General features: G+C 69.7%; 46 protein-coding genes and 1 pseudogene. 26 read left to right on the top strand and 21 right to left on the bottom strand.

Features of this window, described 5'->3' with window-relative positions:
* Window positions 1-133: 133 nt before the first annotated feature.
* The 6 genes from B9G49_RS07330 to B9G49_RS07305 form a co-directional block, all read right to left on the bottom strand.
* Complete coding sequence (locus B9G49_RS07330; protein WP_086215923.1) at window positions 134-1,117, bottom strand: replication factor C small subunit; 984 nt, start codon at window positions 1,115-1,117, stop codon at window positions 134-136.
* 49 nt (window positions 1,118-1,166) lie between these two features.
* A complete protein-coding gene (locus B9G49_RS07325; RefSeq protein ID WP_176450635.1) occupies window positions 1,167-1,421 on the bottom strand; it encodes a hypothetical protein in 255 nt (84 codons plus the stop codon).
* Window positions 1,422-1,465: 44 nt separating this feature from the next.
* Window positions 1,466-2,389, bottom strand: a complete 924-nt coding sequence (locus tag B9G49_RS07320) for a DUF5995 family protein (RefSeq protein WP_086215922.1) — start codon at window positions 2,387-2,389, stop codon at window positions 1,466-1,468.
* A gap of 81 nt (window positions 2,390-2,470) precedes the next feature.
* Window positions 2,471-3,415 carry an electron transfer flavoprotein subunit alpha/FixB family protein gene (locus tag B9G49_RS07315; protein ID WP_086215921.1) on the bottom strand — a complete coding sequence of 315 codons (945 nt, stop codon included), beginning with the start codon at window positions 3,413-3,415 and terminating at the stop codon, window positions 2,471-2,473.
* Entirely contained in the window at window positions 3,415-4,203 is a 789-nt protein-coding gene (locus B9G49_RS07310; RefSeq protein WP_049931454.1) for an electron transfer flavoprotein subunit beta/FixA family protein, read from the bottom strand. The genes B9G49_RS07315 and B9G49_RS07310 overlap by 1 nt, the downstream gene beginning before the upstream one ends.
* A gap of 225 nt (window positions 4,204-4,428) precedes the next feature.
* Complete coding sequence (locus B9G49_RS07305; protein WP_086215920.1) at window positions 4,429-5,709, bottom strand: hypothetical protein; 1,281 nt, start codon at window positions 5,707-5,709, stop codon at window positions 4,429-4,431.
* Window positions 5,710-5,895: 186 nt separating this feature from the next.
* Here B9G49_RS07305 and B9G49_RS07300 point away from each other — a divergent pair, with 186 nt between their 5' ends.
* Window positions 5,896-7,272, top strand: coding sequence for a hypothetical protein (locus B9G49_RS07300; protein ID WP_049931456.1), 1,377 nt, complete (start codon window positions 5,896-5,898; stop codon window positions 7,270-7,272).
* Window positions 7,273-7,416: 144 nt separating this feature from the next.
* On the top strand, window positions 7,417-7,863 hold the full coding sequence (locus B9G49_RS07295; protein WP_086215919.1) for a type IV pilin: 447 nt from the start codon (window positions 7,417-7,419) through the stop codon (window positions 7,861-7,863).
* 27 nt (window positions 7,864-7,890) lie between these two features.
* Here B9G49_RS07295 and B9G49_RS07290 read toward each other — a convergent pair whose 3' ends face one another.
* Window positions 7,891-8,580 (bottom strand): methyltransferase domain-containing protein, encoded by a 690-nt coding sequence (locus B9G49_RS07290; protein ID WP_049931458.1) that lies wholly within the window; start codon window positions 8,578-8,580, stop codon window positions 7,891-7,893.
* Window positions 8,581-8,694: 114 nt separating this feature from the next.
* Here B9G49_RS07290 and B9G49_RS07285 point away from each other — a divergent pair, with 114 nt between their 5' ends.
* Window positions 8,695-9,492, top strand: a complete 798-nt coding sequence (locus B9G49_RS07285; protein WP_086215918.1) for a DUF6663 family protein — start codon at window positions 8,695-8,697, stop codon at window positions 9,490-9,492.
* A 31-nt stretch (window positions 9,493-9,523) separates the two neighbouring features.
* Here B9G49_RS07285 and B9G49_RS07280 read toward each other — a convergent pair whose 3' ends face one another.
* The gene (locus B9G49_RS07280) at window positions 9,524-10,498 is read right to left on the bottom strand and encodes a C-terminal binding protein (RefSeq protein ID WP_086215917.1); all 975 of its coding nucleotides are present in this window, start codon (window positions 10,496-10,498) and stop codon (window positions 9,524-9,526) included.
* 243 nt (window positions 10,499-10,741) lie between these two features.
* Here B9G49_RS07280 and B9G49_RS07275 point away from each other — a divergent pair, with 243 nt between their 5' ends.
* Window positions 10,742-11,017: a hypothetical protein gene (locus tag B9G49_RS07275; RefSeq protein WP_049931522.1), complete on the top strand. Its 276-nt coding sequence runs from the start codon at window positions 10,742-10,744 to the stop codon at window positions 11,015-11,017.
* Between the two features lie 65 nt (window positions 11,018-11,082).
* Here the strand turns inward: B9G49_RS07275 and B9G49_RS07270 are convergent, their stop codons facing one another.
* Window positions 11,083-11,364 carry a helix-turn-helix domain-containing protein gene (locus tag B9G49_RS07270; protein WP_086215916.1) on the bottom strand — a complete coding sequence of 94 codons (282 nt, stop codon included), beginning with the start codon at window positions 11,362-11,364 and terminating at the stop codon, window positions 11,083-11,085.
* Window positions 11,365-11,648: 284 nt separating this feature from the next.
* On the opposite strand from B9G49_RS07270, the gene B9G49_RS07265 reads away from it, so the two are divergent.
* The 3 genes from B9G49_RS07265 (at window position 11,649) to B9G49_RS07255 (ending at window position 14,133) form a co-directional block, all read left to right on the top strand.
* The gene (locus B9G49_RS07265) at window positions 11,649-11,957 is read left to right on the top strand and encodes a hypothetical protein (protein WP_086215915.1); all 309 of its coding nucleotides are present in this window, start codon (window positions 11,649-11,651) and stop codon (window positions 11,955-11,957) included.
* Window position 11,958: 1 nt separating this feature from the next.
* Window positions 11,959-13,779, top strand: coding sequence for a ribosome biogenesis/translation initiation ATPase RLI (locus tag B9G49_RS07260; RefSeq protein ID WP_086215914.1), 1,821 nt, complete (start codon window positions 11,959-11,961; stop codon window positions 13,777-13,779).
* 87 nt (window positions 13,780-13,866) lie between these two features.
* Window positions 13,867-14,133 (top strand): HAH_0734 family protein, encoded by a 267-nt coding sequence (locus B9G49_RS07255; protein ID WP_049931464.1) that lies wholly within the window; start codon window positions 13,867-13,869, stop codon window positions 14,131-14,133.
* 27 nt (window positions 14,134-14,160) lie between these two features.
* Here B9G49_RS07255 and B9G49_RS07250 read toward each other — a convergent pair whose 3' ends face one another.
* From B9G49_RS07250 to B9G49_RS07240, 3 genes are all read right to left on the bottom strand, one after another.
* Entirely contained in the window at window positions 14,161-14,790 is a 630-nt protein-coding gene (locus B9G49_RS07250) for an L-threonylcarbamoyladenylate synthase (RefSeq protein ID WP_086215913.1), read from the bottom strand.
* Between the two features lie 101 nt (window positions 14,791-14,891).
* Window positions 14,892-15,401 (bottom strand): redoxin domain-containing protein, encoded by a 510-nt coding sequence (locus tag B9G49_RS07245; protein WP_086215912.1) that lies wholly within the window; start codon window positions 15,399-15,401, stop codon window positions 14,892-14,894.
* A 1-nt stretch (window position 15,402) separates the two neighbouring features.
* On the bottom strand, window positions 15,403-15,699 hold the full coding sequence (locus tag B9G49_RS07240) for a glutathione S-transferase N-terminal domain-containing protein (RefSeq protein WP_086215911.1): 297 nt from the start codon (window positions 15,697-15,699) through the stop codon (window positions 15,403-15,405).
* Between the two features lie 210 nt (window positions 15,700-15,909).
* Between B9G49_RS07240 and B9G49_RS07235 the strand changes: the two genes are divergently transcribed.
* Window positions 15,910-17,334, top strand: coding sequence for a hemolysin family protein (locus B9G49_RS07235; protein ID WP_086215910.1), 1,425 nt, complete (start codon window positions 15,910-15,912; stop codon window positions 17,332-17,334).
* A gap of 173 nt (window positions 17,335-17,507) precedes the next feature.
* On the opposite strand, the gene B9G49_RS07230 is transcribed toward B9G49_RS07235, so the two are convergent.
* Window positions 17,508-18,239, bottom strand: a complete 732-nt coding sequence (locus B9G49_RS07230) for a DUF5781 family protein (protein WP_086215909.1) — start codon at window positions 18,237-18,239, stop codon at window positions 17,508-17,510.
* A gap of 164 nt (window positions 18,240-18,403) precedes the next feature.
* Here B9G49_RS07230 and B9G49_RS07225 point away from each other — a divergent pair.
* Window positions 18,404-19,462 (top strand): annotated as a pseudogene (locus tag B9G49_RS07225) (WD40/YVTN/BNR-like repeat-containing protein).
* A 53-nt stretch (window positions 19,463-19,515) separates the two neighbouring features.
* Here the strand turns inward: B9G49_RS07225 and B9G49_RS07220 are convergent.
* Window positions 19,516-20,235: a queuosine precursor transporter gene (locus B9G49_RS07220; protein WP_049931471.1), complete on the bottom strand. Its 720-nt coding sequence runs from the start codon at window positions 20,233-20,235 to the stop codon at window positions 19,516-19,518.
* A complete protein-coding gene (locus tag B9G49_RS07215; RefSeq protein ID WP_086215908.1) occupies window positions 20,228-20,455 on the bottom strand; it encodes a type II toxin-antitoxin system ParD family antitoxin in 228 nt (75 codons plus the stop codon). The genes B9G49_RS07220 and B9G49_RS07215 overlap by 8 nt, the downstream gene beginning before the upstream one ends.
* Before the next feature lie 154 nt (window positions 20,456-20,609).
* On the opposite strand from B9G49_RS07215, the gene B9G49_RS07210 reads away from it, so the two are divergent.
* The 4 genes from B9G49_RS07210 to B9G49_RS07195 all read left to right on the top strand — a co-directional run bounded on the left by B9G49_RS07210 (window position 20,610) and on the right by B9G49_RS07195 (window position 24,947).
* Window positions 20,610-21,209, top strand: coding sequence for a biotin transporter BioY (locus B9G49_RS07210; RefSeq protein WP_049931473.1), 600 nt, complete (start codon window positions 20,610-20,612; stop codon window positions 21,207-21,209).
* 6 nt (window positions 21,210-21,215) lie between these two features.
* Window positions 21,216-21,950: an energy-coupling factor ABC transporter ATP-binding protein gene (locus B9G49_RS07205; protein WP_049931474.1), complete on the top strand. Its 735-nt coding sequence runs from the start codon at window positions 21,216-21,218 to the stop codon at window positions 21,948-21,950.
* A complete protein-coding gene (locus tag B9G49_RS07200) occupies window positions 21,947-22,660 on the top strand; it encodes an energy-coupling factor transporter transmembrane protein EcfT (RefSeq protein ID WP_086215907.1) in 714 nt (237 codons plus the stop codon). Before B9G49_RS07205 ends, B9G49_RS07200 begins: the two co-directional genes overlap by 4 nt.
* A gap of 124 nt (window positions 22,661-22,784) precedes the next feature.
* The gene (locus tag B9G49_RS07195) at window positions 22,785-24,947 is read left to right on the top strand and encodes a (Fe-S)-binding protein (protein WP_086215906.1); all 2,163 of its coding nucleotides are present in this window, start codon (window positions 22,785-22,787) and stop codon (window positions 24,945-24,947) included.
* 58 nt (window positions 24,948-25,005) lie between these two features.
* Here the strand turns inward: B9G49_RS07195 and B9G49_RS07190 are convergent, their stop codons facing one another.
* Window positions 25,006-25,302, bottom strand: a complete 297-nt coding sequence (locus B9G49_RS07190; RefSeq protein WP_049931477.1) for a hypothetical protein — start codon at window positions 25,300-25,302, stop codon at window positions 25,006-25,008.
* A gap of 225 nt (window positions 25,303-25,527) precedes the next feature.
* On the opposite strand from B9G49_RS07190, the gene B9G49_RS07185 reads away from it, so the two are divergent.
* From B9G49_RS07185 to B9G49_RS07165, 5 genes are all read left to right on the top strand, one after another.
* Window positions 25,528-26,520, top strand: a complete 993-nt coding sequence (locus B9G49_RS07185) for a PstS family phosphate ABC transporter substrate-binding protein (RefSeq protein WP_049931478.1) — start codon at window positions 25,528-25,530, stop codon at window positions 26,518-26,520.
* Between the two features lie 56 nt (window positions 26,521-26,576).
* On the top strand, window positions 26,577-27,551 hold the full coding sequence (gene pstC / locus B9G49_RS07180) for a phosphate ABC transporter permease subunit PstC (protein ID WP_049931479.1): 975 nt from the start codon (window positions 26,577-26,579) through the stop codon (window positions 27,549-27,551).
* Window positions 27,551-29,317 carry a phosphate ABC transporter permease PstA gene (pstA, locus tag B9G49_RS07175; RefSeq protein WP_049931480.1) on the top strand — a complete coding sequence of 589 codons (1,767 nt, stop codon included), beginning with the start codon at window positions 27,551-27,553 and terminating at the stop codon, window positions 29,315-29,317. The genes pstC and pstA overlap by 1 nt, the downstream gene beginning before the upstream one ends.
* 1 nt (window position 29,318) lies before the next feature.
* Complete coding sequence (gene pstB, locus B9G49_RS07170) at window positions 29,319-30,152, top strand: phosphate ABC transporter ATP-binding protein PstB (RefSeq protein ID WP_086215905.1); 834 nt, start codon at window positions 29,319-29,321, stop codon at window positions 30,150-30,152.
* 155 nt (window positions 30,153-30,307) lie between these two features.
* A complete protein-coding gene (locus B9G49_RS07165) occupies window positions 30,308-31,360 on the top strand; it encodes a sodium:calcium antiporter (RefSeq protein WP_086215904.1) in 1,053 nt (350 codons plus the stop codon).
* 52 nt (window positions 31,361-31,412) lie between these two features.
* Here B9G49_RS07165 and B9G49_RS07160 read toward each other — a convergent pair whose 3' ends face one another.
* A complete protein-coding gene (locus tag B9G49_RS07160; protein ID WP_086215903.1) occupies window positions 31,413-32,345 on the bottom strand; it encodes a VOC family protein in 933 nt (310 codons plus the stop codon).
* Between the two features lie 125 nt (window positions 32,346-32,470).
* On the opposite strand from B9G49_RS07160, the gene B9G49_RS07155 reads away from it, so the two are divergent.
* From B9G49_RS07155 to B9G49_RS07140, 4 genes are all read left to right on the top strand, one after another.
* Window positions 32,471-32,890: a cobalamin B12-binding domain-containing protein gene (locus tag B9G49_RS07155; RefSeq protein WP_049931484.1), complete on the top strand. Its 420-nt coding sequence runs from the start codon at window positions 32,471-32,473 to the stop codon at window positions 32,888-32,890.
* Window positions 32,891-34,066, top strand: coding sequence for a methylmalonyl Co-A mutase-associated GTPase MeaB (meaB, locus tag B9G49_RS07150; RefSeq protein ID WP_049931485.1), 1,176 nt, complete (start codon window positions 32,891-32,893; stop codon window positions 34,064-34,066).
* 90 nt (window positions 34,067-34,156) lie between these two features.
* Window positions 34,157-35,110 (top strand): alpha/beta fold hydrolase, encoded by a 954-nt coding sequence (locus tag B9G49_RS07145; RefSeq protein WP_086215902.1) that lies wholly within the window; start codon window positions 34,157-34,159, stop codon window positions 35,108-35,110.
* Between the two features lie 78 nt (window positions 35,111-35,188).
* Window positions 35,189-35,947 carry a response regulator gene (locus B9G49_RS07140; RefSeq protein WP_086215901.1) on the top strand — a complete coding sequence of 253 codons (759 nt, stop codon included), beginning with the start codon at window positions 35,189-35,191 and terminating at the stop codon, window positions 35,945-35,947.
* 30 nt (window positions 35,948-35,977) lie between these two features.
* On the opposite strand, the gene B9G49_RS07135 is transcribed toward B9G49_RS07140, so the two are convergent.
* Window positions 35,978-36,496 carry a DUF4442 domain-containing protein gene (locus B9G49_RS07135; protein ID WP_049931488.1) on the bottom strand — a complete coding sequence of 173 codons (519 nt, stop codon included), beginning with the start codon at window positions 36,494-36,496 and terminating at the stop codon, window positions 35,978-35,980.
* Between the two features lie 709 nt (window positions 36,497-37,205).
* Between B9G49_RS07135 and B9G49_RS07130 the strand changes: the two genes are divergently transcribed.
* Window positions 37,206-38,198 carry a TIGR00269 family protein gene (locus B9G49_RS07130; RefSeq protein WP_086215900.1) on the top strand — a complete coding sequence of 331 codons (993 nt, stop codon included), beginning with the start codon at window positions 37,206-37,208 and terminating at the stop codon, window positions 38,196-38,198.
* A gap of 66 nt (window positions 38,199-38,264) precedes the next feature.
* On the opposite strand, the gene ftsZ is transcribed toward B9G49_RS07130, so the two are convergent.
* The 3 genes from ftsZ to B9G49_RS07115 form a co-directional block, all read right to left on the bottom strand.
* Window positions 38,265-39,515 carry a cell division protein FtsZ gene (gene ftsZ, locus B9G49_RS07125; RefSeq protein ID WP_049931490.1) on the bottom strand — a complete coding sequence of 417 codons (1,251 nt, stop codon included), beginning with the start codon at window positions 39,513-39,515 and terminating at the stop codon, window positions 38,265-38,267.
* 4 nt (window positions 39,516-39,519) lie between these two features.
* Window positions 39,520-39,699, bottom strand: coding sequence for a ribbon-helix-helix domain-containing protein (locus B9G49_RS07120; RefSeq protein ID WP_006111915.1), 180 nt, complete (start codon window positions 39,697-39,699; stop codon window positions 39,520-39,522).
* A 214-nt stretch (window positions 39,700-39,913) separates the two neighbouring features.
* Window positions 39,914-40,552: a zinc ribbon domain-containing protein gene (locus B9G49_RS07115; RefSeq protein ID WP_086215899.1), complete on the bottom strand. Its 639-nt coding sequence runs from the start codon at window positions 40,550-40,552 to the stop codon at window positions 39,914-39,916.
* A gap of 178 nt (window positions 40,553-40,730) precedes the next feature.
* Here B9G49_RS07115 and B9G49_RS07110 point away from each other — a divergent pair, with 178 nt between their 5' ends.
* The 3 genes from B9G49_RS07110 to B9G49_RS07100 are packed head-to-tail and all read left to right on the top strand — an operon-like array spanning window position 40,731 to window position 45,792.
* Window positions 40,731-41,213 carry a hypothetical protein gene (locus B9G49_RS07110; RefSeq protein ID WP_049931492.1) on the top strand — a complete coding sequence of 161 codons (483 nt, stop codon included), beginning with the start codon at window positions 40,731-40,733 and terminating at the stop codon, window positions 41,211-41,213.
* 18 nt (window positions 41,214-41,231) lie between these two features.
* Complete coding sequence (smc, locus tag B9G49_RS07105; RefSeq protein WP_086215898.1) at window positions 41,232-44,813, top strand: chromosome segregation protein SMC; 3,582 nt, start codon at window positions 41,232-41,234, stop codon at window positions 44,811-44,813.
* Window positions 44,806-45,792: a ScpA family protein gene (locus B9G49_RS07100; protein WP_086215924.1), complete on the top strand. Its 987-nt coding sequence runs from the start codon at window positions 44,806-44,808 to the stop codon at window positions 45,790-45,792. Before smc ends, B9G49_RS07100 begins: the two co-directional genes overlap by 8 nt.
* Window positions 45,793-46,019: the final 227 nt, after the last annotated feature.

Genomic DNA, 46,019 nt, shown 5'->3' with positions numbered 1-46,019 from the left:
GGTTCGGGGGTGTCCGTCGCCGCTCCGGACTCAACGACATGTAACCGAGCGGCTGGGCTTTGGAAGTGTTCGCCGTCGCTGGGTCGTCAGTACCGGATAAACAAGCGCCCGGAGACTCGAAACCGGTCTATCGCTACTCGTCCAGCGAGAGCGCCGCGAGCAGCGACTCCAACTGGACCTGTTCGTTGGCGCCCTCGGCGATCCGGTAGTCGGCCTCGCCGATGCGCTCCATGAGCCGCACCGCCTCGCGTTCGTTCAGGTCGAACTCCCAGACTGAGCGGTGGAGCTGGTCGATCACGTCGCCGCCGGCCATCCCCGTCTCCGTGAGCAGCGTGTCGAGCGTCGAGCGCGCGCGAGCGAAGTCGCCCTCCAGCGCGTCGGTCACCATCGACTCGATCTCCTCCGGGCGGGCGGTCGCCGTGATCGCGTACACCGCCTTCTCGTCGACCACGTCGCCCGTCGTCGCCGCCGCCTGAAGCGAGTTGATCGCGCGGCGCATGTCGCCGTCGGCCGCGTACACCAAGGCGTCGACTCCGGCGTCGGTCACCTCGATCGACTCCGCGGACGCGATCTCGCGGACCATCCCGCCGACCGCCTCGTCCGACAGCGGCGAGAACCGGAAGACGGCGCAGCGCGACTGGATCGGGTCGATGATCTTCGACGAGTAGTTACACGAGAGGATAAACCGGGTGTTGTCGGAGAACTGCTCCATCGTGCGGCGGAGCGCCGCCTGTGCATCATCTGTAAGGCTGTCGGACTCGTCGAGGAACACGATCCGGAAGTCGCCGCCGAACGACGAGCGCGCGAACCCCTTGATCCGGTCGCGGACGACGTCGATGCCGCGTTGGTCGGAGGCGTTCAGTTCGAGGAAGTTGCCGCGCCAGTTGTCCTCGCCGTAGATCTCGCGGGCGATGGCGGTGGCCGCGGTCGTCTTCCCGACGCCCGCGGGCCCCGAGAAGAGCAGGTGCGGCACGTCGTCCTGCGCGATGTAGCTCTGGAGCCGCTCGACGATCTCCGATTGCCCGTGGATGTCGTCGAGCGTCTGCGGCCGGTACTTCTCGATCCAGATCTCCCGGCCCGTCGCGGTCGCAGCCGGCTGCTCGTCGGCCTCGCTCATTGCCCGATCCGAGGGTCGGCGGGGTGATAAACGAACCGAGACCGGGCTCTCACTCCGCCCGCAGCAGCCGCTGGAGCTCGTACGCGAACACCCAGACTCCCATCAGCACGCCGACGGGGACGACCACCGCCGCGATCTCTCGCGACACCGGCAGTTCCGCGACGTCGATGAGCAGGTGCGTCGTCGTCGCCGCGATCTGCGCGAACAGCTCGTACTCCTCGCGGATCGCGTCCGTCAGCATCGACCCGACGACGAGCGTCACCATCGCGGCGACGCCGTGGACCGTCCCCCGGATATGTGGCATAGTCGTCATATCCGCGAGGACCGTCATCAGTGTTTCTCTCGTCGCTACATCCGCCGTCGGACCGTCTCGCGGAACGCGCTCGCTGCGTCGCCGCCGTCCTCCGCCTCTCGCAGGCGCCCCGTCGCGTCGGCGTCTACATCCGGCGCGAGGACGGCCGCCGCGGCGCCAGTCGCGACGGTCTCGGCGCGCCAGTCAACGTATCGCTCCCCGAGCCACGCCGGGAGGTCGGCGCGTAACACGGCGTTCCGCCAGGCGAACTCCCGAGCGCCCTTCAGGCCGAGCAGGGCCAACCGGTCGTCGAGGGGATCGAGCAGCCGGTCGACCCCGGCGATCCCGACCGCAGCGTACGCCTCGACGAGGACGTCCTGTACGGTCTGGACGAGCCGGGCGAGGATCGCGTTTATGCGGTCGTGGTCCTCGCGCTTGACATCGCGGTCCGGGTCGATTTCGACCTCACCGAGCGTGTACGTGAGGTCGTAGGTGATGTGCGCGTTGATCGCGAGCAGGGCGTCCTGCGCGACAAGCGACTCGCCGCGGACCGCGGCGGTGAAGGCGATCAGCCACGGTCGCGGGAGCGACTCGAACGCGCGGCGCTCGAACGCCGCCAGCGCCCGGCGGTAGCGCTCCGCGAAGGCGACGAGGTACGACGCGGCCCACTCCGGGTCGACGAACGCGCCGTCGTCGATCGCGGTCCGGACGGTCGCCGTCATCCGGCTGTACACCGTGAGAAACACCGCGCGCCGGTCGCCGCGCTCGCGGAGGTACGACTCGGTCCGCGCCAGCCGCTCGTCGACATCGGCGACGGACGCGAACGGGCCCGAGACGATCTCGAGGAGGCCCGGATCCGGCTCCTCGTCGGCTAGGGCCGCGGCCGCGCCGTCCGCCTCGATGTCGACTGTCCGTCGGACTCCGGCGAGCAGCGCCTCCGCTTCGTCGACGGTCGGAACGCTGGTGCGGATCGGGATCATCGTGACGGGACAGCGAACGCCGTCAGAACGTTCGGTACTCCGCCGCGATACAAGAGCGTTGCCGCCGGCTCCGGGGTCCGCCTACGCGAACTCGTCGATGAGTTCGGGCACCACGTCGAAGAGGTCGCCGACGATCCCGTAGTCGGCGATGTCGAATATCGGCGCGTTCGGGTCGGTGTTGATCGCGACGATCGTGTCCGACCCCTTCATGCCGGCGACGTGCTGGACCGCGCCGGAGATGCCGACCGCGATGTACACGTCCGGCGTGACGACCTTCCCGCTCTGTCCGACCTGCCGGTTCTTCGGCAGCCAACCGTTGTCGACGATCGGTCGAGAGGCGGACAGCGTCGCGCCGAGCGCGTCCGCGAGGTCCTCGATGAGCTCGATGTTCTCCTCCTCCTCGATGCCGCGGCCGACCGAGACGAGCACGTCGGCGTCCGCGATGTCGACGTCGCCGCCGCCGACCTCCTCGAAGCCGGTGACGCGGGCTCCCGACTCGGGGAGGTCGATGTCGGCCGTCTCGACCGTCGCGTCTCCGACGCCCTCCGCGGGCGGCCACTCGCCGCCCCGGACCGTGAGGACGAACCGGTCGCCCTCGACGTCGACCGTCGTCTCGACCTTCGAGCCGTACATCTCGCGGGTGACGGTGAGCCCGTCGTCGTACTCGATCCCGACCGCGTCGGTCACCAGCGGGACGCCGAGGCTCTCGGCGAGGGCGGGCGCGTAGTCGAGCCCGTTGACGGAGTTCGGCAGCACCACCGCCCCGGCGTCGACGCGGTCGGCCAGCGTCGAGGCCGCCGCTCGGTAGGCGTTGTGGTCGAACTCCTCGCCGTCGGCGACGGCGTGGATCGCGTCGACCCCCTCGCGGTTCAGCTCCTCCGCGAAGGCGTCGACGTCGCCCGCGACGACCGCCACGTGGAGGTCGACTCCCCGCGCGTCGGCGAGCTCTCGGCCGGCGGTGATCGCCTCGTACGAGACGTCGCGGAGCTCTCCCCGGCGGTGTTCGGCGGCGACGAGCACGCTCATTACGCGCTCACCCCCTTGTCACGGAGGACCTCGGCAAGGCGACCCGCGGACTCCCCGGCGTCCCCCTCGATGATCTCCGCGTCCGACTCGCTCTCCGGCTCGTACATCGAGGTGAGCGTCAGCGCGCTCTCGACGTCCTCGGCCGTCAGCCCGAGGTCGGACAGCGCCTTCACCGCTATCTCCTTCCGCTGTGCCTGCCGGATCCCGCGGAGGCTCGCGTACCGCGGCTCGTTGAGCCCGGTCTGGACGGTCAACACCGCCGGGAGGTCGACGTCGGTCAGCTCCTCGACCCCGCCCTCCAGCTCGCGGTGGACGTGGGCCACCCCCGCGTCCGCGTCGACGTCGAGGTCGTTGACGACCGCGGCGTGCTCGAAGCCGATCCGCTCCGCGAGCGCGACGCCGGTCGCGCCGAACCCGGTGTCGGCCGCCTGGACCCCGCCGAGGATCAGGTCCGGCTCCTCCTCCGCGACGACCGCCTCGAACAGCTCGACCTTCGAGGCGACGTCGGCGAACCCGCCGTCCAGCGCGTCGTCCCAGACGCGGACCGCGCGGTCGGCGCCCTTCGCGAGCGCCATCCGGATTGTCTCCTCCGAGCGCTCCGGCCCGACGGTGACGGTCACGACCTCGTCCGCGATCCCGGCCTCGGCCAGCTGGACCGCCGCCTCGACGGCGTAGTCGTCCCACTCGTTGAGATCGTACTCGAGATCGGACTCGGCGATGTCGGTCCCCTCGATCGCGAAGTCGTCGTCCGCCTCCGCGACCTCCTTGACGGTCACCAGAACCTTCATGATCGTTACTCGGTCGCTCGCCCTGTAATGGTTTTCGGAACGGGCGAGGACGGACCGGCGGTTTCCGCTTCCGCGGGTCAGCGCTCGGCGCTCGAACGGGCGCTGTCGCCGCCGTCGCTGTCTCCTCGGTGTCGCCGCCGTCGCTGTCTCCTCGGTGTCGCCGCCGTCGCTGTCTCCTCGGTGTCGCCGCCGTCGCTGTCTCCTCGCTGTCGCCGCCGCTTCCGCCTACTCCTCGCCGTCGCCGCCCGTCTCGTCCTCGCCGTCGGGCAGCGAAATGAGGTTCTCGCGGCCGAGTCGGAGCTTCTCGACGCGCCCCTCGTCGGCCATCGCCGAGAGCAGCTGCGAGACCTTCGCGTCCGACCACCCGGTCTCGGCGACGATGTCTGCCTGCCGCATCCGGCCGCCGTTCTCGTCGAGGAGCCGCTCGACGCGTTCCTCGTCCGAGAGCAGCGAGAGGTCCGGCCCGTCGTCGCCGTCCTCCCCCTTTCCGACGGAATCGCCGGGGTCGTCCCCCGAACCGTCGTCTTCCGGACCGCCGTCGCCGGCACCGATCGGCTTCCGGTCGGCGCCGCCGGGGTCCGCGGTCTCGGAGGTCGCGGCTGACTCGTCCGAGACGTCCTCCTCGGCGGTGATCCGGCGGTACCCGACGACGCTGCCGGCGATGAGCGTGGCCCCGAGCAGTATCGCGGCCGCCAGCATTCCCCACGGAGCGCCCGCCCCGGCGGGCTCGTACACGATCCGTACCGGGTCGCCGCTCTCGAACGTCTGGGGGCCCTCGATTATCACGTCGCCGTCGGAGAGCTGCGTCACGGCGGTGCTCGGCGTTCCGGTGACGGCGTACCCCTCCGGCGTCGCCACCTCCAGGGTCTGGCTCGCCTCGAGGCTACGCAGCCACGTCTCGTTGCCCGGCGTCGTCAGCGCGTCCCCGAGGATCAGGCTCTCGCCGTCCTGTGCGAGGAACTCGGTCCAGGTGAACCGCAGGCGGAACTCACCGACGGCGACGGCGTCTTCGGTGGCGACGTCGAACTCGCTCGGGTCCTCGTACACCTCGACCTCCCGCTCGACGCCCTCGATAGACATCGACCGGTCGACGGTGCGGCTCGCCTCCCGACGGAATCCCTCGAACAGCGCGGCGTTCGGCCCGATCTCGCCGCCGCGGAAGCGCTCGCCGGCCGTGCGGAACACGTCGGTCTCGTTCTCGTCGGCCAGCGAGTACCGCACCGCGACGGTCCAGTCGGCGCTCCGGTCCGGGTTCAACGCGAGTCGGATACGGGTCGTCGACGGCGAGGTGATCGCGTCGTCGGTCTGTTGGCGAACCGCTGATTCCCCGCCGAGAGACCCCCGAACGTCGGTCGAGCCGTCGAGCGGCCCGGCGTGGTTCGGGGCGACCTCCGCGTCGAGGGGAGAGGGGGCCGTCGTCGCGCCGGTGACCGCGCCGCCGGCGCTCGCGAGCAACGCGAGCGCGACGATCGCGACCAAGAACGCGCGCAAGGCGGGGTTCCGCATACGTCTCCGGCCACTCGCGCGCCGGGCAAAACGCTTTCCATACGCTGTTTTTCGACGGGAAACGCGGTCGAACTCCCACTCACGTCCGCGGCCGGACGCGCCGTCGACCGCGACACCGACCCGCACGGCGCCGGTGACCGACCGCAGTGGGTGGATTTTTTGTATCGCGGGGCGAACCAGCAGACGATGAGAGCCCTCCCGATCGCCGCGGTCGCGGTCCTGCTGCTCGTGGCGCCGGTCGCCGGCGTCGCCGGCCCCGGCGTCGCCGCCTCCGACGGCGCTTCGCCCGCCTCAGAGCCGGCGCGGCCCGCCGCCTCCGTCCCGCCTTCCGGCCCGGCGCAGTCCGTTGATCCCGTCTCGCCCTCCACATCCCCGTCACGGTCCGTCGATCTCGCCTCCTCGGCGGATTCCCCGTCGACCCCCAGCCAACTCGCGCCGCAGATCGAAACGGCGAACCTCACGCTCCGGACGCTCTCGACGCCGTCGGGCGCGGCGACGCGCGTCAGCACGTCCACCCGGGGCCCCGACCTCGGATCGTCGCTCGGGTTCGCGACCGCCGACGCCGACGCCGCCTTCGAGACGGCGGCCGTCGTCGACCGGATCGAGCGCACCGAGACGAACGTCGAGCGCCAACAGCAGATCCTCGCGGAGATCAACCGCGTCGAGCGCGCCGAGGTGGCGCTGTACAGCCGCCAGTCGGAGGCCTTCAGCTCGCACGCCGACGGCGAGATCACCGACCGCGAACTGCTCGACGAACTCGTCCGTGTGGCGGCGACCGCTAAGGAGTACGACGAGCGGCTCGACGCGATCGACGCGCTCGCCGACGCGACGGAGGACTTCAGCTCTCCCGGTCGGCTCGACGAGCTTCAGGTGGCGCTACAGGTGTACGAGGGGCCGGTCCGCGACCGCGCCCTCGCCATCGCCCGCGGGCAGTCCGCCCCGAGCGACATCTACGTCGCGTCGAGCCAGGGCGCCGTCGTGCTCGCGACCGTCGTCGAGGACGAGTACGTCCGCGAGGTCTTCCGCACGGGCCGCTGGGACCGCGGCGGCAGCGACATCTCGAACGACGCGGCCATCGAGATGACCGAGGCGGCCTACCCTGAGACGGCCGCGCTCCGCCAGCCCGACGCGTTCGGCGCGGGCTCGGTCCAGCGTATCACGATCCCGCACGAGTTCGGCACCCTCCAGACGTTCGTCAGCGGCGGGACGGAACAGGTGTTCGTCGAACACCAGCGGGTCGGCCTGACGGCGTTCCCCGACAGCGAACCGGTCACCGCCTCCGGCGACGGGTTCAACGTCACCGTCGAGCGGACCTACCCCGGCGGCCCGGTGACCGTCACCGTCCTCGACGACGAGACGGGCGAACCGGTTCCCGATGTCACCGTCACGAAGTCCGTCGGCGGGGGAGACAGTCGGGCGATCGGCACCACCGACGGGGCCGGCGTCGTTCGGACGCTCTCGCCCGCCGAGCCGTACCGGATCACGGTCGTCGACGAGCCGTACGTCGTCGTTCTCGACGACATCGAACCCCTGACGACCCCGAGGCCGGTCGGCGACGAGTGACCGGTCGGCCGGGTCGTCTCCGCCGGTCCGGACCGCCCGTTCCGGCCCGCGTTTCCGCCCCCGCTCGCCGCCGCCCGGGCCGACCCTTTTGTACGGAACCGCCGCAGGACCGCCGTGCCACCAGCCGCTCGTCGCCGCCGGGGAATGGCGCCCGTCGCGGGCGTGCTGCTCATCGCGATCACGGTCGTGCTGGCCGGCGGCGTCGCGGCCGCCGCGCTCGACGGTCCCAGCGCGACGGTGCCGCCGTCGGCGGTGCTGTCGCTGTCGGCGACCGACGATCGGATCGCGATCGATCACCGCGGCGGCGACCCGATCGACGTCTCGGCCGTGACGATCCGCGTCAGCATCGACGGCGAACCGCTCGACGAACAGCCGCCGCTCCCGTTCTTTTCGGCCGCCGGATTTCACCCCGGGCCGACCGGTCCGTTCAACGCCGCCGGCGACGACACGCTGCGCGTCGGGGAGACGGCGACGTTCCGCGTCGCGGACACCAACGATCCGACGCTCGAACCCGGCCGGACGGTCACCGTCGACATCACGGCCGACGGGCAGCCGGTCGCGTCGCTGGAGGCGTCCGTCGAAGCGGGCTGAAGCGAGCGCGACGCGGGAACCGCGCTCTCACTCGGCGTCGGGCGCCGAGGGTTCCGCGTTGGCGGCGGTCGAACCCGACCCGTCGTCCGTTCCGTCGCCGCCGGGAACGCGAGCGACGGTCGTGATCGCTCGCGGACTCTGCGGCGTCGCCTGCTGGATGTGGTGTTCGTACTCCTCGTAGCCGGCGGCCTCGAACATCCGGTCGGCCTCGTCGGCGTCGTAGAACAGCATGATCGCGTCGGCCACCCGCTGGAGGATCGGGTTGTTCGGGTAGTCCGGACCGACGACGAGCACCTGTCCGCCGGGCTTCGCGACGCGGCGGAGCTCGCGGAGCCCCTCGACGGGATTCGGCCAGTACTCGATCGAGCCGGACGACCAGACCACGTCGAACGCGTCGTCGCGGAACGGGAGCCGCTCGGCGTCGCCGCGATAGAAGTCGACGCGGTCGTGTTTCCCGAACTTCTCGAACGCCTTCTCCATCTGGTGGACGCTCTGGTCGAGGCCGTGGACGTCGTCGGCGTGCTCTAACAGTCCCTCGGTGCCGAACCCGGTGCCGCAGCCGACGTCGAGCACCGTCGGGTCGTCGCCGAACTCCAGCCACGAGAGCGCCTCGGCGCGCATCTCCTCGTTCCAGTTGAAGCGGTTGATCTGGTCGTACACCTTCGAGAGGTACTTGTAGAAGAGCCGGGCGTTCGACTTGTCCTCGAGGATCCCCATTTACCGGTTCATTGGGCCGCCCGCCCCATAACGACACGGATCCGCGGTCGGCCGACGCCGGTTTCGGCGCCCGCTTCCGACCGTCTTTTCCGCCCGCCACCCGTTCCCTCGGGCATGAACCCGACGACGAGCGGCCGGTTCCGCGTCCACGACCGGCGCCAGCGGCCGGACATCGACGACGACGCGGCTCGGAGCGGCGTCGACGACGCCGAGGAGTTCGTCCTCGTCGAACTCGCCGACGAGCCGGTCGATCCGACGGACCCCGACGCCGCGGACCGGTACGACCCGCTGTACGCCACGGCCGAGGGATACGACGGCGACCTCGCGGACGCCGTCGACGCGCTCCGTCCCGGCTTCGTCGTCGACGCGACGCTGGCGTGGACCGACGGCTCCGCGCGATTCCGCGAGGTCGAGGTCGTCCGCGAGACCCGGTTCCGCTTCGCCGACGACGTGGAGGGGATGTTCGAGGCGGCCGTCGAGACGTGGCGACAGATCCGCGCGGACGGCGAGCCCGTCGGCTCGATCACGACCCGGTCGAACGACGGCGATCCGAACGGCGCGCTCTACCTCTTCGCCGATGCGCCCGGCAGCGACACCTTCGAGGAGGTCCGAACCGGGCGGCTCCCGATCGAACCGCTCGTCGCGCGGGTGAACGACTCGCGGGACGACGACGACCCGCGGGAGGTGTTCGTGCTGCGCCCCGCGGAGTACGAGTTCGTCGCCGTCTACGTCGTCTTCGACCGCGACGGCGTCCTCGCGCAGACGGTCCGCGACACCTACGACCTCGGGGTCGGCTTGGCCGCGGGGCTCGACGCGAACTACCCCGACGGCGACGGCGGGAGCGACTCCCCGGTTCTCGACGACGCGGGCGACTCGGACGACGACGACTTCGACGCCCTCGACCGCCTGTAGACGGAGCACCTGCGCCGTCGACGGCGCCGAACTACAGCCAGTCCGCGTCGGGGTCGACCCGGCCGGCCGGCGTCTCGCCGTTGAGGACGGCCGCCACGTCCGCCGCGCCGCTCCGGTTGAGGTCGTCCTTCGCCTCCTCGCTGTACCACGCCGCGTGCGGCGTGACGACCGTGTCGTCGCGCCCGACGAGTGGGTCGTCCTCCGGCGGTTCCTCGGCGAGCACGTCGAGGCCGGCGGCCTTGATCTCGTCCGCCTCCAGGGCGTCGAGCAGCGCGTCGGCGTCGACGACCGGGCCGCGACTCACGTTGACGACGACCGAGTCCTCGTCGAGGCGCGCCAGCGCGTCAGCGTCGACGATTCCCCGGGTCGCGTCCGTCAGGGGGGCGTAGACACCGACGTGGTCGGCCCGGTCGAACAGCGCCTCGAAATCGACCTCCTCGACGCCGTACTCGGCCATCTCGTCGGCACCGACGAACGGGTCGTACGCGACGAGGTCCGCGTCGAACCCGGAGAGCTGCTCGGCGGCGCGCTGCGCGATCGGCCCGAACGAGAGCAGCCCGATTGTCGACGCGCTCACGCGCCGGATCGGCGCGCCGGCCTCCCAGCTCCACCCGCCGCCCGCGACGGCGTCGTCGTACGGCTTCAGCGACCGTAGGCACGCGAGGAGCAGCGTCACCGAGTGCGTCGCGACCTCGTCGGTACAGTAGTCCGGGACGCGGGTGACGGTGACGCCGCGCTCCGCGGCCGCCTCCACGTCGATGTTGTCGACGCCGACCGCCGACCGGACCACGACGTCGAGGTCCGTGGCGTCGAGCGCCGCCTCCGTGACGGGCGTGTTGATGTCGGTGACGACAGCGTCGGCCCCCGAGGCCGCGTCGATCAGCCGCTCGGTCGAGCCCAGCTCCGCGACTTCGATCTCGACCGGCTCGTCGACGGCGTCCGCGAGCACCTCGCGGTACGTCTCCGGGTCTATCATCGGGAACGCGGACAGCACCAGTTTGGCCATACGCCTCCTCTCCCGCCGATCCACTTTACGACTGTCACTGACGCTGTCAGGCCTTCATACGTCCGTTTCGATCGTGTAGGATATCCTCTCCCCGTGTCGTCGAGGCTCGGTCAACGGGTCGCCCGTCCGCTTCGAATCGGCCTCGTCGCCCCCCGCTTCCGGGGGCCTCGGTCGCGTTCCGATGACTCTTTGCGGCCGCCGACCGTACGGCTACCCGTGAGCGAGGACAGTTCGAAGCCCCCGATGCTGGTTCTCCTTGAGTCGCTGTCGTTCTACCGCAACGTCCGAGTGGGGGCGGCGGCTGGCGCGCTGCTCGCGGTCCTGCTGTACCTCGTCAGGACCCTCGAACTGCTCGGCCCCGTGATCGACACGCGCGAGTACCCGCTTTTCGGACCGGACGTCTGGTTCCTCCTGCTGGCGTTCGTGCTGGCGGCGACCTCGGCGCTGTCGGTCGCGGTCGTCCTCACGATCGCGACCGCCGTCAGCGGCGCACGCGGCGCGGAGCGTCCGGAGTCATAGGGACCGCATCGGGCCGCCGCGAGAAGGGGGGCGATCGGAACCGCACCGACGATCGGAAGATCCCGTCAGTCGGCCGTACAGGAGGCCTCGTTCTCGTCGGCGGTGAACTCCTGAGCCGGCTCCGTGAGCTTGTAGAGGTTCTGCCTGGCGTCCGCGAAGTAGACGTCCTCGTCGACGACGCCGATCCCCTCGAGCCGTTCGAGCGCGTACCGGACGGTGCGGGCCGACAGCATCGACTCTTGGACGATCCCCTTCTGGGTCAACGGTCCGTTGTACTCGAGCACCTTGAAGACGAGTTTGGCGCTCGGCGGGAGGTCGTCGAGGCCCTCCGTTTGAGTTCTTTCCATCGTTACGATTCGAAACCGCACACGCTCATAAATGTTGATGGAGCATTGCCGCTGAACCGCCGTATACCGGAGATATGCGCCGCTTTTCGCGGTACAAACCGGCAATATGGCCCTATTTCTCCCCGCTGGACTGACCAGTCAGTCAGCGATTCGGCTCGCGCGCGCCTCGGCCGGGGCGACGCGCGCCGGACCGACCCGGCGGATGTCCCCGCGGTACTCCCGTCGCGGTCGCGGCCGGCGGCGGGAACGAACGGCTTTTCACGGGCGCTCGCGGATCCGAAGGCATGAGCGACGACTCGGGCCTCTCCGACCACGCGCGCGGCGTGGTCGTCACGACCATCTGCTGTCTCGCCGGGATCGCCGCCGGCGTCGTTTCGGCCGTCTACGTCGGCACCGATCCGGCCTCCGCCGCGAGCACGACCGCGGTGTTCGTGCTCGGGGCGTTCGTCATCGCGCAGTACCCGATATTTAAAGCGGTCGGCGTCGGGGACTTCGGAGTCAAAGACAACCTCTACGTCGCGTTTCTCACGTTCACCCTCTGGTTCATCAGCTACACCGTCCTCCTGACGTCCGGCGTCGAACTGGGGGTCTGAGATGGCGGACGACAGTATCGCGGTCGTGGACCTCGACCGGTGTCAGCCCGACCGCTGTAACTACGAGTGTATGAAGGACTGCCCGCCCAACCGGACGGGCAAGGAGTGTATCACGGAGCGCGGCGAGGACGCCGAAGAAGGCGATCCGGACCAGATCCACATCTCCGAGGAGATCTGTCTCGGCGAGACGTGCGGCATCTGCGTCAACTCCTGCCCGTTCGACGCCATCGAGATCATCAACCTCCCCTCCGAACTCGACGACGACCCGGTCCACCGCTACGGCGACAACGCCTTCTCGCTGTACGGCCTCCCCACGCCGGAGCCGGGCAGCGTCACCGGTATCCTCGGCCCGAACGGGATCGGGAAGTCCACGGCCGTCCACGCGCTCGCCGGCGAAATGGTCCCGAACCTCGGCGACCACGCCGCCGACGGCGACTGGGAGCGCGTCCTCGACCGCTTCCGCGGCACCGGGATCCAGAGCTACCTCGAATCGCTCCGCGACGGCGACGTGACGGTCGCGCGCAAGCCGCAGTACGTCGACCAGATCCCGAACCAGTTCGACGGGAACACCCGCGAACTCCTGGAGCGGACCGACGAGCGCGGCGCGCTCGACGATCTCGTCGACCGCCTCAACATCCGCCCGGTGATGGACCAGGATATCGACTCCATCTCGGGCGGCGAGCTCCAGCGCGTCGCCATCGCGGCGTGCCTCGCACGTGACGCCGACTTCTACTTCCTCGACGAGATCACGCCGTACCTCGACATCGGCCAGCGGATGATCGTCGCCCGGCTCATCCGCGAGCTCGCCGACGACGACGCGGCCGACCGGTCGATGCTCGTCGTCGAACACGACCTCGCCATCCTCGACCTCCTCGCCGACACCCTCCACGTCGCGTACGGGGAGCCCGGCGCGTACGGGGTCATCACCGACCCGAAGTCGGTGCGGAAGGGGATCAACGAGTACCTGAAGGGGTACCTTGACAACGAGAACATGCGGATCCGCCCGTCGGCGATCACCTTCGAGGAGCACGCGCCGCGGGTCGCCTCCCGGAGCGAGACGCTGATCGAGTACCCGGACCTGCGGAAGTCGTACGGCGACGGCGAGTTCGAGCTCCGCGTCGAGGGCGGCGAGATCAACCGCTCCGAGGTGTTGGGCGTCGTCGGCCCGAACGGGATCGGGAAGTCCACGCTCGCGCAGCTGTTCACGGGTGACTTGGAGCCCGACGAGGGCGAGCTCGACTTCGCGCTCGACATCTCCTATAAGCCGCAGTACATCGACATCGACCAGCACATGCGGGTCGACGCGTTCCTCTCGTCGATCACCGACGAGTTCGGCTCCTCCTACTGGAACACCGAGATCGCCCAGCCCCTCCAGTTGGAGCGCGTGATGGAGCAGAACCTCTCGGATCTCTCTGGCGGGGAACGTCAGCGCGTCGCCATCGCGGCCTGTCTCTCCAACGACGCCGATCTCTACCTGCTCGACGAGCCCTCAGCCCACCTCGACGTGGAGCAGCGCGTCCGGGCGACGACGGCGATCCGCCGGTACGCCGAGAACCACGACGCGACGGTGATGGTGATCGACCACGACATCTACATGATCGACCTGCTGGCCGACCGGCTGATGGTGTTCGACGGCGAGCCGGCCGAGCGCGGCCGCGCGGCGCCGCCGCAGGACATGCGCGACGGCATGAACGAGTTCCTCGCCGACCTCGAGATCACCTTCCGCCGCGACGAGCGAACCGGACGCCCCCGGATCAATAAGCCGGGCTCACAGCTCGACAGCCAGCAGAAGCGCGACGGCGAGTACTACTACTCCGGCTGATCGGAATCGACGTTCGCGGTCGCGCCCCGACGCCCGTCGATTCGCGGTATCGAAGCGATTAAGCCCGGAACACGCAAACGCCGGCACATGAAACACCTCATCATCCGCGGCGACCCCGACATCCGGAAGGACGCGGTGATCGAGCACGACGGCGAGGAGCTGGTCTGTTTCGGCATCAACGTCCAGGGGGGCTGGCACGGCCCGGACGAGCCCCAGCTATGGTGTACCGTCGGCACCGAGGACGAACGTGACGCCTACGACAAACGCGAGTACGTCCCCCACTGGCTCGACGTCGAGACGGTCGACGCCGGGGACCTCGACGTGATCAAGGCGAAGGGCGACCTCTCCGTCTAACGCGCCGACCGCTTCTCGCCGGCGCTTCTACCCGTCTACCGGCGGGTCCGCCAGCCACGCCTCGATGGCGCCCGCCATCGCCCCGCGGCGGTGGACCGTCCCCGCCTCGGGGTCGACGACCGTGCTCTCGGTGCCGGGCGTCTCGCCGCCGTCGATCACGGCGGCGACCCCATCGCGGACCCGGTCGTCGAGGTCGCCGAGGTCGGTGACGCTGCCGGTCCCGGGGACGTTGGCGCTCGTCGCCGTGAGGGGACCGGTCTCGGCCATGAGCGCCCGCGCGAGGTCGTGGTCCGGCACGCGGACCCCGACGCGGTCGCGGCCGGCGGTGAGCGCGTCCGGCACGCCGTCGCCGCGCTCGACGACGACGGTCACCGGCCCCGGGAGGAACGCCCGGGCGAACGCCACCGCCCGCTCCGTCGGGCGGGTGTGGCGGAGGGCGTCGTCGACGCTCGCGACGCCGAGCGAGAGCGGATTCGACCGGTCGCGGCCCTTCAGGTCGAAGACGCGCTCGACGGCGTCGGGATCGAGCGCGTCCGCGCCGAGCCCGTACACCGTCTCGGTCGGGTAGACGACGAGGTCGCCGCGGTCGACGGCGGCGGCCGCCGCGCGCAGCTCGTCGGATCGGTCCGGTCCGTCGTCGCTCGTATCGGCGGTCACGTGCGGCTATTCGGTGCCGAGTTGAAAAAGCGTGACGAGTGGACGTTGCCGCCCCCACCGACGCCCGCCGGGAGACGACGCGGCCGCGGAGCGCGAGGGTATCAGTCGACGAGGTTCGCGACCGCGTCGTCGATCGCCTCGGCGTCGGGGAACGCGGGGTGTTCGCCCGCGACCCACGCGTACTCGACGGTTCGGTCGGCGTCGAGGAGGAAGACGGCGGGACGACTCTCCGTGACCCCCGTCATGCCGTCGATGTCGTGCGCGAGGCCGTACTCCTCGATCACGCCCGCGCCCGGGTCAGAGAAGATGCGGACGCCGTCGCCGCGGTCGGCGAGCAGGCGCTTGTGGGCGTACGGCGTCGAGATCGAGACGCCGAGGACGTCGACCTCGTCGCTCCACCCGTGGTCGTCGACCGTGTTGTAGAGGTACGTCCCCTGAAACGCGCCGTCCATCGGGTGGAAGAGGAGGAGCGTCGGCCCGTCGACGACGTCGGCGAGCGAGCGGTCCTCCCAGTACTCGCCGTTCACGAGCGGGCGGGTGAAGTCGGGCGCCGCGTCGCCCTCCTCGACGTGGTCGGTCTCCGGGAGAGAGACGACGTCGAAGTCGGGCATCTCAGGCAACTCCCTCGGCGTCGACCGCGCGGCCGCCGTCGGCCGCCGCGTCGCCGTACGTGCCGCGGAGGTACTCGACGATGTTCGCGCTCTCGGACATCGTCACGCCCGTCTCGCGGTCGACGATCGCCGGGACGCTCCGCGCGCCGGAGACGCGCTTGACGACGTTGCGCTCCGAGTGCATCGGCTCGACGTATCGGGAGCGGTACGCCACGTCGAGTTCGTTCAGCGTCCGGACCACGCGCTCGCAGTACGGACACGCTTGGAGCCGGTACAGGGTGATCTGTGGCTCGGTCATGCCTCGCGATTCGCCCGCGGGACGGGTAATCGTGTCGGCAGCGGCACCCTCGGTGTCGGCGGATCCGAGTCGGCGACGATTCGGGGCACCGCGCACACCGGTGGGCGCGCTCGGGTGTGCGGCACGGCGACCGTTTCCGCGGCGGTCGGGTCGCTTCCGGGTTAGTCGAAGGGAACGCTTTAATCGCGGGCCGACGGATGACAAACGAACATGGGCTTGTCGTCTAGTGCGCCGGTGGTCGATGTCCTCCAGATACCGATGCCGGGTCAAGAGGTCGTGACCGCCCTCGGTGTCGTTGCGATTATGCTTCTCATCGGGCTCTCGGCGTTCTTTTCCTCGTCCGAGATCGCGATGTTCTCGCTGCAGCAACACCGCATCGATAGCCTCGTCGACGAGGGGGTGACGGGGGCGAAGACGATCCGCGACATGAAACAGAGCCCCCACCGCCTGCTGGTGACGATCCTCGTCGGGAACAACATCGTCAACGTGGCGATGACCTCCATCGCCACCGCGCTGTTCGGGATCTACCTCTCGCGGGGGCAGTCGGTGCTGGCGACGACCTTCGGGATCACGACGCTCGTGCTGATCTTCGGCGAGAGCGCGCCCAAGTCGTACGCCGTCGAGAACACCGAGTCGTGGGCGCTGCGGATCGCCCGCCCGCTGAAGGCCTCCGAGTACGCCCTCTACCCGCTCGTCGTCCTCTTCGACTACATCGTCAAGGGCGTCAACAGCGTCATCGGCGGCTCGGCGGCCATCGAGTCGACGTACGTCACCCGCGACGAGATCCAGGACATCATCGAGACGGGCGAGCGCGAGGGCGTCATCGAGGAGGAGGAGCGGGAGATGCTCGACCGCATCTTCCGGTTCAACAACACCATCGCCAAGGAGGTGATGACGCCGCGGCTCGACGTCACCGCGGTCGCGAAGGAGGACTCCGTCGAGGAGGCGATCGAGACGTGTATCCAGGCCGACCACGAGCGCGTCCCCGTCTACGAGGGGAACCTCGACAACATCATCGGCGTGGTGACGGTGCGCGATCTGGTCCGCGAACTGCGCTACTCCGAGGGCCAGCCCTCCCTCGAGCGCGTCGTCAAGCCCACGCTCCACGTCCCGGAGTCGAAGAACGCGGACGAGCTGCTCGCGGAGATGCAGGAGAACCGCCTCCAGATGGTGACGGTCATCGACGAGTTCGGCACCACGGAGGGGATCATCACCTTAGAGGACATGGTCGAGGAGATCGTCGGCGAGATCCTCGAGGGCGACGAGGAGGCGCCGGTGGAGTTCGTCGACGACAACGTCGCGGTCGTCCAGGGCGAGGTGAACATCGACGAGGTCAACGAGATCCTCGGGATCGATCTCCCGGAGGGCGAGGAGTTCGAGACGCTCGCGGGCTTCGTGTTCAACCGCGCCGGGCGCCTCGTCGAGGAGGGCGAAGAGATCGAGTTCGACGAGATCCGGATCCGTATCGAGCGCGTCGACAACACCCGCATCATGTCCGCGCGCGTGACGGTCCTCGACGGCGACGCGGGGGCGGCGGACTCGAGCGCCCCGGTCGAGGCCACCGACTTGACCGACGAGACCGAGGCGGCGGAGACGGACGGCGAGGGCGGGCCCGCTCGGAACGACGCGGAATAGTCGCGGACTACGACATCTTCGGAGTTCGATGCGATTGTCTGTGGGTAGCTGACCGCGATTGTCAGTACGAACGTCAGAATATCCAGCCGTTCACTTATAAACAGCCATCACCGAAGCGGCGAAGACCACCGCCAAACCCCCTGCCGCACCACAGCCCCACGCCTCCTCGGCTTTCAAACGGCGTAGGCGCGGGCGGCCGCGACGAGCGCCTTCCGGTAGTCGCTCTCCGAGGGGTCGTGACCGAGGTCGAGGAACCGTGCTTTGAACGCGTCCACGTCGACGGCGTCGGTGTCGCTGCCGGCCGCGCGCGCGAGGTCGTAGATGCGGTGGTCGGGACCAGCGATGTCGTGTCGCTCCACGAGGGCGAGCGCGAACGCGGCGTTGACGGCGGTGATCTCCGGGTCGGCGCCCGCCGTCACCGGCGGTGAACCGGTACGAGACACGTCGGGGCGGTCCGCGACCGCGGCCGCCAGCGTCGATTCGAGGAAGCCGAGGAGCTTGTTCGCGGGCGCCACCGAGAGCGTGATGTCGTCGGCGTAGATGTCTTTCATGTGGTTCGCGATCTGGTAGCAGTGCGCGAGCTTGCGGCGCTCGACCTTCTCACCGGAGAGACCGAGGTACAACGCCTCTTCCGTGGACTGAAGGTGCGAGGGGTGTCCCTCCTCGTACCGGGCCATGTGCGCGAGCTCGTGGATCGCCAGTTCGCGCGCCATCGCGCTCGTGGCGGCCCGCCGGGAGACGTTCAGGACGTGGTGGTCGTCGTAGTGGCCGGCCCACGTCCGCTCGTCGGGGTCCTCGCGGACCACGACGCGGACCGGCGCCTCCACGGAGCGCTCGGTTTCGAAGAGGTCCGCGGCGCCGAGAAACGGGTCGGGAGGAACGTCCCCCTGAACGCGAAGATCCATGCGTACAGTTCACACGGGTGGCGGCGGTAAGTCTCTTGCGCTCGCGGACCCGGTTCGCGGCGCGCCGGCGCCCGGTTCCGACGACGACTCTCGCCCTCCCTAGGCGACTCGTTCCTCTCGGCGACCGGCGTACGCTTTTGAGCCCTCCCGACGAACGTCGAACCATGCGCGTCTACGCGGCGTACGACGACGGGCTCCGGATCGTCGACCCCGCGACCGGCGCGGTCGAGACTCGCCTCTCCGGCCAGCGCGTCGACTGTCTCTCCGTCGCGGACCCCGGCGACGGCGCGGCGGGAGCCGGAACCCGCGGTCCGCGCGTCCTCGCCGGGACCTTCGACGCGGGGCTGTTCCGCTCCGTCGACGGCGGCGAGCGGTTCGCGGGCGCGGCCGCGTCGACGCTCGGTCCCGAGGGGTCCGGCCCGGACGCGGTCACCGCGGTCGCGACGGGCCCGCACGACCCCTCGGTCGTCTGGATCGGCACGGAGCCCTCGCGCGCGTACCGCTCCGTCGACGGCGGCGAGACGGCGGCACTGGTCGGCGGGCTGACCGACCTGCCCTCGGCGTCCGAGTGGTCGTTCCCGCCGCGACCCGACACGCACCACGTCCGGTGGATCGAACCCTGTCCCGCCGATCCGGACCGCTGGCTCCTCGGGATCGAGGCGGGTGCGCTCGCCGTGACGGCCGACGGCGGCGCGACGTGGACCGACCGCCCGCCGGGGTCGCGCCGCGACACCCACGCGATGGCGACGCACCCGGACGCCCCCGACCGCGTCTACGCCGCCGCCGGCGACGGCTTCGCCGAGAGCGACGACCGCGGCGACTCGTGGCGCGTCCGCGACGCCGGCCTCGACCACGGCTACGTCTGGGGGCTCGCGGTCGACCCCGGGGACCCGGACACCGCCGTGGTCAGCGCGGCCCGGGGCGCGACGGCCGCCCACCGCCGCGGCGAGGCGCACCTGTACCGCTACCGTCGCGGCGGGGAAGAGGAGGACGAGGGGACGGGGGCGACGGGCGACGCGGGCGCGTTCGAGCGCCTCGACGACCGCGGCGTTCCGACCGGGGAGGGGACGTATTGAGCGGTCCTCGCGGCCGGGCGGTCCGGCGGCGAGATCTGGGCGCTCTCGAACCGCGGGCTCTTCGTGACCCGCGACGCCGGCGACTCCTTCGAGCAGGTCCCGGTCGATCTCCCCGACCGCCCGGCGCGGGCGCTGGCGGTCGCTTGAGCAGCGAGCGAGGCGAAAAGCGACGAGACGCGGTCGAACGCCGTCGAAAGCAGTCAGTCTCGGACCGCGCCGACGATCAGGTAGACGACCGGCGTGTCGAGGACGGCGATCGCGAGCTTCAGCAGGTACTGACCCAGTCCGAGCGCGAGCAGCGCCGGCGGGTCGAACACCGGCCCGACCCCGAGCAAGAGCGGGGCGGCGTAGAAGGCGACGCCGACGAAGATGGCGGTGTCTATCGCTTGGCTCGTGGCGGTCGAGCCGATGTTGCGGAGCCACAGCATTCCCTCGCCCGTGCGGTCGCGGATCGCGTGGAACACGAACACGTCCCAGTTCTGGCTCACGACGTACGCCAGCAGGCTGCCCGCGACGATGTTCGCCGCCGGTCCGAGCGCCGCCTGGAAGGCGGCGGACACCTCGGGGTCGACACCGGGCGCCGCGAGCGTCGACCACACCAGCGCTAACACGAGGAAGTTCGCGAGGAACGCGACGTTGACGACCACCTGCGTCGCGCGCCGGCCGTACAGCTCCGCGTAGCAGTCGGAGGCGAGGAACGTGAGCGCGTACGCGAGCGCGGCGCCGGGCAGCAGGATCTCCGCGCCGACCACCGGCAGCGCGAACGGGAGCGGCAGCGCGAGCACCTTCGCTGCGGTGAGCTGTGCGGTCCCGAGCGCGACCGTGAACAGCGTGATAAGCGCCACCGCCGCGACCGCCGTCCGGTCCAGCGGGTCGGTCCGGAAGGGCCCGTTCCCGCCGGCCGCCGTCCGACTACTCATCGGTCTCCCCCGTTGACTCGCTCCTCTCCAACCCCGCCGCCGTCGCCGGGTCGTCGTCGAGCCGGTCGTGGCGGGCGTCGATCTCGTCGAGCAGGTCGAGGGTCTTCCGGATCGACGCGCGCACCGCGTCGCTGCGGTTCACGAACTTCCCGTCGTCGCCCACGTGGTCGTCGAGGTCGGCAAGCAGCTCCGCCGGGATCTCGACGCTTATCTTCGGCATACTCGCGTCGTGGACGCCGGGTAGGGATGAACGTTATTATCCGGAGATTATCGAGAGAGTCCCGAAGTGCTCGACTCGACGTCCGGCTGCGCTGCCCGCCCGCCCAGAGCTCGTAAACCGCTACGTTGAAGTGGGTTTACGAGTCCGTTGAGTCATGGCAACGAACACGGAGTCCGTCGATCTCGTCGGCGACGAGGCGGCGACGAACCTCGCTCGCGCCGCGCTGTTCGCGGCGCTCGTCGGGGCGTTCGCGTACGTCTCCTTCCCGAACCCGCTCTCGGCCGGGGTACCGATCACGCTCCAGGTCCTCGGCGTGTTCCTCGCGGGGATCATGCTCGGCCCGGTGTGGGGGTCGCTCTCGATGGTCCTGTACCTCGCCGCCGGCGCGGTCGGCGCGCCGGTCTTCTCCGGCGGCACCGCGGGGATCAGCTACCTGATCGCCAGCCCGACGCTCGGGTTCCTCTGGTCGTACCCCTTCGCCGCGGGAGTGATCGGGCTCGTCGCCCACCGCGGGACGAGCCTCTCCGAGGTCGACGCGGTCCCGACGCCGGTCCTCGTGGGAGCGATGGTCGCCGGGACCGCGATCATCTACGGGTTCGGCACGGTCGGCTTCGCGGTGATACAGTACGACCCGTGGTACGCGTCGCTGTGGCAGGCGTTCCTCGTCTCTTCGCTCGCCTTCGTCCCCGTCGAGGCGGTCAAGATCGCCGCCGCCGTCGGCATCGTCAAGAACGACGCGATCGCGGCTGCCTGACCCGGCGTGATCGCCGTCAGCGACCTCACGCACGCGTTCGACGGGGCGGTCGCGCTCGACTCGGTCTCGCTCTCCGTCGACGACGGCGAGTTCCTCCTCGTCACCGGCCCGAACGGCTCTGGCAAGACGACGCTCGTCCGTCACTTCAACGGCCTGCTCTCGCCCACCGAGGGAGAGGTCCGGGTCAACGGCGTCCCGGCCGAGGCGGACCTCGTCGCGGCGCGGACGGCGGTCGGGATGGTGTTCCAACGCCCGGCGGACAGCTTCGTCGCCGCGACGATCGCGGCCGACGTGGCGTTCGGCCCCGAGAACCTCGGTCTGTCCCACGACGAGATCGACCGACGCGTGGCGACCGCCCTCGACGCGGTCAACCTCGCCGGGCGGGGCGACGAGCGGATCGACGCGCTCTCCGGCGGCGAGAAGGCCCGTGTCGCGGTCGCCGGCGCGCTGGCGATGGAGCCGGACCACCTCGTCCTCGACGAGCCGTTCTCGGGGCTCGACGAGCCCGCCCGTCGCTCGCTGCTGTCTCACCTCGCGTCGCTCTCGGCCGACGGAACGGGGATCGTCGTCGTCACTCACGACCTGCGCGGCCTGATCGACCGGTGTGACCGGGTGATCGCGCTCGCCGACGGGTCGATCGCGTTGGACGCCCCGCCCGAGGCGGCGCGCGCCGAACTCCCCGCGCTCGACGTCCACGTCCCGGCGAGCGAGCGCCTCGAGGGCGAGTCCGACACGCGATGATCGGCTACGTCCCCGGCTCGACTGTCGCGCACCGGCTCGACCCCCGGGCGAAGATCGCCGTTCAGGTCGCGTTCGCCGCCGCGGCGTTCGCGTACACGACCCCCCGCGGGCTCGCCGTCCTGTCCGTCCTCGCGCTCGCGGTCGCCCGGCTCGCGTCGCTGTCGCTCGCCGGCGTCGTCCGCTCGTTCAGGGTCATCCTCCCCTTCCTCGTCGCCGCGCCGCTCGTCGCGACGATCGAGCTGTCTCCGCCGGCGATAGACCCGGGAGCGGCCGTCTACCCGGCGCTGTCGAGCTACCGCGTGCTGCTCGTCGTCGTCGTCAGCGCGGCGTACGTCCGTACCACGACGGTCCGGGAGTCGCGCGCGGCGATCCAGCGGACCGTCCCGGGTCGCCCCGGCGTGTTCCTCGGCGTCGGCGTCTCGCTCGTCTTCCGGTTCCTCCCGGTTCTCCGGCGGGAGATCACGGCGGTCAGGGAGGCGTCGGCGGCCCGGCTCGGCACCGAACGCCCGCTCGTCGACCGGATCGAGCGCGTCGCCGTCGCGGGCGCGACCCGGACGCTGGGGCGCGCGGACCGCCTCTCCACGGCGCTCTCGGCCCGCTGTTTCGCGTGGAACCCGACGCTGCCGCGGCTGATGCTCACCCGGATCGACGCGCCGGCGCTGGCGCTCGCGGGAGCGCTGCTGGCGGCGGCGCTGTTTCGGGCCGTCTGAGCCGTCGTCGCTTGCGCGGACCGGGATCTCCTCCGCGGCGGGAGTCCTTCGATTCGCGCGAACGCCGCGCGGCGGCCGCTGCGCTGTGGCAAGTTTTAACCCGGCCGTATCCCGGTGATCGATCATGACTCCCTTACAGGCGGCCACCCGCGAAACCTTCTGGACCATCGGTCCGGTGGGGAAGGCCGCGTTCTACTGGCTCGCCGTCGTCGCGATCCTCGTCTTCCTGTACGGCGTGTACGCGCGGTTCGCGGCGTACGCGCGCGGGAGCGAAGACCCGCGAGACCGGCTGTCGGACCTCCCCGGACGGGTGATCGGGGCGACGAAGACCGTCCTCGCGAACGAGAACCAGTTCGACGGGGACCTCTACACCGGCGTGATGCACACGTTCGTGCTGTGGGGGTTCCTCGTCCTGCTCGTCGCGACGACCATCCTCGGGATCGACATCGACCTCTACCGTCCGCTCACGGGCGAGTCCTTCTGGGTCGGCGACTTCTACCTCGCGTACCAGTTCGCCGTCGACGCGTTCGGCCTGCTGTTCGTCGTCGGCGTCGGCATGGCCGCGTACCGCCGCTACCGGCAGCGCGAGGGGCGGCTCTGGGGAAAACACACCTCCTTCGAGGACGACGCGTTCGTGTGGACGCTGTTCCTGCTCGGCGTCGGCGGCTTCGTCGTCGAGGGCGTGAGTATGGTCGGCCAGCCGGGGCGGGCGACCGAGACGGTGAGCTTCGTCGGGATGGCGCTCGCGACCGGGCTGGAGTCGTCCGGGCTCACGGCCGCGGGCGCCGAGGCGATATACGGCGTCCTCTGGTGGAGCCACTCGCTGCTGGCGTTCGCGTTCGTGGCGTGGATCCCCTACGCGAAGCCGTTCCACATGATCTCGTCGTTCGCCAACGTCGTCGCCCGCGACGAGAAGGCGGGCGCGCGGCTCCCGAACGTCCCCGCGGACCTCGACCACACGAACGCGGAGTCGCTCGACGACTTCACCTGGAAGGAGCTGATGGACGGCGACGCCTGTACGAAGTGTGGCCGGTGTACCGACGCCTGCCCCGCCGACACGGTCGGGCGCAACCTCGACCCGCGGAACGTCATCCTCGATCTGAAGTCGTACCGCGAGTCGGTGAGCGACGACCCGGTGGCCGGCTCGGGCGGTGGAGGCGGTCCCGCGGCGACCGACGGCGGCACGGTCCCCATCGTCGCCGACGAGGGCGGCGTCATCGACGCCGAGTCGATGGAGTCCTGTATGTCCTGTATGGCGTGTATGGACGCCTGCCCGGTCGACATCGAGCACCTCACCTCCTTCACGAAAATGAACCGCCAGCTCGTCGACGAGGGGGCGGTCGACTCGAACCTCCAAGACGTGTTCCAAGACGTGATGCAGAAGGGGAACACCTTCGGCGACTCCCAGGCGACCCGCGGCGACTGGGCCGACGACCTCGACGGCGTCGAGGTCCCGGACGCCCGCGAGACCGAGGTGGAGTACCTCTGGTACGTCGGCGACTACCCGAGCTTCGACGATCGGAACAAGAAGGTCGCGCGTGCGCTCGCCCGCCTCTTCGACGAGGCGGACGTGTCGTTCGGCATCCTCTTTGACGACGAGAAGACGGACGGCAACGACATCCGCCGGATCGGCGAGGAGTTCCTCTACCTCGAACTCGCCGGCCACCACGTCGAGACGTTCGCCGACTGCGAGTTCGAGAACATCGTCTGTACCGATCCGCACTCCTACAACACGATCAAAAACGAGTACCCCGAGGTCGACTTCGCGGAGTTCGCGGACGACCCGATGATGCCGTTCGAGCGCGAGGAGCCGTGGAACGCTGACGGCGCGGTCGACGTGTTCCACTGGACGCAGGTGGTCGAGGAGCTGGTCGAGGCGGGCCGGCTCGACCTCTCGGGCGACGAGCTGGACTACACCGTCACCTACCACGACCCATGTCACCTCGGCCGGTACAACGACGAGTACGAGGCGCCCCGCGAGCTCATCCGGGCGACCGGCGCCGATCTCCACGAGATGCCCCGGTCGCGGGACGACTCGTTCTGCTGCGGCGGCGGCGGCGGCGGGCTCTGGACCGAACACGAGGAGGAAGTCAAGCCGAGCGAGGAGCGCCTCCGTGAGGCCGTCGAGGACACCGACGCGGGGGCGTCGATCGAGAAGTTCGTCGTGGCCTGTCCGATGTGTACGACGATGTTCGAGGACGGGCGGAAGACGGGGGACTTCGAGGACCAGATCGAGATCGTCGACGTGGCGGAGCTGCTGATCGAGGCGGTGGAGGTCGGATCGTAGCGTGGGGACTCGGTCCGTCGGAGCCGCCGGACCGAGACGCTCGCCGCGACCGCCGTCCCTACGCTCGCCGCGACCGCCGGTCCGTCGCCTCGTCCGTGCGCCGCAACAGCGCTCGCCCGGGGGCGCGGTCGCGGACCGGCGCGTCGCCGAGGTAGTCGACGAGCGCGTCGCGGAGCAGGGCGACGCCCTCGTCGTCGAGCGCCGCGCCCCGCTCTAACGACTCGATCGGGCGGTGGTACGGTGCCTCGTCGTCGGTCGCGCTCCGCGCGGCGTCGAGCAGCGCGGCGTGAGCCACCCACGCCTCCTCCCGGGAGGTCGTCGGCGCCGGCGGCCCGTCGGTCGTGGGAGGCGTCATTCGTCCGGGTTCTCCCGGTACGAGGACTTAAAACCACGTCCCGGTTTCGCCCCGATCCGGCGCCGAGGAGCCGCGCACCGCCGTCTCTCCCCGCCGACCGTCGCTCTTCGGGAGTATATACTACTATATAGAATATGTGGAAGCATATAGCCGTACTGGGGAGTATGCGACACCACGTACCGTTCATAGCATACTACTTAACCGGAACTCGTCCACCCACACGTAATGGAGTCCAGTCACGACGCGGACGCAACGGGAATCACGCGGCGGAAATCGCTCGCGGCGATCGCTGGCGCCGGGGCGCTCGGTCTCGCCGGCTGTACGCAGAGCGGAGACGGCGGCTCGGGCGGCGACGAGCTCTCCGGTCCGATCAACATCGCCGGTTCGAGCACGGTGTTCCCGCTGATGAGCGCGGTCATGGAGGACTTCGCCGAGCAGCACCCCGGCGTCGACCCCGACATCAGCTCGACGGGGTCCGGCGGCGGATTCTCGAACTTCTTCTGTACGGGCGACACCGACTTCAACAACGCGAGCCGCCCGATCCAGCCCGAGGAGGAGGAGCTATGCGAGGAGAACGGCGTCGAGTACGTCGAGCTGATCGCGGCGACCGACGCGCTCACGGTCGTCGTCAACCCCGACGCCGACTGGATCGACTCGCTCACGACCGAGGAGCTCGCCCAGATCTGGAAGTCCGACCCCGTCCAGACGTGGGACGAGGTCCGCGACGAGTTCCCGAACGAGGAGATAAACCGCTTCGGCGCCGCCGACACCTCCGGCACGTACGACTACTTCATCGAGGCGATCCTCGAAGAGGAGGGCCACACCAGCGACTATCAGGCGACTGAGCAGGACAACACGATCGCCCAGGGCGTCTCCGGCGACCCGTACGCGATCGGCTACTTCGGCTTCGCGTACTACTTCCAGAACCCCGACCAGCTGAAGGCCCTCGGCATCGACGACGGCGACGGGCCGGTCGAGCCGAGCCTCGAAACCGCCTCGTCGGGCGAGTACACGCCGCTCTCGCGGCCCCTCTTCACCTACCCGTCGATCGAGTCACTCGGCGAGGAGCACATCGCCGAGTTCGCCCGCTACTTCGTCGAACAGACGACGAACGAGGAGCTCGTCGCCAACGACGTCGGCTACGTGCCCGCCACCGAGGAGACGCAGGAGGAACAGATGCAGACGCTCGAAGACGCGATCGAGCAGGCGCAGGGCTGAGCCGGCGCGATGAACCGGTGTATTGATTTACGACAGCGTTCGATACCCCACCGTTCGTGACTGACAGCACAGAGAGTCCCGACCTGTCGCGGCGGGGCGGACTCACACGACTGAAGGAGGGAACCTACGGCGGCCTGTTCGCGGCGTGTGCGGCGATAACCCTGCTCACCACGGCCGCAATCTTCGTCACGCTCCTGTCGGACGCGGTGGTGTTCTTCCGCTCGATCTCGGTCGCCGAGTTCCTCACCGGCACCAACTGGAGCCCGAACCCGGCCGGCGGCGGGCAGGCGTTCGGCATCATCCCGCTTCTCATCGGGACGATCACGGTGACGATCACCGCGGCGTTCATTTCGATCCCGATCGGGACGCTCACGGCAATCTACCTCAGCGAGTACGCGACCCCGAACGCCCGGTCGATCCTGAAACCGCTGTTGGAGATCCTCGCGGGGATCCCGACGGTCGTGTACGGGTACTTCGCGCTCGTGTACGTCACTCCGGCGCTGAAGGCGACGCTGTTCCCGGAGATGAGCACGTTCAACGCCCTGTCCGCGTCGATCATGGTCGGGATCATGACGATCCCGATGGTGTCGTCGATCTCCGAGGACGCCATGAGCGCCGTGCCCGACGAGCTGCGGCAGGCCGGCTACGGGCTCGGCGCGACCAAGTTCGAGGTGTCGACCGGCATCGTCGTCCCGGCGTCGATCTCCGGGATCGCCTCCTCGTACATCCTCGCCGTCTCCCGCGCTATCGGCGAGACGATGATCGTCGTCGTCGCCATGGGCGCGCAGGCGCGGATGCCCGCGGTCCGGGAGGCGCTCTTCGGTATCCCCTTCGTCAACCCGGCCGACGTGCTCTTGGAGTCCGGGATGACCATCACCGTCGCGATGGTCCAGATCACCGGCGGCGACCTCACCGGCGGGACGCTCCCGTACAACTCCATGTTCGCGCTCGGCCTCGCGCTGTTCGCGGTAACGCTCGTCATGAACGTGATCAGTGATATCATCGCGCAACGCTACCGGGAGGAGTACTGATGGCGACCGACAACGCGAACGCGAACGGCTTCGGCGAGGTCAGTCGAGTCCGGGGAATCGTCTTCGAGTACCTGTCCCTGGGCGCGAGCGTGTTCGGCCTCGTCGCGCTCGGCGTGCTCCTCGTGTACGTCGCCATCGACGCCTTCGATCTCGCGAACGCGAGCCCGGAGTGGCTGCTGACGTACTTCCTCACGCTCGTCGTCCCGTTCCTCGCGTTCTGCCTGTACAGCGCGAGCGACCCGACCGTGACCCGACGCGCGCTCGGCGCGCTCGGCGGCGGCCTCGTCGCCGTCGCCGCGCTGTTCACCGCCATCGAGGCGCTCGTCGTGCCGATTCCGCGGCTCAACTGGCAGCTCGCGTACCTCTTCGTCGTCGCGGCCCCGGTCACCGCGTACCTCGCGTACGTCGGCAGCGGCGGCCGCGTCGGCGCGGTCGGCTTCGGACTCCTCGGGCGGCTGGTCGGCGGAGCCGCCGTCGGGCTCGCGGTCGGCACGCTGTTCCTCGTGTTCGACCCGCTGCTGTGGTTCCTCGCGTACACGCTCGGGGTCCTCCCGGCCGTCGGGCTGTACGCGTTCGGGCGGCGACGGTCGACGCCCCGAGCGCGGACCGCGGCGGCGCCGGTCGGCCTCGGCGGACTGGTCGCCGCGGTGTTCCTCCGCGAGGTGATCCCGACGTACCCGTCGGACCTGATCATCTACCTCTGGACGGTCGCCGTCCCGGTCGCGGTCGCGGGGGCGCTCCTCGTTGCCGACCGCCGGGGGCGCGTCGCCGCGGCCGCCGTCGGCGGCGTCCCGCTCGCCGCCGCGACTGCCGGGGGGTTCCTGGCGCCCGGCGCCGGGCTGCCCTCCCCGACGGTCCTCCTCGTGCTCGTCTCGATCGGCGTGCCGACCGCGGTGTACGTCTCTCGCGTCGTCGACGCCGGCGAGGGTCTCGCCGGCCTCGGGCTCCCGCTGCTCCTCGCCGCGGGCGCGGTCCTGGGCGCGCTGATCGTCGGAGCACTTGGCTTCCCGGCCCCCGACCCGTGGCTCGACGGGTCGTTCCTCACGGCGGCACCCTCTCGGACGCCGTCGGACGCCGGACTCTATCCGGCCATCGTCGGGTCCGTCATCATCATCGCGCTGGTCGCCGTGCTGTCGTTCGCGCTCGGGGTCGGCACCTCCGTCTTCCTGGAGGAATACACGCCGGGGACCGGGCCGCTCGGGACGCTGACGCGGATCCTCCAGGTCAACATCGCGAACCTCGCGGCGGTGCCGTCGGTCGTCTACGGGCTCCTCGGGCTGGGACTGTTCGCGAACCTCCTCGGGCTCGGCATCGGGACGGCGGTGACCGCGGCGCTGACGCTGTCGCTGCTCATCCTCCCGATCACGATCATCTCCGCGCAGGAGGCGATCCGGTCGGTGCCGGACGACCTCCGGCGCGGCTCCGACGCCATGGGCGCGACGCGCTGGCAGACGACGAAGAACGTGGTGCTGCCCGAGGCGATGCCGGGCATCCTCACCGGGACGATCCTCGCGCTCGGCCGCGCGATCGGCGAGACGGCGCCGCTGATCATGATCGGCGCGGCGACGACCGTGTTCAGGGCGCCGGACAGCCTGTTCAGTCGGTTCAGCGCCATGCCGATGCAGATCTACACGTGGGCCGGCTTCCCGCAGGCCGACTTCCGTTACGGCGTCGTCGCCGCAGGCGTTATCACGCTACTTCTCATCCTCGTCGGCATGAACGGGACGGCGATTCTGCTGCGGAACCGCGCGGAACGGGGGAGCTAACATGAGTAACACCACATCAGACGACTCGCTCATCACGACGGAGGTACAGGCGGACTCGAACGACGACAGCGCGGCGCCCGCCGCGGGCACCGCGGTGGCGGCGCGGAACCTGAACGTCTACTACGGCGACGAGCAGGCCATCGACGACGTGACGATGGAGATCCCCGAAGAGCGCGTCACCGCGCTCATCGGCCCCTCGGGCTGCGGGAAGTCGACGTTCCTCCGGTGTATTAACCGGATGAACGACATGATCGAGATCTGCCGCGTCGAGGGGGACGTGGAGTTCGGCGGCAAAAACGTGTACGACGCCGACGTCGACCCCGTCGCCCTGCGCCGGAAGATCGGGATGGTGTTCCAGAAGCCGAACCCGTTCCCGAAGTCGATCCGCGACAACGTCGCGTACGGGCTGAAGATCCAGGGGTTCGACGGCGACGTCGACGAGCGCGTCGAGGAGTCGCTGAAGGGCGCCGCGCTGTGGGACGAGGTGAAAGACCAGCTGGACTCCTCGGGCCTCGAACTCTCCGGCGGGCAACAGCAGCGCCTCTGTATCGCCCGGGCCATCGCACCCGACCCGGAGGTCATCCTGATGGACGAGCCGACCTCCGCGTTGGACCCCGTCGCGGCCTCGAAGATAGAGGACCTGATCGACGACCTCGCGGAGGAGTACACGGTCATCATCGTCACGCACAACATGCAGCAGGCGGCCCGGATCTCCGACCGGACGGCCGTGTTCCTCACCGGCGGCGAGCTGGTCGAGTACGACGACACGGCGAAGATCTTCGAGGACCCCGAAGCGCAGCGCGTCGAGGACTACATCACGGGCAAGTTCGGATAACGTTCCTCGAAATTCGCCCGGGGATCCGGAACGGCCGCCGACGCGGTGCGGTCGCCGCGCGCGGCGGGCGCCGTCCGGCGGACTGACGCACCGACGGCCGGACCACCCGAGCGCTTCCGGAATCACTAATCGGCTCCGTGCGTACCGATCGCACGGTGACGATACTCTACGAGCTCATCGGCGACCAGCCGCTCGCCGTCTGGATCGCGCTCGGCGTGATCGGGTTCCTCCTGACGTGGAAGGGCGCGAACGTCGTCGAGTCCACGACCTCGAAGATCAGCGACCACTTTGGCGTCTCGCAGGCGGTACAGGGCGGGCTGATCGTCGCGGCCGCCACGTCGTTCCCCGAGCTCGCGATCATCGTGATCTCCGTCTTGGTCCTCGGCGAGTTCGGCGTCGGCGCCGGGGCGCTCATCGGTACGGCGGTGTTCAACATCTTGGTCATCCCGGCCGCGGTCGCCATCACGAGCGGCGACACGGCGACGACGCAAGGGATCGTCTACCGCGACGCCATCTTCTACACGGTCGCGGTCCTCGCCCTCTTCGGCGTGATCGCCTTGGGCGTCCTCGGGACCGACGGGCGGGAGCTCGCCCGGATCTCCCCGCAGATGGGCGTCGGGCTGTTGGTACTGTACGGCGTGTACGTCATCCTGCTCGTCGGCGGCAAGAGCGGCGCGTCGGACCGGAAACGGGCCGAGTCGACGAACGTCCCGAAGCAGCTCGGCCTGTTCGCGGGCGGGCTGGCCGTCGTGCTCGTCGGCGTCGAGTCGATGATCGGCATGACGCTTCAGGTCGCCGACGCGCTCGGCGCGCCGCCGTTCCTGATCTCCGTGACCGTGCTCTCGGTGATGAGCTCGTTCCCGGACCTCCTCGTCGGCGTGAAGATGGGGCAGGCGGGCGACAAGCGGGCGGCGGTCGCGAACGTCTTCGGGACGAACACGTTCAACCTCGTCGCGGCGCTGCCGATCGGCGTCATCCTCGCCGGCGGGGTGTCGATCGGCTTCCTCACCTCCGTCCCGCTGCTTTTGTTCCTGTTTTACACGACGCTCGTCGTCGTGGTGCTGTCCGCGACGGACTTCGAGATATCGACCGAGGAGGGGTACGTCTTCCTCGCGATGTACGCGGTGTTCCTCGGGTGGATGACGACCGAGGCGCTCGGGGTCACCGCCTTCCTGACCGAGTCGACGCTCCGGACGATCGTCGGGTGAGCGGTTCGTGAGCCGGTCCGAGGCCGGCCACTGAGCGGACCCGCGGGACCGACTACTCAGTCAGAACGCGGACCTCGATGCCGTCGGTGTCGGTGACTACGATCCCGTCGTCGCGCTCGGCGACCGCAAACTCGGCGTCGCCCTCGGCCGCGACCGCGTCGAGCCGCGTTCGGACCGCGTCCAGCGCGGCCACGTCCGGAACGACCACCTCGAACCACGCCAGCCCGCGCCCGCCGGCCGGCGTCGTCCGCCCTCGCCACGTGTTCGCGCCGAGGTGGTGGTGGTAGCCGCCGGCCGCGACGAACCGGACGTCAGGGCCGCTCATCCCCGTCGCGAAGCCGAGTCCGTCGACGTACACCGCCTCGAACGCCGACAGCGAGGTCACTTCGAGGTGTACGTGACCCAAATCGGTGTCGGCGGGAGCGCGATCGACGAGGGCGGCGGAGCCGACTCCGCCGCCGTCGCTCCCGTCGCCGGCGGCCTCGGCGACTCCTTCGATATCGAGCGGTTCGGTCGCCATCCGCGCCGTTCCGCTCCCGGTGCGGGGCCACTCCTCCCGCGGCCGATCGCGGTATATCTCCACCCCGTTTCCCTCCGGGTCGTCGAGGTACAGCGCCTCGCTGACGAGGTGGTCGGAGGCGCCGTCGAGGCGCCACCCCTCCCGGACGCGCGCCAGCGCCTCGCCGAGCGCGGCCCGCGAGGGAACACGAAACGCGGTGTGGAAGAGCCGGGCGTCGCTCCGCTCTCGGTCCGGCGCGTCGGCGTCGCGTTCCAACACGAGCAGCGGGGCCCCTCCCGCCCCGAGCGTCGCGCGCCCGTCGTTGCGGTCGAGGACGGAGAGCCCGACCACGTCGCGGTAGAACGCGACCGCCTCGTCGAGGTCGGCGACCCGGAGCGCCGCGCGGCCGATCCGCGTTTTGGGCGGAAGGCCGCCTCCGCGGTCGCTCGCGGCGGTAGCGGAATCGCCGTCGTTGGTGTCGGTCACGAGACGATCTACGGTCGTCCGCGCGTTCAACGCGTCGGTGGCGGATCCGGACCGGAGGGGGTCCCCCGCTCGGACCTTCCCTATCTTCCGTTAGAATCAAGCGGGCACGTGACCCACCATGGGGCATGAGTGCCGAACAGCAGGAGCGGGCCGTCCGGTGTCTGGTCGCGAAGGTGGGGCTCGACGGCCACGACCGGGGCGCACACGTGATCGCGCGGGCGTTCCGCGACGCCGGCTTCGAGGTCGTCTACTCCGGGCTCCACCGGGCGCCCGAGGACATCGTTCAGGCGGCGGTTCAGGAGGACGTGGACGTGCTCGGCATCTCGATTCTCTCGGGCGCGCACAACACCTTGGTCCCGAAGGTGATCGAGGGGCTTGAGGAGTACGACGCGTTCGACGACACCCTCGTCCTCGTCGGCGGGATCATTCCGGACGAGGACGAGGACGACCTGAAGGAGCTCGGCGTCGCCGAGGTGTTCGGCCCCGGGACGCCGATGGAGGAGACGATCGAGTTCATCCGGAACAACGTTCCGGAGCGCGCGTAGATGGCCGGGCCGGACGCATCCGCGGTCGCCGACGCGCCGACGCTCTCCGAGGCGGACGCCGCGCTCGTCGAGGACCTCCTCGCGGGGAGCCACCGCGCCCTCGCCCGCGTGATCACCAAGATCGAGAACCGGACGCCGGGCTACCGGGCGATCGTCTCCGCGCTCCACGAGCACACCGGCGGCGCGGACGTGGTCGGGATCACGGGCTCGCCCGGCGCCGGGAAGTCGACGCTCGTCGACAAGCTCGCCGCCGCCTACCGCGAGCGCGGCGACACGGTCGGCGTGATCGCGGTCGACCCCTCTTCGCCGTACACCGGCGGCGCCGTCCTCGGCGACCGTATCCGGATGGGGTCGAACGTCGGCGACATGGACGTGTTCTTCCGGTCGATGAGCGCGCGCGGTCAGCTCGGGGGACTCTCGACGGCGACCGCGGACGCCGTGAAGGCGCTCGACGCCTTCGGGAAGGACTTGGTCGTGTTAGAGACCGTCGGCGCCGGACAGAACGAGGTGGACGTGGTCCGCACGGCCGACACGGTCGCGGTGCTCGTCCAGCCCGGCTCCGGCGACGACGTCCAGACGCTGAAGGCCGGCATCCTCGAGATCGGCGACGTGTTCGTCGTCAACAAGGCCGACATGGACGGCGCACAGCGGACCGTCGCCGAGCTAGAGGAGATGGTCCACCGCCGCGAGGGCGGTACGACCGGACGCGACGCCGGCCACCACGGCGCGACCTCGACGGCCCCGACCGGCGCCGGGGGCTCGTCGTCCGATCACGGCGACGGCGACCGCGCGGGTGGGTCCGGACACAGCGGGTCCGATCCGCACGCGGGCGATTCCGACGGGTCGTGGACGCCCGACGTGTTAGAGACCGTCGCGAACACCGGCGAGGGCGTGGCGGCGCTGATCGAGACGTTCGACGCGCACGCGGCCTACCTCCGGGAGTCCGGTCGGATCGCGGCGACGGAGCGGCGCCGGTACGCCGAGGAGATCCGCACGCTCGTGCGGGCGGACGTGGGGTCGCTCGCGACCGCCGAGATCGAACGGCACGGCGGGATCGACCGGCTCGCGGAGCGCGTCCGCGACCGGGAGACGGACCCGTACGCGGTCGCCGAGGCGATCGTCGGTCCGATCGCCGACTGCGTCGACGAGGCCGCGGACGGCGACGCCGGCGACTGACGGGCGGTTCCCCGAACGCCCGGCCCGCTCCGAGGGGCGGCGTTCCGCCGCGTCCCACGAGTATAAGTCGCCAGCGAACCAACAGTTTGTATGAAGCTCAGGAACCTCCTCGGCGGCGCCGTCCTCGGCGTCGGCGCGCTCGCCGCGCTCAACACCGGCCTCCGCTACGAGGGCGAACTGGAGCCCCCGCTCGACGGCGACGACGGCCTCTTCCGCTGGCGCGGGATGGACGTCGCGTACACCGAGGCGGGCGATCCGGACGACCCCGACCTCGTGTTGCTCCACGGGATCAACGCCGCCGGTTCCTCCGGCGAGTGGCGCGCGGTGTTCGACGACCTGGCCGACGAGTACCACGTCGTCGCGCCCGACTTCCCGGGGTACGGCCGCTCCGACCGGCCGCCGCTCCGGTACTCCGCGGCGCTGTACGAGGACTTCGTTCACGACTTCCTCGCCGAGTTCGACGAGCCCGCGGTCGTCGCCTCCTCGCTGTCGGCGGCGTACGCGGCCGCCGCGGTCGACGACGGCGACGCGGACGGCGGGGTCGAGCTGAGCGGCTTCCTCGCCGTCTGTCCCACCGCGACCGCGGGGCCGAGTCCGGCGAAGGGGTGGCTCCGCGAACTGCTCCGCGCGCCGCTCGTCGGCCGGGCGCTGTTCAACGCCATCACGGCGAAGCCGTCGATACGGTACTTCAACGCCGACCACGGCTACGACGACCCGGCGAACCCGAGCGCGGAGTGGACCGACTACGAGTGGCGCACGACCCACGTCGAGAACGCGCGCTTCGCGCCCGCGTCGTTCGTCTCCGGGACGCTCAACAGCGAGATCGACCTCGCGGCCGCGCTCGCCGACCTCGACGTGCCCCCGACGATCGTCTGGGGCCGAGAGGCGACCGTGAGCCCCCTGACGGACGGCCGCGAACTCGCGGACGCGGCCGACGCGCGCCTCGTCGTCTTCGACCGCGCGCGGCTGCTCCCGCACGTCGAACACCCCGACCGCTTCGTCGAGACGGTCGAGGAGGCGCTCGTCGCCGGCGCGACCGCGTAACGACCGGTCTCGTCCGCGATTCTCAGCCCTGAATATCGAACGGTCACGGATAAGTACGCCACTCCCCGAGGACTCGCAATGACGGACACGTTTCGCCTCCTGTGCGTCGACGACGAACCGGGGCTGGCCCGGCTCGTGGCGACGCACCTCGAACGAGACGACGACCTCGGCTGCGAGACGGCGGCCGAGACGGACCCCCGCGAGGCGCTCCGCCGCGTCGAGCGCGAGTCGTTCGACTGCGTCGTCAGCGACTACGACATGCCCGGCCTCACCGGCGTCGAACTGCTCTCGGCGGCGCGCGAGGCCGAGCCGGAGCTCCCGTTCCTGCTGTTCTCGGCGACCGGTCCCGACGAGATCGCGGCCGAGATGGTCCGCGCAGGCGTCAGCGACTACGTCTCGAAACACGGGGGCGCGGACGGTTACACCGCACTGCTCCGCCGCGTCAAACGCGCCGAGGCGGGCGAGCGCGGGCGCCTCGACGCCGGCTTCGACGACGGCCGCCCCTCGGACGTCGCGCTCGACGGCGTCTGTACCGTGGGACCGGACGGCACCTTCGAGTTCGTCGGCGAGGAGTACGGCGAGCTGTACGGGTACGACCCCGAGGAGCTCGAAGGTGAGCCGTGGCAGCGGCTCCACCCCGCCGACGAAGTCGAGCACATCCGCACCCACATCATCCCGGCCGTAACCGGCGGCGAGCGGTGGAGCGGGACGAGCACGGGGCTCCGGGCGGACGGCAGCCGGTTCGCCGAGTCGAAGATGGTGAGCACCACCGCGGACGACCGGCTGGTCATCTCGGTGTCGCCGCTCGACGCCGTCGGACGCGCCGCCGACAACTGAGCCGACCCGCCGCCGGCTCGCGACGGCTCCTCACTCGTCGCGGCGGACGTACAGCGTCTTCTCGCAGGCCGCGTGGACCCCCCCGTCCTCGTCGACGAGCGAGACGAGGTACTCGCGGTCGGTCGACTCGCCCGGGTCGAGTTCCTCGCGGATCGCCTCGGTTTCGTTGGACGGCAGTTCGAACTCCGCGTACAGCGTGTCGCGACCCGGCTCGATGAACTCCAGCGCCGCCGACTTGTCCCACACGGTGAACCCGTCGCCGAGGACGCGGCGGAGCATCATCATGTACACCGGGTCGATCGCGGCGTAGATACTGCCGCCAAAGATTGTGCCGACCGCGTTCCGGGTGCGCCAGTTCAGCGGAACCCGAATCCGGACGTACCGCCACCCGGCGGCGATGTGGTCGACGCGCGCCCCGGTCCCCCGGTACGCGGGCAGGAGGTTGAACCCGTACCGCCAGAGCCGGGTCCGGCGGCTCTCCGCCGGCGGGTCCTCGCGAAGCGGTCGCGGGTCGGGATCGCGGTCGACCCCGGTCGGGGAATCGGTCACGCCGATTCGGGGGGTTCCGCCGGCAAACCGGTGTCGGAACCGGCGACAACGCGTCCGGGGTTTCACAGAGGAACAGGGAGGAATCCCACGACTTCAGTCCTGTCTCTTACCCACAAATCGAGTCGTTGTCGAAGTCAATAAATCCGGTTGAAACCTCGATATCTACAGACTTAACACTCCCATGGGACGATTTTGCTGATCTCGTTTACCACATTCAACAACCCCCCACTGCCGATATCACCGTCCGAATCGCTCCTCACCTCGATCTCTCGAGAATAGATTTGGTTCGACAGCGTCTGAAACGTCTGTTTGGGACTCGGTGAACTTGTGGGTAAGAGACAGGGCTTCAGTCGTGGATCACTGGCGTCTAACACGCGTTTACGCGGATCTCAACGGCGAGTGCCTGCGAGCGGCCGACAGGCCGCGAGGAGCACGCCCGAGGGACGCCGCGAACGCCCGCGGGGCGTGAGCGGGAGCGAGGCGCGACGCGCCTCTGGCAGCCGGCGACGAGGCTGGGGAGGCGTGAGATGCGGGGCCTCGCGGCTGGGGCCTCGGAGGCGGTTTCGACCAATCCGTATTCCGCCACTCCCGAGCGAACGGTCGGGCTCTCGGAATCGTTTGCGCCGGCGTCGCCGCCGCCCCGTCTCACTACTCTCTTCGCGTAGCTGGCCCGAAACGGGTATCCCCGCGCGACCGCAACCCGACACCGATGGAGTGCGACAAGTGCGGGGCCGACGCGATCCACCACGCCGCCTACTCCGGGGCGCACCTCTGCGGCGAACACCTCCGGCAGTCGGTCGAGAAGCGCGTGAAGCGTCGGGTCCGCGAGGACGGCCTCCTCGACCCGGACGCGACCCCCGACGACCCCGACCGCTGGGTGATCGGCCTCTCCGGCGGGAAAGACAGCGTCGCCCTGACGACGATCCTGGACGACGTGTTCGGGAAGGACCCCCGCGTGGAGATGCTCGCTTTAACGATCCACGAGGGGATCGAGGGGTACCGCGACGCGAGCGTGGACGCCTGCGTGGAGCTGGCCGACGACCTCTCCATGCGCCACGAACTCGTGTCTTACGAGGAGGAGTTCGACGTGCGGATGGACGACGTGGTCGAAGACGACCCCGAGAATATGGCGGCCTGCGCGTACTGCGGCGTGTTCCGCCGCGACCTGCTGGAGAACTACGCCGCCGAGTTCGACGCGGACAAGCTGCTCACCGGACACAACCTCGACGACGAGGCGCAGACCGCCATGATGAACTTCCTCGAAGGCGACGTGCGGCAGGTCGCGAAACACTTCGACGCCTCGCTCGGGCCCTTCGACGAGCGCGGGGACACCGACGCGTTCGTCCCGCGTGCCAAGCCGCTCCGCGACGTGCCCGAAAAGGAGATCGCGCTGTACTGCCACGTCCGCGACCTCCCCACGCACATGGCGGAGTGCCCCCACGCCGAGGAGGCGTACCGCGGCGAGATCCAGTCGACGATCCACGCCTTAGAGGAGAACCACCCCGGCGCGCGCCACTCGATCATGGCCGGCTACGAGGAACTGTCCGCGCTCGCGGCCGACGCCTACCGCGGGGACGGCGAGAAGGGAGACGACGCCGACGGCGAGAGCTCCGCCCTCCGCGAGTGCGAGCGTTGCGGCTCGCAGACGAGTCGCGACGTCTGTCGGAAGTGCCGGCTGCTAGAATCGATCGAAGCCGTCTGAGCGCGGAAGACGCGCGCCGGCGCGTCGGAAAAAGTCGACCGCGGTCGATCCCCGGACGACCGAGGGTCAGCGGATGACGTCGAGTCCGTTGTTCTTCTCGATCTGGTCGCTGCCGCCGTCGGACTCCCAGCCGCGGTCGGTGCCGCCGGAGACCGCCGGCTCGCCCCTGTTGCCCGCGCCGCCTGCGCCGCCCGCACCGCCTGCTGCCTCGTTCGCCTCGGCGGCCCGGGAGCGCGAGTCGCCGAGGTCGTCGGCGTTGACCGCCGCCCGTGACTTGTCGGCCTGCTTCTGGGTGGAGGGGCCGAGTACCTGCGCGCTCTGGACGCCCGTCATGATCGCCATGACGCGCACCTTCCCCTTGTACTCCTCCTGGATGCGTGCGCCCCAGATCACGTTCGCGCTCGCCTCCAGCCGCTCGGTGATGTTGTTCGCGATTCCCTCGGCCTCCTTCAGCGTGAGGTCCGGGCCGCCAGTGATGTGGACGAGCCCGCCGGAGGCGCCGCGGTAGTCGACGTCGAGCAGCGGGTGGTTCATCGCGTCGTTGACCACCTCTTGGGTCTTGTTCTTGTCCTGCGTCTCGCCGACGAGCATGACCGCGACGCCGCCTTGGTTCATGATCGTCGACATGTCCGCGTAGTCGAGGTTGATGAGGCTCGGTTGGGTGATCGTCTCGGAGATCCCCTTCACCGTCTCCGCGATGATCTGGTCCATCACGGAGAACGCCTTCCCGATCGGCAGGTTCGGGACGTAATCGAGCAGGCGGTTGTTGTCGAGGACGATGATCGAGTCGGCCTCGTTCCGGAGGTCTTCGAGCCCCTCTTCGGCTTTCACCGTGCGGGCGCGCTCGACGTTGAACGGGGTCGACACCATCCCGACGACGATGGCGCCCTGCTCTTTGGCGATCTTCGAGACGACGGGCGCGGCGCCGGTGCCCGTGCCGCCGCCCATGCCGGCGGTGACGAAGACGAGGTCCGCGTCGCCGAGCACCTCTTTGATCGTCCCCTGCGCCATCTCCGTGGCGCGCTCGCCCATCTTGGGGTCGCCGCCGGCACCGAGCCCCTGCGTGAGCGACTTGCCCACGAGGATCTTGGTGTCGGCCTCGATCATCTTGAGGTGCTGTTTGTCCGTGTTGATGGCGACGGTGTCGGCGCCGTCGACGCCGATGTTGTACAGCCGGTTGACCGTGTTGTTCCCGGCGCCGCCGGCACCGACGATGACGATCCGGGGGTCCCCGAACTCGTCGTCGTCCATGTCGACGTCCATGTCGCGTTTCTCCGCTTCCGCGTTGTCGAGGGCGTCCTGAACGAGATCTTGCATCAGTTTACACCTTCGCCCAGCTGCGGTTGCGGCCGCGCTCGTCGCGCTCGCCGTCCTGTTCGTTCAACATGTCTCGGACGGCCGACCGGATCGCCTCGCTCCGGTTCGGGAACTCGCCCGTTTCCACCATCTGTTCGACCTCGTCGATCTGCTGTTTCGGGATTCGTAGTGTCACACGCTCCATTGTATTCCCCCGGTAAGACGGCGAACACGCGACGCGTGTGTCTTACAGTTCGGAGCCGCCCGGGCAGGGGGCCGTGCCCCGAGCCGGACGCCCGTTGTAAGACGACCGTCTTACGCAACTCAAATCACCGAGGCTACCAATATAAAACTATCGGACGTTGTAAGACAGACCGCTGAGTCGGTCGATTTCGACGGATTTGAGCGCTTACAACCTGTTACCTGTCTTTCAATACGTCTGCGGCCGGGGTCCGCCGACCGCAGCCAGGGCAGAACGCCCAGTCCGTCCGGATCTCGTCACCGCACTCGCAGAACGCTCTGTGCGACTGCTTTTCTCCGCAGTTCGGGCAGTACACGTGCTCTCGCGGGACGACCTCGCCGCAGCCACCGCAAGCACTTTCGCCCGTCTGCGCCTCACGGTTCCGGGCACCGACGCTATCCTCCGTCTTACGTCCGCCCGAGTCCGCCGCCTCGGCCGTCTCACGCGCCACACTGACGGCCTCCGCCGGCTCGCTCGACCCGGCTGACGGCGCGTCGAGCGTGACGTTTACGTTGACGTCGCCGGCGCCGCCGGCGCCGCCGGGCGCGTACGCGGGTAGACCGGCGCTGTCCGCCGAGCCGAGCCGCTCGTCGAGCGCCGTGTCGAGCCGCTCCGCGATCAGCTCGTCGACGCGGTCCGCGAGGGCGTCGTCGACGCTCCCGGCCGCGGCGTCGGACGCGTCGGACGCGCCGTCCTCCGCGTCGACCTCGTCGAGGTGTGTCCGGAGCGCCTCCCGCATCACCTCGCTCTTGGAGGCGTCACACGCTTCCAGCCGGTCGACGAGGTCGTCGTCCGCCCGGAAGGTGATCTTGCTCATACCGGACTCGTACCGCCGGTCGGTACAAGTATCTTCCCCCGTTGTCTGACACGTTTACCGAATCCGAAATGTTTGGCCGAACGTCGATACGCCGCGGCGTTCGCCCCCGATCGTGGTATTTGGTCACACATGTGTCTGACGCAGATTTATACGCGTCGCGCGAGCATGCGTGAATATAATGAGTAACCGCGTCGAGGACCTCGAACGGCAGGTCGCGGAGCTACAGGCGGCGGTCAACGGGCTCACCGAGGAGCTCGTCGAGATGAAGGAACGCGTCCGACAGCTCGAAGACGAGCGGTCGGTCGCGGTCGAGGCCGACGCCGCCGGCCCGGCGGCCGGCGCCGAGGCGAGTGCGTCCGACGCCGAGCCCGCGGCCGATCGCTCGGCGGGAGACGACCCCGCGGCCGAGGAGGCCGGGGACGACTCGGCGTCCGGCGGCGAGCGGACGACCCACTCCGACGACCACGTCGACGTCTTCGAGTCCGTCGAGGAGTCGTCCGACGGGGCGGACGCGGCCAGCGCGGACGCCGCGAGCGACGGTGAGGACGTCATCGTGCCCGAGCAGTCGGCGACGACGCCCGACGCCGACGCGGCGGCCGAGGAGCCCGCCGAGGACGACGAGGGCGAGTCGAGCGAGGGCGACGACATCATCGTCGCGTAACCGGTCGCCTCCGACCACATGCACATCACTGAAGTCGTTCTGGACGGGTTCAAGAGCTTCGGGCGAACGACGAGGATCCCCTTCTACGAGGACTTCACGGTCGTCACCGGCCCGAACGGCTCGGGGAAGTCGAACATCATCGACGGCGTGCTGTTCGCGCTCGGCCTCGCCCGCACTCGCGGGATCCGCGCCAAGAAGCTCACCGACCTCATCTACAACCCCGGCCACGACGACGGCGAGGCCGCCGACGGGCCGAACGAGGCCTCGGTGACCGTGGTTCTCTCCAACGAGGACGGGACCCTCGACCGGTCGCAGGTCGTCTCCGCGGCCGGCACGGAGAACGTCGGCGACGTCTCCGAGATCACGATCAAGCGGCGCGTCAAGGAGACCGAGGACAACTACTACTCGTACTACTACCTCAACGGCCGTTCGGTGAACCTCTCGGACGTTCAGGATCTGCTCGCGGCCGCGGGCGTGACGCCGGAGGGGTACAACGTCGTCATGCAGGGCGACGTCACCGAGATCATCAATATGACCCCCTACCAGCGGCGGGGAATAATCGACGAGATCGCGGGCGTCGCCGAGTTCGACGAAAAGAAGGAGGCCGCCTACGAGGAGCTCGACACCGTCGAGGACCGCATCGGCGAGGCGGACCTCCGGATCGGCGAGAAGGAGGACCGGCTCGACCGGCTCTCCGACGAGCGCGAGACCGCCCTCCAGTACCAGGAGCTCCGCGACGAGTTAGAGGAGTACCGCGGGTTCCGCAAGGCCTCCGAGCTGGAGGAGAAGCGCGACGCGCTCGCGACCGTCGAGGCCGACATCGACGAGGCCGAGGCGGACCTCGGTGAGCTCCGCGCGGAACTCGACGCCAGACAGGGGAAGCTCACCCGGCTGGAGGAGGACCTCGAAGACCTCAACCACGAGATCGAGACGAAGGGCGAAGACGAGCAGATCGAGATCCGCTCGGAGATCGAGGAGATCAAAGGCGGGATCTCGCGGCTGGAAGACAGGATCGAGTCGGCGGAGTCGCGCGCCGAGTCCGCCGAGAACGACCGCCGGCAGGCGTTCGTCCAGATCGACCGCAAGGAGGAGACAATCGAGGAGTTGGAAGGCGAGATCCGCGAGACGAAAGTGGAGAAGGCGTCGGTGAAATCGGAGTTGGCGACGAAGCGCTCCGAGTTGGCCGACGTCGAGGCGGAGATCGAGGGTGCCGACACCGAGTTCGACGAGCTGAAGGCCGAGCTGTCGGAGAAGAAGGAGGCGATCGAGTCGCTCCGCGAGGAAAAAAACGAGACGCAACGCGAGAAAGACCGGCTGCTCGACGAGGCCCGCCGCCGCTCGAACGCGGTGAGCGAGGCTCGCGAGGAGCTGGAGGAGGCCCGGGAGTCGCTCCCGGAACACAAAGCGCGGATCTCCGAGCTGAAAGGGGAGCTCGACAAGGCCGAGAAGAATCAGGCGACCATCGAGGACGCGGTCGCCGACCTGTTCGCCGAGAAGGCGGAAGCAGAGGAGCGCCTCGAGGCGATCGAGGACACCCTCCGCGAGAAGCAGAACGAGTACGCCAAGCTGGAGGCGGCGGCCGACCAGCGCGGCGACGCCTCGTGGCCCCGGGCGGTCACCGAGGTGAAGAACGGCGGCATCGACGGCGTCCACGGCGCGGTCGGCGAACTCGCCTCTGTCGAAGCCCAGTACGCCGAAGCCTGCGAGACCGCGGCCGGCGGGCGGCTGGCGAACGTCGTCGTCGACGACGACGGCGTCGGCTCGACCTGTATCGACTACCTCAAGCGGCGCAACGCGGGCCGGGCGACGTTCCTCCCCGTCACGGAGATGGACGACCGGAGCCTGCCGCGGAAACCCTCGCTGCCGGGCGTCGTCGATTTCGCGCGGAACCTCGTCGACTACGACGCCGAGTACGAGTCGATCTTCTCGTACGTGCTCGGCTCGACGCTCGTCGTCGAGGACATGGCGACCGCCCGCGATCTGATGGGCGACTACCGGATGGTCACCCTCGACGGCGACCTCGTCGAGAAGTCGGGCGCGATGACCGGCGGCTCCGGCGGCGGCTCCCGCTACTCGTTCACGAAGTCCGGCGGCGGCAAGATCGAACGGCTCGCGACGGAGATCTCGGAACTCGAAGACGAGCGCCGGTCGGTCCAGTCCGAGATCGACGCGCTCGACGACGACATCGAGGACGCGCGCGACCGGAAGGCCGACGCGGCCGAGCGCGTCCGGTCGCTGGAGGCGGACGTCGAGCGCGCAGAAGACGACCTCGCGGAGGCGGAAGCCCGGATCGAGGAGCTAGGGGCCGAACTGGAGGAGCTGGAGGCGGAACGCGAGTCGGTCGACGCGGAGATGACCGCGTTAGACGAGGAGCTGGCGGAGACGGACGCGGAGATCGACGAGCTCGCGGCCGAGATCGACGAGATCGAGGCCGAACTCGCCGACTCGAAGATCCCCGAGCTCTCCGAGCGCGCCGACGAGATCCGCGCCGAGATCGGCGACCTCGACGACCGCATGAGCTCGCTCGACGGCCGGATCAACGAACTGGAGTTAGAGAAGGGGTACGCCGAGGACGCGCTCGACGACCTCCACGACGACGTCGAGGAGGCCCAGAACGCGAAGGCGGAGGCCGAGGAGGCGATCGCCGACCACGAGGCGGCGATCGAGGAGAGGGAGGCGGAGCTCGAAGCGAAGAAGGAGGCGATCGCCGACCTCGAAGAAGAGCTCTCGGCGCTGAAAAGCGACCGCGAGGAACTCCGCGAGGAGATCCGCGAGGCGACGCAGGCGCGCGACGAGCAGCGGTCGCTCGTCGCCGAGGCCGAGTCGGACCTGTCGGACCTCACCGACCGCCGCGACCGCTTGGAGTGGGAGATCGACGAGTTAGAGTCGCAGGTCGGCGCCTACGAGGCCGACGAGATCCCCGACCTCGACGAGGTGGAGTCGCGGATCGAGGAGCTGGAGACCGAGATGGAGGCGTTAGAGCCGGTGAACATGCTCGCGATCGACGAGTACGAGGAGGTCGAGGCCGCGCTCGACGAGCTCCGGGAGCGCCGGGACGTGCTCGTCGAGGAGCGCGACGCCATCGAGGAACGCATCGAGGGGTACGAGGCGGCGAAGAAGGAGACGTTCATGGAGACGTTCGAGTCGATCAACGACCACTTCGAGGACATCTTCGCACGCCTCTCGGCCGGGACGGGGGAGCTCGTCTTGGAGAACCCCGAGGACCCGTTCGAGGAGGGGCTGACTATGAAGGCCCAGCCCGCGGACAAGCCGGTCCAGCGGCTCGACGCGATGAGCGGCGGGGAGAAGTCGCTCACCGCCCTGTCCTTCATCTTCGCCGTTCAGCGCCACAACCCCGCGCCGTTCTACGCGCTTGACGAGATCGACGCCTTCCTCGACGCCGTCAACGCCGAGCGCGTCGGCGAGATGATAGAGGAGCTGGCCGAGGAGGCGCAGTTCGTCGTCGTCGGCCACCGCGCGGCGCTGTTGGAGCGCTCAGACCGCGCCATCGGCGTCACGATGCAGGGCGACAACCTCTCGGCGGTGACCGGGATGCAGTTCGGCGACGACGCCGACGAGGAGGTGAGTGCGGATGACTGAGAAGGGCGACGGGGCCGCCGGCGGCGTCCCGGACCTCGACCTGACGAGCGACCGCGACGGCGCGGCCCCGTTCACGGACGACGCGTCCGGAGACGAGGCGGAGTCGACCGGCGCGCCCGATTTGGACGTGCCCGACGTCTCACCGTCGGACGTGCCCGATGTCGCACCGCCGGACGAGACCGACGACGACGAGGTCGAGCCAGTCGAGCTCCTCGTCCAGCTCGCCGAGGAGGGCGAGATCGAACCGTGGGACATCGACATCGTCCAAGTGACGGACGCCTTCTTGGAGAAGCTCGACGAGACGGACCTCCGAACGACCGGCCGGGCGCTGTTCTACGCCAGCGTCCTCCTCCGGATGAAAAGCGACGGCATGCTGGCGGACGACGACGAGGACGAGGAGCCGGAGCCAGAGCCGTGGGAGGTCGCGATGGAGGGCGGCGCGCCCGACCCGGCCGCCGACGGGTTCGACCCGGTCGACAAGCTGGAGGCCGAGATCGACCGCCGGCTCGACCGGAAGAACACTCGCGGGTCGCCGGAGACGCTCGACGAGCTCGTGCGGGAACTGCGCGAGGCCGAGCGCGGCTCGTGGTGGAAGGACTCCCGGGAGTACGACACCTCGGAGTCGCCGCACGGCCACGCCCGCGGCACGCAGACGCTCGACTACCGCGCCGGCGACGAGTTCCGGCAGGACGGCGAGCCGACCGCGGGCGAGGCGACCGACCGCACCCACGACGAGGACATCGAGGAGGTGATCGTGGAGATCGACGGCGTCCTCCGGACGCACTTCGACCGCGGGCGCACGGAAGTGCTGTTCGCGGAGATCGAGAGCGCCGGCGGCCGCCCGTTCATGACGTACCTCGCGCTGCTGTTCATGGCCCACCGCGGCTCGGTCCGCCTCCAGCAGGACGACCTGTTCGGCGACCTCTGGGTGAAGGACCCGTCTGCGATGACCGCCGAGTCGGAAGCGATCGCGGACTAATACGTTTCTAGGGAGGGAACCGTCCCCAGTGATGTCGCCGTTCTGTAGTGAATAGCTGCCCGCCAATCGGCGGCGAACGCCTCCGAAGCCCCAGCCGTGAGGCGGGCAGACGCTCTCTGCGCTCCTCGTCGCTCGTTTCACTCGCTCCTGCGGTGCTTACGTCGCCTCTGCCCGCCTCACGGCTGGGGCTTCGGAGGCGTTCGCCGCCGATTGGCGGGCAGCTATTC

Origin of the sequence: Halorubrum sp. SD683 (assembly GCF_002135045.1) — an archaeon.
Lineage (GTDB): Archaea > Halobacteriota > Halobacteria > Halobacteriales > Haloferacaceae > Halorubrum > Halorubrum ezzemoulense.
The sequence above is the reverse complement of the archived record's forward strand: the minus strand, read 5'-3'. Positions and strand labels throughout refer to the sequence as shown.

Excerpts from the sequence above, each read along its gene's own strand:
- B9G49_RS07330 (WP_086215923.1), bottom strand. The coding sequence starts at position 1,117 with ATGAGCGAGGCCGACGAGCAGCCGGCTGCGACCGCGACGGGCCGGGAG.
- B9G49_RS07325 (WP_176450635.1), bottom strand. The coding sequence starts at position 1,421 with ATGCCACATATCCGGGGGACGGTCCACGGCGTCGCCGCGATGGTGACG.
- B9G49_RS07320 (WP_086215922.1), bottom strand. The coding sequence starts at position 2,389 with ATGATCCCGATCCGCACCAGCGTTCCGACCGTCGACGAAGCGGAGGCG.
- B9G49_RS07315 (WP_086215921.1), bottom strand. The coding sequence starts at position 3,415 with ATGAGCGTGCTCGTCGCCGCCGAACACCGCCGGGGAGAGCTCCGCGAC.
- B9G49_RS07310 (WP_049931454.1), bottom strand. The coding sequence starts at position 4,203 with ATGAAGGTTCTGGTGACCGTCAAGGAGGTCGCGGAGGCGGACGACGAC.
- B9G49_RS07305 (WP_086215920.1), bottom strand. The coding sequence starts at position 5,709 with ATGCGGAACCCCGCCTTGCGCGCGTTCTTGGTCGCGATCGTCGCGCTC.
- B9G49_RS07300 (WP_049931456.1), top strand. The coding sequence starts at position 5,896 with ATGAGAGCCCTCCCGATCGCCGCGGTCGCGGTCCTGCTGCTCGTGGCG.
- B9G49_RS07295 (WP_086215919.1), top strand. The coding sequence starts at position 7,417 with ATGGCGCCCGTCGCGGGCGTGCTGCTCATCGCGATCACGGTCGTGCTG.
- B9G49_RS07290 (WP_049931458.1), bottom strand. The coding sequence starts at position 8,580 with ATGGGGATCCTCGAGGACAAGTCGAACGCCCGGCTCTTCTACAAGTAC.
- B9G49_RS07285 (WP_086215918.1), top strand. The coding sequence starts at position 8,695 with ATGAACCCGACGACGAGCGGCCGGTTCCGCGTCCACGACCGGCGCCAG.
- B9G49_RS07280 (WP_086215917.1), bottom strand. The coding sequence starts at position 10,498 with ATGGCCAAACTGGTGCTGTCCGCGTTCCCGATGATAGACCCGGAGACG.
- B9G49_RS07275 (WP_049931522.1), top strand. The coding sequence starts at position 10,742 with ATGCTGGTTCTCCTTGAGTCGCTGTCGTTCTACCGCAACGTCCGAGTG.
- B9G49_RS07270 (WP_086215916.1), bottom strand. The coding sequence starts at position 11,364 with ATGGAAAGAACTCAAACGGAGGGCCTCGACGACCTCCCGCCGAGCGCC.
- B9G49_RS07265 (WP_086215915.1), top strand. The coding sequence starts at position 11,649 with ATGAGCGACGACTCGGGCCTCTCCGACCACGCGCGCGGCGTGGTCGTC.
- B9G49_RS07260 (WP_086215914.1), top strand. The coding sequence starts at position 11,959 with ATGGCGGACGACAGTATCGCGGTCGTGGACCTCGACCGGTGTCAGCCC.
- B9G49_RS07255 (WP_049931464.1), top strand. The coding sequence starts at position 13,867 with ATGAAACACCTCATCATCCGCGGCGACCCCGACATCCGGAAGGACGCG.
- B9G49_RS07245 (WP_086215912.1), bottom strand. The coding sequence starts at position 15,401 with ATGCCCGACTTCGACGTCGTCTCTCTCCCGGAGACCGACCACGTCGAG.
- B9G49_RS07240 (WP_086215911.1), bottom strand. The coding sequence starts at position 15,699 with ATGACCGAGCCACAGATCACCCTGTACCGGCTCCAAGCGTGTCCGTAC.
- B9G49_RS07235 (WP_086215910.1), top strand. The coding sequence starts at position 15,910 with ATGGGCTTGTCGTCTAGTGCGCCGGTGGTCGATGTCCTCCAGATACCG.
- B9G49_RS07230 (WP_086215909.1), bottom strand. The coding sequence starts at position 18,239 with ATGGATCTTCGCGTTCAGGGGGACGTTCCTCCCGACCCGTTTCTCGGC.
- B9G49_RS07220 (WP_049931471.1), bottom strand. The coding sequence starts at position 20,235 with ATGAGTAGTCGGACGGCGGCCGGCGGGAACGGGCCCTTCCGGACCGAC.
- B9G49_RS07215 (WP_086215908.1), bottom strand. The coding sequence starts at position 20,455 with ATGCCGAAGATAAGCGTCGAGATCCCGGCGGAGCTGCTTGCCGACCTC.
- B9G49_RS07210 (WP_049931473.1), top strand. The coding sequence starts at position 20,610 with ATGGCAACGAACACGGAGTCCGTCGATCTCGTCGGCGACGAGGCGGCG.
- B9G49_RS07200 (WP_086215907.1), top strand. The coding sequence starts at position 21,947 with ATGATCGGCTACGTCCCCGGCTCGACTGTCGCGCACCGGCTCGACCCC.
- B9G49_RS07195 (WP_086215906.1), top strand. The coding sequence starts at position 22,785 with ATGACTCCCTTACAGGCGGCCACCCGCGAAACCTTCTGGACCATCGGT.
- B9G49_RS07190 (WP_049931477.1), bottom strand. The coding sequence starts at position 25,302 with ATGACGCCTCCCACGACCGACGGGCCGCCGGCGCCGACGACCTCCCGG.
- B9G49_RS07185 (WP_049931478.1), top strand. The coding sequence starts at position 25,528 with ATGGAGTCCAGTCACGACGCGGACGCAACGGGAATCACGCGGCGGAAA.
- pstA (WP_049931480.1), top strand. The coding sequence starts at position 27,551 with ATGGCGACCGACAACGCGAACGCGAACGGCTTCGGCGAGGTCAGTCGA.
- pstB (WP_086215905.1), top strand. The coding sequence starts at position 29,319 with ATGAGTAACACCACATCAGACGACTCGCTCATCACGACGGAGGTACAG.
- B9G49_RS07155 (WP_049931484.1), top strand. The coding sequence starts at position 32,471 with ATGAGTGCCGAACAGCAGGAGCGGGCCGTCCGGTGTCTGGTCGCGAAG.
- meaB (WP_049931485.1), top strand. The coding sequence starts at position 32,891 with ATGGCCGGGCCGGACGCATCCGCGGTCGCCGACGCGCCGACGCTCTCC.
- B9G49_RS07145 (WP_086215902.1), top strand. The coding sequence starts at position 34,157 with ATGAAGCTCAGGAACCTCCTCGGCGGCGCCGTCCTCGGCGTCGGCGCG.
- B9G49_RS07140 (WP_086215901.1), top strand. The coding sequence starts at position 35,189 with ATGACGGACACGTTTCGCCTCCTGTGCGTCGACGACGAACCGGGGCTG.
- B9G49_RS07130 (WP_086215900.1), top strand. The coding sequence starts at position 37,206 with ATGGAGTGCGACAAGTGCGGGGCCGACGCGATCCACCACGCCGCCTAC.
- ftsZ (WP_049931490.1), bottom strand. The coding sequence starts at position 39,515 with ATGCAAGATCTCGTTCAGGACGCCCTCGACAACGCGGAAGCGGAGAAA.
- B9G49_RS07120 (WP_006111915.1), bottom strand. The coding sequence starts at position 39,699 with ATGGAGCGTGTGACACTACGAATCCCGAAACAGCAGATCGACGAGGTC.
- B9G49_RS07115 (WP_086215899.1), bottom strand. The coding sequence starts at position 40,552 with ATGAGCAAGATCACCTTCCGGGCGGACGACGACCTCGTCGACCGGCTG.
- B9G49_RS07110 (WP_049931492.1), top strand. The coding sequence starts at position 40,731 with ATGAGTAACCGCGTCGAGGACCTCGAACGGCAGGTCGCGGAGCTACAG.
- smc (WP_086215898.1), top strand. The coding sequence starts at position 41,232 with ATGCACATCACTGAAGTCGTTCTGGACGGGTTCAAGAGCTTCGGGCGA.
- B9G49_RS07100 (WP_086215924.1), top strand. The coding sequence starts at position 44,806 with ATGACTGAGAAGGGCGACGGGGCCGCCGGCGGCGTCCCGGACCTCGAC.